The organism is Caulobacter sp. GW821-FHT11E11, from assembly GCF_058808315.1.
Genome location: NZ_JBXARO010000004.1, coordinates 1 through 55453 on the forward strand (window position 1 = coordinate 1; position 55453 = coordinate 55453).

General features: G+C 66.6%; 53 protein-coding genes and 1 tRNA gene (1 of these 54 cut by a window edge). 32 read left to right on the plus strand and 22 right to left on the minus strand.

Annotated features, from left to right (window positions below; all coding sequences use genetic code 11):
* The first annotated feature begins 557 nt into the window (after positions 1-557).
* From AC1RR5_RS10370 to AC1RR5_RS10395, 6 genes are all read left to right on the plus strand, one after another.
* Positions 558-815, plus strand: coding sequence for a LodA/GoxA family CTQ-dependent oxidase (locus AC1RR5_RS10370; RefSeq protein WP_492921345.1), 258 nt, complete (start codon positions 558-560; stop codon positions 813-815).
* A gap of 89 nt (positions 816-904) precedes the next feature.
* On the plus strand, positions 905-3250 hold the full coding sequence (locus AC1RR5_RS10375) for a LodA/GoxA family CTQ-dependent oxidase (RefSeq protein ID WP_492922083.1): 2346 nt from the start codon (positions 905-907) through the stop codon (positions 3248-3250).
* Entirely contained in the window at positions 3247-3948 is a 702-nt protein-coding gene (locus AC1RR5_RS10380; RefSeq protein WP_492921346.1) for a hypothetical protein, read from the plus strand. The genes AC1RR5_RS10375 and AC1RR5_RS10380 overlap by 4 nt, the downstream gene beginning before the upstream one ends.
* A gap of 10 nt (positions 3949-3958) precedes the next feature.
* Positions 3959-4480 carry a trypsin-like serine protease gene (locus tag AC1RR5_RS10385; RefSeq protein ID WP_492921348.1) on the plus strand — a complete coding sequence of 174 codons (522 nt, stop codon included), beginning with the start codon at positions 3959-3961 and terminating at the stop codon, positions 4478-4480.
* Positions 4481-4522: 42 nt separating this feature from the next.
* Positions 4523-4744: a helix-turn-helix transcriptional regulator gene (locus AC1RR5_RS10390; protein ID WP_492921350.1), complete on the plus strand. Its 222-nt coding sequence runs from the start codon at positions 4523-4525 to the stop codon at positions 4742-4744.
* Positions 4741-6024: an AAA family ATPase gene (locus tag AC1RR5_RS10395; RefSeq protein ID WP_492921351.1), complete on the plus strand. Its 1284-nt coding sequence runs from the start codon at positions 4741-4743 to the stop codon at positions 6022-6024. The genes AC1RR5_RS10390 and AC1RR5_RS10395 overlap by 4 nt, the downstream gene beginning before the upstream one ends.
* A 91-nt stretch (positions 6025-6115) precedes the next feature.
* Here AC1RR5_RS10395 and AC1RR5_RS10400 read toward each other — a convergent pair whose 3' ends face one another.
* A complete protein-coding gene (locus tag AC1RR5_RS10400) occupies positions 6116-6832 on the minus strand; it encodes a hypothetical protein (protein ID WP_492921353.1) in 717 nt (238 codons plus the stop codon).
* 209 nt (positions 6833-7041) lie between these two features.
* Here AC1RR5_RS10400 and hsdR point away from each other — a divergent pair, with 209 nt between their 5' ends.
* The 6 genes from hsdR to AC1RR5_RS10430 all read left to right on the plus strand — a co-directional run bounded on the left by hsdR (position 7042) and on the right by AC1RR5_RS10430 (position 14286).
* A complete protein-coding gene (gene hsdR, locus AC1RR5_RS10405; RefSeq protein ID WP_492921355.1) occupies positions 7042-9492 on the plus strand; it encodes an EcoAI/FtnUII family type I restriction enzme subunit R in 2451 nt (816 codons plus the stop codon).
* 126 nt (positions 9493-9618) lie between these two features.
* The gene (locus AC1RR5_RS10410) at positions 9619-11073 is read left to right on the plus strand and encodes an N-6 DNA methylase (protein WP_492921357.1); all 1455 of its coding nucleotides are present in this window, start codon (positions 9619-9621) and stop codon (positions 11071-11073) included.
* Entirely contained in the window at positions 11070-12809 is a 1740-nt protein-coding gene (locus AC1RR5_RS10415; RefSeq protein WP_492921359.1) for a restriction endonuclease subunit S, read from the plus strand. The genes AC1RR5_RS10410 and AC1RR5_RS10415 overlap by 4 nt, the downstream gene beginning before the upstream one ends.
* Positions 12809-13276 (plus strand): DUF6998 domain-containing protein, encoded by a 468-nt coding sequence (locus AC1RR5_RS10420; protein WP_492921361.1) that lies wholly within the window; start codon positions 12809-12811, stop codon positions 13274-13276. The genes AC1RR5_RS10415 and AC1RR5_RS10420 overlap by 1 nt, the downstream gene beginning before the upstream one ends.
* A 73-nt stretch (positions 13277-13349) precedes the next feature.
* Positions 13350-13775: a winged helix-turn-helix domain-containing protein gene (locus AC1RR5_RS10425; RefSeq protein ID WP_492921362.1), complete on the plus strand. Its 426-nt coding sequence runs from the start codon at positions 13350-13352 to the stop codon at positions 13773-13775.
* Positions 13776-13782: 7 nt separating this feature from the next.
* Entirely contained in the window at positions 13783-14286 is a 504-nt protein-coding gene (locus tag AC1RR5_RS10430) for a restriction endonuclease (protein WP_492921364.1), read from the plus strand.
* Positions 14287-14566: 280 nt separating this feature from the next.
* Here AC1RR5_RS10430 and AC1RR5_RS10435 read toward each other — a convergent pair.
* Positions 14567-14641, minus strand: a tRNA-Val gene (locus AC1RR5_RS10435).
* A 113-nt stretch (positions 14642-14754) separates the two neighbouring features.
* Positions 14755-15111 carry a cell cycle two-component system response regulator CpdR gene (gene cpdR / locus AC1RR5_RS10440; protein WP_291871818.1) on the minus strand — a complete coding sequence of 119 codons (357 nt, stop codon included), beginning with the start codon at positions 15109-15111 and terminating at the stop codon, positions 14755-14757.
* 179 nt (positions 15112-15290) lie between these two features.
* On the opposite strand from cpdR, the gene AC1RR5_RS10445 reads away from it, so the two are divergent.
* The gene (locus tag AC1RR5_RS10445) at positions 15291-16217 is read left to right on the plus strand and encodes an N-formylglutamate amidohydrolase (RefSeq protein ID WP_492921366.1); all 927 of its coding nucleotides are present in this window, start codon (positions 15291-15293) and stop codon (positions 16215-16217) included.
* Between the two features lie 6 nt (positions 16218-16223).
* Here the strand turns inward: AC1RR5_RS10445 and AC1RR5_RS10450 are convergent, their stop codons facing one another.
* Positions 16224-18596, minus strand: coding sequence for an ATP-binding protein (locus AC1RR5_RS10450; RefSeq protein WP_492921368.1), 2373 nt, complete (start codon positions 18594-18596; stop codon positions 16224-16226).
* A 113-nt stretch (positions 18597-18709) separates the two neighbouring features.
* Positions 18710-19105, minus strand: coding sequence for an energy transducer TonB (locus tag AC1RR5_RS10455; RefSeq protein WP_492921370.1), 396 nt, complete (start codon positions 19103-19105; stop codon positions 18710-18712).
* A 569-nt stretch (positions 19106-19674) separates the two neighbouring features.
* Here AC1RR5_RS10455 and typA point away from each other — a divergent pair.
* Entirely contained in the window at positions 19675-21510 is a 1836-nt protein-coding gene (gene typA, locus AC1RR5_RS10460; protein WP_492921372.1) for a translational GTPase TypA, read from the plus strand.
* Between the two features lie 405 nt (positions 21511-21915).
* Complete coding sequence (locus AC1RR5_RS10465; protein WP_492922084.1) at positions 21916-24237, plus strand: putative bifunctional diguanylate cyclase/phosphodiesterase; 2322 nt, start codon at positions 21916-21918, stop codon at positions 24235-24237.
* Here AC1RR5_RS10465 and AC1RR5_RS10470 read toward each other — a convergent pair.
* Entirely contained in the window at positions 24234-24482 is a 249-nt protein-coding gene (locus AC1RR5_RS10470) for a GlsB/YeaQ/YmgE family stress response membrane protein (RefSeq protein ID WP_492921374.1), read from the minus strand. The genes AC1RR5_RS10465 and AC1RR5_RS10470 overlap by 4 nt on opposite strands.
* Positions 24483-24555: 73 nt before the next feature.
* Here AC1RR5_RS10470 and AC1RR5_RS10475 point away from each other — a divergent pair, with 73 nt between their 5' ends.
* Positions 24556-25716, plus strand: a complete 1161-nt coding sequence (locus AC1RR5_RS10475; protein WP_492921376.1) for an aminotransferase — start codon at positions 24556-24558, stop codon at positions 25714-25716.
* A 5-nt stretch (positions 25717-25721) separates the two neighbouring features.
* Here AC1RR5_RS10475 and AC1RR5_RS10480 read toward each other — a convergent pair whose 3' ends face one another.
* The 3 genes from AC1RR5_RS10480 to AC1RR5_RS10490 all read right to left on the minus strand — a co-directional run bounded on the left by AC1RR5_RS10480 (position 25722) and on the right by AC1RR5_RS10490 (position 29465).
* Positions 25722-28274: a hybrid sensor histidine kinase/response regulator gene (locus AC1RR5_RS10480; protein ID WP_492921378.1), complete on the minus strand. Its 2553-nt coding sequence runs from the start codon at positions 28272-28274 to the stop codon at positions 25722-25724.
* A 64-nt stretch (positions 28275-28338) separates the two neighbouring features.
* Positions 28339-29103, minus strand: a complete 765-nt coding sequence (locus AC1RR5_RS10485; RefSeq protein ID WP_492921380.1) for an SDR family oxidoreductase — start codon at positions 29101-29103, stop codon at positions 28339-28341.
* 170 nt (positions 29104-29273) lie between these two features.
* Complete coding sequence (locus AC1RR5_RS10490) at positions 29274-29465, minus strand: hypothetical protein (protein WP_492921382.1); 192 nt, start codon at positions 29463-29465, stop codon at positions 29274-29276.
* Between the two features lie 135 nt (positions 29466-29600).
* Between AC1RR5_RS10490 and AC1RR5_RS10495 the strand changes: the two genes are divergently transcribed.
* Positions 29601-30083 carry an SRPBCC family protein gene (locus tag AC1RR5_RS10495; RefSeq protein WP_492921384.1) on the plus strand — a complete coding sequence of 161 codons (483 nt, stop codon included), beginning with the start codon at positions 29601-29603 and terminating at the stop codon, positions 30081-30083.
* Between the two features lie 7 nt (positions 30084-30090).
* Here AC1RR5_RS10495 and AC1RR5_RS10500 read toward each other — a convergent pair whose 3' ends face one another.
* The gene (locus AC1RR5_RS10500; protein WP_492921386.1) at positions 30091-30843 is read right to left on the minus strand and encodes an extensin-like domain-containing protein; all 753 of its coding nucleotides are present in this window, start codon (positions 30841-30843) and stop codon (positions 30091-30093) included.
* A gap of 163 nt (positions 30844-31006) precedes the next feature.
* Here AC1RR5_RS10500 and AC1RR5_RS10505 point away from each other — a divergent pair, with 163 nt between their 5' ends.
* A complete protein-coding gene (locus AC1RR5_RS10505) occupies positions 31007-32371 on the plus strand; it encodes an MFS transporter (RefSeq protein WP_492921388.1) in 1365 nt (454 codons plus the stop codon).
* Here AC1RR5_RS10505 and AC1RR5_RS10510 read toward each other — a convergent pair.
* From AC1RR5_RS10510 to AC1RR5_RS10525, 4 genes are read right to left on the minus strand one after another with little or no spacing between them, the layout of a single operon-like run.
* Entirely contained in the window at positions 32368-32772 is a 405-nt protein-coding gene (locus tag AC1RR5_RS10510; RefSeq protein WP_492921390.1) for a HepT-like ribonuclease domain-containing protein, read from the minus strand. The two genes, AC1RR5_RS10505 and AC1RR5_RS10510, sit on opposite strands and share 4 nt — an antisense overlap.
* Complete coding sequence (locus AC1RR5_RS10515) at positions 32717-33007, minus strand: nucleotidyltransferase family protein (RefSeq protein ID WP_492921392.1); 291 nt, start codon at positions 33005-33007, stop codon at positions 32717-32719. The genes AC1RR5_RS10510 and AC1RR5_RS10515 overlap by 56 nt, the downstream gene beginning before the upstream one ends.
* Positions 33008-33032: 25 nt before the next feature.
* Positions 33033-35021, minus strand: a complete 1989-nt coding sequence (locus tag AC1RR5_RS10520; RefSeq protein ID WP_492921394.1) for a methylmalonyl-CoA mutase family protein — start codon at positions 35019-35021, stop codon at positions 33033-33035.
* Between the two features lie 42 nt (positions 35022-35063).
* The gene (locus AC1RR5_RS10525; protein ID WP_492921396.1) at positions 35064-35246 is read right to left on the minus strand and encodes a hypothetical protein; all 183 of its coding nucleotides are present in this window, start codon (positions 35244-35246) and stop codon (positions 35064-35066) included.
* 143 nt (positions 35247-35389) lie between these two features.
* On the opposite strand from AC1RR5_RS10525, the gene AC1RR5_RS10530 reads away from it, so the two are divergent.
* Complete coding sequence (locus AC1RR5_RS10530) at positions 35390-35599, plus strand: cold-shock protein (protein WP_492921398.1); 210 nt, start codon at positions 35390-35392, stop codon at positions 35597-35599.
* A gap of 65 nt (positions 35600-35664) precedes the next feature.
* Positions 35665-36024 (plus strand): DUF6481 family protein, encoded by a 360-nt coding sequence (locus AC1RR5_RS10535; RefSeq protein ID WP_492921400.1) that lies wholly within the window; start codon positions 35665-35667, stop codon positions 36022-36024.
* A 4-nt stretch (positions 36025-36028) separates the two neighbouring features.
* Here the strand turns inward: AC1RR5_RS10535 and AC1RR5_RS10540 are convergent, their stop codons facing one another.
* A complete protein-coding gene (locus AC1RR5_RS10540) occupies positions 36029-36760 on the minus strand; it encodes an enoyl-CoA hydratase/isomerase family protein (RefSeq protein WP_492922085.1) in 732 nt (243 codons plus the stop codon).
* Positions 36761-36950: 190 nt separating this feature from the next.
* On the opposite strand from AC1RR5_RS10540, the gene ccrA reads away from it, so the two are divergent.
* Together ccrA and AC1RR5_RS10550 are read left to right on the plus strand one after the other, a co-directional pair.
* The gene (gene ccrA, locus AC1RR5_RS10545) at positions 36951-38213 is read left to right on the plus strand and encodes a crotonyl-CoA carboxylase/reductase (protein WP_492921402.1); all 1263 of its coding nucleotides are present in this window, start codon (positions 36951-36953) and stop codon (positions 38211-38213) included.
* Positions 38214-38290: 77 nt separating this feature from the next.
* A complete protein-coding gene (locus tag AC1RR5_RS10550; protein ID WP_492921404.1) occupies positions 38291-38776 on the plus strand; it encodes a hypothetical protein in 486 nt (161 codons plus the stop codon).
* Between the two features lie 12 nt (positions 38777-38788).
* On the opposite strand, the gene AC1RR5_RS10555 is transcribed toward AC1RR5_RS10550, so the two are convergent.
* The 4 genes from AC1RR5_RS10555 to AC1RR5_RS10570 all read right to left on the minus strand — a co-directional run bounded on the left by AC1RR5_RS10555 (position 38789) and on the right by AC1RR5_RS10570 (position 41795).
* Positions 38789-39175, minus strand: coding sequence for a nuclear transport factor 2 family protein (locus tag AC1RR5_RS10555; protein WP_492921406.1), 387 nt, complete (start codon positions 39173-39175; stop codon positions 38789-38791).
* Between the two features lie 13 nt (positions 39176-39188).
* The gene (locus tag AC1RR5_RS10560; RefSeq protein ID WP_492921407.1) at positions 39189-40361 is read right to left on the minus strand and encodes an MFS transporter; all 1173 of its coding nucleotides are present in this window, start codon (positions 40359-40361) and stop codon (positions 39189-39191) included.
* Between the two features lie 155 nt (positions 40362-40516).
* Positions 40517-41611, minus strand: a complete 1095-nt coding sequence (locus AC1RR5_RS10565) for a 3-deoxy-7-phosphoheptulonate synthase (protein ID WP_492921409.1) — start codon at positions 41609-41611, stop codon at positions 40517-40519.
* 100 nt (positions 41612-41711) lie between these two features.
* The gene (locus AC1RR5_RS10570) at positions 41712-41795 is read right to left on the minus strand and encodes a hypothetical protein (RefSeq protein ID WP_106404400.1); all 84 of its coding nucleotides are present in this window, start codon (positions 41793-41795) and stop codon (positions 41712-41714) included.
* Between the two features lie 141 nt (positions 41796-41936).
* Here AC1RR5_RS10570 and AC1RR5_RS10575 point away from each other — a divergent pair, with 141 nt between their 5' ends.
* The 3 genes from AC1RR5_RS10575 (at position 41937) to AC1RR5_RS10585 (ending at position 43687) form a co-directional block, all read left to right on the plus strand.
* A complete protein-coding gene (locus AC1RR5_RS10575) occupies positions 41937-42164 on the plus strand; it encodes a hypothetical protein (protein ID WP_492921410.1) in 228 nt (75 codons plus the stop codon).
* A 144-nt stretch (positions 42165-42308) separates the two neighbouring features.
* Positions 42309-42581 carry a hypothetical protein gene (locus tag AC1RR5_RS10580; protein WP_492921412.1) on the plus strand — a complete coding sequence of 91 codons (273 nt, stop codon included), beginning with the start codon at positions 42309-42311 and terminating at the stop codon, positions 42579-42581.
* On the plus strand, positions 42578-43687 hold the full coding sequence (locus AC1RR5_RS10585; RefSeq protein WP_492921414.1) for a hypothetical protein: 1110 nt from the start codon (positions 42578-42580) through the stop codon (positions 43685-43687). The genes AC1RR5_RS10580 and AC1RR5_RS10585 overlap by 4 nt, the downstream gene beginning before the upstream one ends.
* A gap of 4 nt (positions 43688-43691) precedes the next feature.
* Here AC1RR5_RS10585 and AC1RR5_RS10590 read toward each other — a convergent pair whose 3' ends face one another.
* Positions 43692-43988, minus strand: coding sequence for a hypothetical protein (locus AC1RR5_RS10590; protein ID WP_492921416.1), 297 nt, complete (start codon positions 43986-43988; stop codon positions 43692-43694).
* A 233-nt stretch (positions 43989-44221) separates the two neighbouring features.
* Between AC1RR5_RS10590 and AC1RR5_RS10595 the strand changes: the two genes are divergently transcribed.
* The 3 genes from AC1RR5_RS10595 to AC1RR5_RS10605 all read left to right on the plus strand — a co-directional run bounded on the left by AC1RR5_RS10595 (position 44222) and on the right by AC1RR5_RS10605 (position 47486).
* Positions 44222-45700 carry a M20 family peptidase gene (locus AC1RR5_RS10595; RefSeq protein WP_492921418.1) on the plus strand — a complete coding sequence of 493 codons (1479 nt, stop codon included), beginning with the start codon at positions 44222-44224 and terminating at the stop codon, positions 45698-45700.
* Between the two features lie 170 nt (positions 45701-45870).
* A complete protein-coding gene (locus AC1RR5_RS10600) occupies positions 45871-46977 on the plus strand; it encodes a Rieske 2Fe-2S domain-containing protein (protein ID WP_492921420.1) in 1107 nt (368 codons plus the stop codon).
* Positions 46965-47486 (plus strand): CPBP family glutamic-type intramembrane protease, encoded by a 522-nt coding sequence (locus AC1RR5_RS10605; protein WP_492921421.1) that lies wholly within the window; start codon positions 46965-46967, stop codon positions 47484-47486. The genes AC1RR5_RS10600 and AC1RR5_RS10605 overlap by 13 nt, the downstream gene beginning before the upstream one ends.
* 108 nt (positions 47487-47594) lie before the next feature.
* On the opposite strand, the gene AC1RR5_RS10610 is transcribed toward AC1RR5_RS10605, so the two are convergent.
* On the minus strand, positions 47595-48152 hold the full coding sequence (locus AC1RR5_RS10610; protein WP_492921423.1) for an SH3 domain-containing protein: 558 nt from the start codon (positions 48150-48152) through the stop codon (positions 47595-47597).
* 178 nt (positions 48153-48330) lie between these two features.
* On the opposite strand from AC1RR5_RS10610, the gene AC1RR5_RS10615 reads away from it, so the two are divergent.
* The gene (locus AC1RR5_RS10615) at positions 48331-48654 is read left to right on the plus strand and encodes a DUF2322 family protein (protein WP_492921424.1); all 324 of its coding nucleotides are present in this window, start codon (positions 48331-48333) and stop codon (positions 48652-48654) included.
* Here the strand turns inward: AC1RR5_RS10615 and AC1RR5_RS10620 are convergent.
* The gene (locus tag AC1RR5_RS10620) at positions 48651-49277 is read right to left on the minus strand and encodes a glutathione S-transferase family protein (RefSeq protein WP_492921426.1); all 627 of its coding nucleotides are present in this window, start codon (positions 49275-49277) and stop codon (positions 48651-48653) included. The two genes, AC1RR5_RS10615 and AC1RR5_RS10620, sit on opposite strands and share 4 nt — an antisense overlap.
* Before the next feature lie 106 nt (positions 49278-49383).
* Here AC1RR5_RS10620 and AC1RR5_RS10625 point away from each other — a divergent pair, with 106 nt between their 5' ends.
* The 3 genes from AC1RR5_RS10625 to AC1RR5_RS10635 all read left to right on the plus strand — a co-directional run.
* A complete protein-coding gene (locus AC1RR5_RS10625) occupies positions 49384-51066 on the plus strand; it encodes an acyl-CoA dehydrogenase family protein (protein WP_492921428.1) in 1683 nt (560 codons plus the stop codon).
* Between the two features lie 87 nt (positions 51067-51153).
* Positions 51154-52785, plus strand: a complete 1632-nt coding sequence (locus tag AC1RR5_RS10630) for a serine hydrolase (protein WP_492921430.1) — start codon at positions 51154-51156, stop codon at positions 52783-52785.
* Positions 52786-52925: 140 nt separating this feature from the next.
* Positions 52926-55453 carry the 5' portion of a HAMP domain-containing protein gene (locus tag AC1RR5_RS10635; RefSeq protein ID WP_492921432.1) on the plus strand. Its footprint extends 3313 nt past the window's final position, so the window shows 2528 of its 5841 coding nt (coding positions 1-2528); it begins with the start codon at positions 52926-52928; its stop codon lies beyond the right edge, outside the window.

The window sequence follows — 55453 nt, forward strand, 5'->3', positions numbered from 1 at the left end:
CGCCGCCTGCGTTTCTCTTTCCAAATCAACAATGTCAAAGACCCAAGCTGCCGGAGCAACCTCACCGTTTAGCGCCCGGTGTCGGCGGAGGCGGCGTTTTAATCGCCTCAGCTTTAAAGTCAACGGAGTTTTTGAAAACTTCGAAATCTTCATGACAATCAATACCTGAGGCGCAACTAATCTCTCCGGGACTTTAAGAAATCCCGTCGACGTTTCGTCTCAAACATTGAATGCCCCGCCGCTGAGAACGTCGGGGAACGCGCTTCTATGGGGCGGCTGAGAGACTGTCAACATGCGTTTTGCCGCGCCTGATGTTGCCCACCCAACTAACGCGATCGTCTAATTTCGATGCCCCGAACGATTTGACCGGCCGTCACCCGGGGCCTGCCTTCATGAGCGCTCTCGACCTAGGGCGGATTGAGTTGTGCTCGGTCAGCGTCGGGACTAGTCGGACTCCGAAGCGCTTGGCCACGGCGCGGGCCTTGTGCTGGTCGACGCGCAGGGTCACGCGAAGTCTGTACAATGTCGCCAATGAACGCGGCTTGAGGAGAACAGCCATGGCTCTCGAAGACATTGTTGCGTGCCAAATCCATCCCGCCATCGGCATCGCGCGGATCGGCGACAGTCCCGACAGCTACTTCGTCGGACCCGAGACGCCTGGACTCCACCCGGATGAAACGGCCGTCTACAAGGACGCCCTCGGAAGAATCCGCCGTCAGGCCGCCCGGTTCAGGATCTTGGCCTCGACGCCTCAGGCCAGGTCATCGCCGAACTCAACAGCCTCACCGATGCCGTCACGGTCCGCTGGTCGGTAGAGGTCGCCAACCGCAAGGCCGCCGGCGTGCGCTTCAGCGGCGTGCGCCACGACCTGCGGCCGTGGGAAGATCCCGACTCCCCCCAGTAACTGCGCAATCGCCTAGTCAGCGACCGCGGCGCGCTGGAGATCACCCCCAGCGCAAGCTCGATCGGAGGCGTCAGCCTTTCAGGCGATCAGTATGCGTTCAACGACGGCGCCTTCATGGGCCACGCTGTCTATCTGGGAGAGCTACGTACCGATGAGGCCGGCCGCCTCCTCTTTCTAAGCGGTCGCGGCGCCTCGACCTCGATCGCTGGCGCAAGCCCACTGACACAATATGCCGACAACGACGGCTGGCACGACGACACCTGCGATGGTCGTGTCAGCGCGAGCGTCATGATCGATGGCCACGATATCCCACTCAAGGCGCCGTCCTGGGTCATCGTCGCCCCGCCCAAATCGCCCTCTTCATCCGCAACGTCGTCCCGCTGTCGGAGATCATGCTGGAAGCCGGCGGAGAAGCTCTGCCCGCAACTCTATCGTTCACCGACCACATCTATCCCCACTTCGCGGCCTTCGCCGATCAGCAGTGGGTCAACGGCATGGCTTTGCGCGGCCATGGCCCACAAAAGCCCGACAATTTCCGAGATCCCGACGATTGATAAGCTCAACGACAACTCGGCGCAGAACGCCGCCTATCGCGCTGCTGTATTCGCGCGCCTGCGTGAGCCCGGTTCGAAGGATTCGGCGCAAGCCAACTACAACTTCATGCCCTTGCTCTCGGGCGACGAAGGCGACTGCAAGGTAGGCGCACCCGACCATTGGCTGTCGCTGCCGCCAAGGATTTTCGAGGCGCTACGGCGCTGGAAGGATGGCGACTTCGAGCCCGATTGGCCCGGCGCCGTCCTGCCCCCGACCAAACTCGAAGGCCTTAAGGTGGGCCAACAACCCAGGGCGCTGGATCTGGCCGCGCTTGAACCGTGCGTAGGCGGCCCCTTCTTCCCCGGTATCGAGATCACCTACTTCTCTCGTTTTCCTGAACTCTACAGCGAACCCCTTCGCTTCGACGCTAGCAAGCTCAGGCCTGGCCTCATCACCCAGCGCATGGCCGTGCCCTGGCAAGCCGACTTCTTCGAATGTCAGGTCCACCTGGTGGCCGGCCAGCGCGCTGACGACGTGCTCAACGAAAACATCTATCGGCGCTCGGCCGAGGCCTTTCCGGAGGATCGTCGGGAAGGTCAACTGGCGCGGGCTACGACCGATCGCATCCGCTGGGATCGCGGCGTCGGCGATCGCTGGGTCGATCCCGAGACTGATCCACCGCCTAACGCAAGGCCTGCCCTGCCTGGCGACAACGACATGGTCGACAGGTGGAGGTCGCTAGGGTTCGTGGCGCCGATGCGGACGGATGCGGGTGAGGTCCTGCACGTAGAAACCGGTCGCAGCTGCTATGACGGCCTAGGCGACCGTGACTACTTCTTCTACCTGCTGAACATCGAGACCTACCCCGACTTCCTGCCCAAGGCGCGCGCCCTGGCCGCGCTTTTCCTGGGCCGGGCCAGAGCCCGTCTCGCCGACTCCACACCTGGCGCGGTCGACGACATGTATCGTCGCTTCCCCTACTCCAAGGAGGCTTTGCAACAGCGCCTGGACGAGATCTACGCCTTCTACCAGGCCATGGCGGGCCAAGATCTGCTCGAAGGCCCGGACAATCCCTTCCAGTCACGCGACGGCATGGTCGAGCGCATCCGGCAGTTCGCGCCGCTTAATCAGCTCGATGGCGCCTGGGTACGCAATGTCGGCCGCGCGGGACCGATCGATCAGGTCGGCGCCTTGCTGTTTTCGGTTTGGATGGACGAGGTCGGGGACGGTGATCCCGACCAGAACCACGCCAATGTCTATACCCGGCTGATGCAGTCGGTCGGCCTGCAATTGGCCCCGATCAACACCGCCGACTACGTCTATGATCCCAAGTTCCTGGACTCGGCATTCACCGTTCCGATGTTCGAACTGGCCATCTCGCAGTTCACCGACACCTACTATCCCGAAATCCTGGGCATGACCCTCCAACTGGAGTGGGAGGTCCTGGCGCTTTGGCCGACCGTGAAGCTGCTCCGCAATTTCGAGCTCGACTCACACTTCTACGAACTCCACATCGGGATCGACAACGCCGCGAACGGCCATGGCGCCAAGGCGCGAGAGGCCGTTGTACGCTTCCTCGACGAAGCCTATCGGCGGGGCGGCGACGCCGAAGTCCAGGCGGTCTGGCGCCGTATCTGGGACGGCTATGTCGCCTTCGCGACCACGGGCACGCTGGGGGGGATCTCAGGCACCTGCTCGATGGGCGCCGCCGTCAGATCGATCAGGCCAGCGATCGGGTCGACGCGATCATGCTCGAGAAGAAGAAGTACGGGGCCCTCAATCACGGGCCCCGCCGAGCCAACGGCTAGTTGATCAATGATCTCTTCGAAGATCCCGCCGCCTTCCGTCAGGCGCTCGTCGATGGCGGCTACATCCCCCCCGGCCGACCCGATTTGAGCCGGTTCTTCAAACTCACCAGTTTCGAAGGGCCGATGTACAAGGTCTTCACCGACGATGAGCTTGACGCCTTCAAGCTGTGGACCGTCTCGCTGAGCGGCGGCGGCAAGCCGGGTCCGGCCGAAACCGACCCCGCCAAGCTGATGGCCGCCTACATCGACTACCTTCGTCCTCAACAGGAAGGCACGCCCACCCATGCGGTCGTGCAGCTGACCGGTGAGGACCCTGCAAACCCTGGCCAATCCATCACCCAGTCGGTCGCCAGATGGTTCGATGAACCCACGCCGCGGTTCATGGTGGTTCTAGCCGACGCGGCCAACAAACTGATCACGCCAGGATCGAGCGCGAAGAGTCCCTTCCTGACCAAGTACGTGGCGGGAGGCAATGCGATGGGCGCGGCATTCCAGGCGATCGCCCCCAATACCGGAGGAAAGAGCTGGCGCCAGGTGGTGACGGATTGGATCGACAAGAGCTGCCCCATGCCAGACGCGCCGCGGACGCGCGCGCTGCAACCCGAGCTTGGGCCAGCCACGCGCCTGACCCTCTCCACGCCGCGTTCGGTCGAAGCACGCCACCCGCGAGGGCGTGTTCAAGGCATTGGCGCTGTCCACTAGGGAGGAAACCATGAGCGAGCAGCAATGCGCCACGTGCGGGGGCAAGGAAGACTTCGACGCCCGGTTAGCGCTCAACCGAATGGCGCTGAAGAACGAACAGTTGGCTGCGGTCATGCAGCGCTTCATGGCGGGGGTGGTCCAGACCAGCGGACTTGAGCGTGCCGCCCTGGCGGTCGAGGATCGCACGGCCTTGCTGACTGACTTGAGCCGCGAACTGGCCCGCATCGTAGGCGGACAGCCGACGACGGACTATCCAGAGTGTTGCCTGGTGGGCAGGCGCTATCCGAACGGCACAATCAGCTGGTTCTGCACGGGGGTGCTCATCCACCCACAGATCGTCTTGACCGCGGGCCATTGTTTTATTCCGGAACGCAAGGTCAACATTTCCAAAATTTGCCCCGAGATCTCCTTTCCAACAGGGGGACAGGGGTCGTCGCTCATCAAAGCCAACCACTTAGCGGCGTGCAGGAAGCCCGGATCACCAGGTGCAAACCGGGACGACCGGGCCCATCACCGCGCGATAGCTGGATAGCCACTGTCAGGGATCCCCCTGGCCTCAACCGAGAAAGTGGCAATGCCCCCTATCCCGAACGAAGCCCATACGGGCGAACTCCTCACCGTCGAAGAGGCCGCCCAGCGCGTCCGCTTGTCGGTCTCCACCCTCAACAAATGGCGCGTCAGCGGCGAAGGCCCCGTGTTCGTGAAACTCGGCCGCCGCGTCCTCTACCGCGCGCCTGATCTCGAAGCCTGGCTCCAACACGGCCGGCGTCAGTCGACCTCGGAGGTGACCCAATGAGCGCGACCGAAGTCTTCAAAAAGGTCATCCACTCTCGTTGGAGGATGAACCCTAACTCTTCCATTCGGGACGACTGGATGGAGGACGCGCTGGCCAGGCGCGGCCTAGAGGCGGCTACGGACCTGGAAGATCCAAGCTCCTTCTGTGGGCCGCTGTTGCCTCCCGCTCGCGCTCTCAATCTGATTGCGGACGTCTACAACCAGACGAAGTTGGCGAGATCCATCGTCGGCGACTGGATCGCGGATCAACTCCGCCTCTACCGCGTGGCGCTGAAGCACATCCTTCCACCACCGCCGCCGACGCCTTGGAAATCGGCCAGCACGCTGATGGCCGAGTCCTTCCCGCCGGTGAAATGGATCGCCCCGGGCTTCTTCCCTCAAGGCCTCGTCGTGCTGGGCGGCAAGCCCAAGCTGGGGAAGTCGTTCATGGTGCTGAACCTCGCCGTGGCGGTGGCCACGGGGTCGGAATTCCTAGGCGCAACGTGCGAGGCTGGCGACGTCCTCTATCTCGCGCTGGAGGACACCGAGCGCCGGCTCAAGGACCGTCTCACCAAGATGGCCGGGCCTGCCGACATCGCCAGATTGGACATCCTCACGCGGCTGCCTGACGAGGATGCGCTGGCGGCCAAGACCACCGGGCAGTGGCTGGCAGCCAAGCCCAACCCGCGTCTGATAATCGTGGACGTTCTTCAGAAGGTCCGGCCCGCCGTGACCCGCAGCGACAATTCCTACGCCGCCGACTACGCCGCGATCGCGCCGTGGAAGGATCTAGCCGACAAGCACGACATCTGCGTGGTCCTGATCCACCACACGCGGAAAATGCCGGCCGACGATCCCCTGGAAACGCTCAGCGGTACGAACGGGCTCACCGGTGCGGCCGACTGCATCATGGTGCTGGATCGGTCGAGCGCCGGCGTCGCGCTGGTTGGTCGGGGGCGGGATGTTGAAGAGTTCAACAGCGCCGTCCGCCACGATCCCAAGACCGGTCGCTGGATCCTTCTTGGCGACGGCGACAGCGTATTCCGGTCGGACGAGCGAACGTCGATCCTCCGCGCCCTGCGCGAAAGAGCCGAGCCCATGGGCCCAAGGGAAATCGCGGAAGCCGTGGGCGCGCCGGACGCCAATATCCGCAAGCTCCTCGCCAGCATGGTCAGGGACGGCCAGGTGGCGAAGCAGAAGTACGGCAAATATGCCGCCTGCGACCACACTGCTCACACCGATCACACTGGCTGGGCGGATGAGTGGATCGACGAAGCGGTCGAGGCTCTAGAGGAAGTGTGATCACTGTGATCGGTGTGATCGCCGATCCGTAAAACACGAACAGCTCACAGCATCAGACCGCCGGTCGTTAGGCCAACTCCTGCGACCGGCTTCACTTCTGCTCAGAACGAGCGCGCTCAATCCTCTCCGCCACCGCCGCCGCATCCATCAGCGTAACTAGATAGGGCTTTGGCGCTTCTTCGCCCTCTGTAAAGAACAACACTCGGTTGCCGTCGAACGAGCAGACATCGCCAGCCTTTGGCGAGAACTTTGCGGCGTTCATGCTGAAGCCAAGGGTTTCGCCGCTCGCCCCCACCAGCTCACGCGCCAAGATGTAGAACTGATGCGCTTCAGGCTTTGTTCGCACGCAGTCCTCCACGATAAGCACCGCTTCCGGCCATACCTTGAACCGCGCCTCGGTTAAGGCGCGAACATCGTCGCCACCCGCCTTCGCCAGGTTGTCGGCAATCTCGTCAATCTCGCCTCTCGGACGCCGAACCATCGTCGGGTGATCGCTCTTAGGCGGCCAGTAGCCAAAGCCTTTGCGGCCGTCCGTGCAGCCGTGCTTGGGCCAGGGGCGCCCAAGGTGATCGAAATAGACGCGAGAGCCCCGGTCGTTGGCGTAGAAGAATACCTTCGCTCCACATACAGGGCAGGAGGCGTTAGGGCGGACAAAGCAGGACGCGAAGCTGTCCGATCGGACCTCATAACGCTCCAGCGCGGCGCGCGCGTAGGCGATGTCGAGATCAAGCCTTGCCGCGCTTCGGCGACGACCGTAGTTCACGCACCAGCCACATAGGCAGTCGGCGTAGTGATTGTAGCCTGGCATCGCCCCTCTCCTGGCCTCCCCCGCCTCGTCAATCGTCTAGCATCAACGCAATTACCTCGCTGCAATCGGACGAAATGTGCCCATTGCGAGTGCCTCGGTGCCTTGTCGTGCAGACTGTTTCTTGCTCAGGTGGTGCTGAAGCTGGAGGAGCTACTATTGGGCGGGGGGAATAGCGTTCCAGGACACTCCGCGTGGTGCGTCCGCCCGCGATGAGCAACTCCGCCTTCAGCGAACGCGACATCTGCACCAAGTTCATCACTCCCGCCCTCGTCGCTGCGGGCTGGGACCTGACGGCGCAGATCCGCGAGGAAGTCAGCTTCACCAAGGGCCGCATCATCGTGCGCGGCAAGCTGGTCACGCGCGGCAAATCCAAGCGCGCCGATTATGTCCTTTATTATAAGCCCAATATCCCCCTGGCCATCATTGAGGCCAAGGACGGCGCGCACAGCGTCGGCGACGGCATGCAGCAAGCGCTGGACTACGCCGAGACGCTGGACATCCCCTACGTCTTCTCCTCCAACGGCAGCGGCTTCGCCTTCCACGATCGCACGGGAGCCAGCGCCCAGAAGGAGACGAACCTTCCGCTGGGCGCCTTCCCATCTCCGACCGACCTGTGGTCTCGCTATGCAGCCTGGAAAGGCTTCTCGGACGACGCCGAAAAGGTGGTCCTCCAGGACTACTTCGACGACGGCAGCGGCAAGGCCCCGCGCTACTACCAGCTCAACGCCGTCAACGCGGCGATCGAGGCCATCGCCAATGGGCGTGACCGGGTGCTTCTGGTCATGGCGACGGGCACCGGCAAGACCTACACGGCCTTCCAAATCATCTGGCGTCTATGGAAGGCCAAGCGGAAGAAGCGGATCCTGTTCCTGGCCGACCGGAACGTGCTGATCGACCAGACGATGGTCAATGACTTCCGGCCGTTCGGCTCGGCGATGGCCAAGCTCTCCTCCAAATCAAAGACCATCGAGCGCAATGACGGCACGACGGTGGATCTCGTGACCGCCATTGGCGCCAAGCGGCGGATCGACACCTCCTACGAGATCTATCTTGGCCTCTACCAGGCGATCACCGGGCCTGAAGAGGCTCAGAAGCTCTACAAGGAGTTCTCCCCGGATTTCTTCGACCTGATCGTCATCGACGAATGCCATCGCGGCAGCGCGGCGGAGGACTCAGCGTGGCGCGAGATCCTGAACCATTTCTCGTCGGCGACGCAGATCGGCTTGACCGCTACACCCAAGGAGACCGAGTACGCCTCCAACACCGACTATTTCGGTGAGCCGGTCTATTCGTACTCTCTGAAGCAAGGCATCCGCGACGGCTTCCTGGCCCCCTACAAGGTCATCAAGTGCCACATCGATCTCGACGTCGAGGGCTACCGGCCTGAGAAGGGAACCGTCGATCGCGACGGCGAGGAAGTCGAAGACCGGATCTACAACGCCAAGGACTTCGACCGCACCCTGGTGCTGGATCAGCGCACCAAGCTAGTCGCGTCACGGGTCACGGAGTTCCTGAAGGCGAGCGGCGACCGCTTTCAAAAGACGATCGTCTTCTGCGTCGATGAGGAGCACGCCGCCCGAATGCGCCAGGCCATGATCAACGAGAACAAGGATCTCGTCGACCAAAACGCCAAGTATGTGATGCGCATCACCGGCAGCGATCAGGACGGCCAGGCCCAGCTAGGCAACTTCATCGACCCCGAGTCGCGCTATCCCGTGCTCGTCACCACCTCGCGGCTGCTCTCCACGGGGGTGGACGCACAGACCTGCCGGCTGATCGTTCTCGACCGCCCGGTCGGCTCGATGACCGAGTTCAAGCAGATCGTGGGCCGGGGCACGCGGGTCCACGAGGACACCAAGAAGTACTATTTCACCCTGATGGACTTCAGGGGCGCGACCAACCATTTCGCCGACCCCGAGTTCGATGGCGAGCCAGTGCAGATCTATAAGCCTGGCGATTTCGACCCGATCACGCCTCCAGATGACGTCCCGCCGATAGACGACGGCGAAGACGGCATTCCGCCCGAGCCCGGGCCTGATGAGGTCATCGTGGACAGGCCTGACATCACGCTCACCGACGGCTTCGCGGAGAAGCAGAAGAAGGTCTATGTCGACGGCGTCGCCGCAAAGGTGATCTCCGAGCGCATCGAATACCTCGACGCTAGCGGCAAGCTAGTCACCGAAAGTTTGCGGGACTACACCCGCAACACCCTGCGCAAGCACTATGCGTCCCTGGAGGCCTTCCTGCGGCGCTGGAACGCGACCGATCGCAAGCAGGCCATCATCGACGAACTGGCCGAAGAGGGCCTGTCGCTAGACGTGCTGAGCGACGACGTCGGCAAAGATCTCGATCCCTTCGACCTGATTTGCCACGTCGCCTTCGATCGACCGCCGCTCACCCGCCAGGAACGCGCCGCCAACGTTCGCAAACGCGACGTCTTCACCCGCCATGGCGACCAGGCCCGCGCGGTTCTGGAGGCTCTGCTGGCCAAGTATGAGGACGAGGGCTTGCTGAACTTGGACGATCCGCAGGTGTTGCGTATCGCTCCGTTCGACCAGATGGGGACGCCGCTGCAACTGGTTCGTCAGTTTGGCTCGCGGGAAAAGTTCGAGGCGGCCGTGCACGAACTCCAAGCCGAACTCTATGCGAGCGGCGCTTAGACCGACCCCCGTAAATGCGGATTTGCTGAACGCGCCAACCCAGCCTAATCCCGACCCGTCCAATCGAGCCTGGCGTCCCTTCGACGTCGAAATGGCGATCTACGCAAAGCTTCGAGGCCTGTAACCTTGTCCGTCCGTACCCTCGTCAAATCCATCCAGAAAATCATGCGCAAGGATGTCGGCGTCGACGGCGACGCCCAGCGCCTGGGTCAGCTTTGCTGGATGTTCTTCCTCAAGATCATCGACGACCAGGACCAGGAGCTGGAAATGCTCCGCGGTGACTACCAATCCCCGATCCCGGACCACCTGCGCTGGTCGGCTTGGGCGGCTGATCCGGAAGGCATGACGGGCGATGGGCTAAGCGACTTCGTCAACAACACCCTCTTCCCGACGCTCAAGACCCTGCCGCTCAGCGGCAAGCCCGGAGATCGCGCACGGGTCGTTCGGGCCGTCTTCGAGGACGCCTACAACTATATGAAGTCTGGGCAGTTGCTGCGCCAGATCATCAACAAGATCAACGAGGTCGACTTCAACGATCTGGCTGAGCGCCAGCATTTCGGCGACGTCTATGAGCAGCTTCTCAACGACTTGCAGAGCGCCGGTAACGCCGGAGAGTACTACACCCCCCGCGCCGTCACCGCCTTCATGGTCGATCGTATCGACCCGCGTCCTGGCGAAACCCTGTTCGATCCGGCCTGCGGCACAGGCGGCTTCCTAACCTGTTCGATCCGCCACATGCGCGACCGCTATGTGAAGCGGCCAGAGGACGAACAGGCGCTCCAGGCCGGCCTGCGGGCGGTGGAGAAGAAGCCCCTGCCGCATATGCTGGCCACCACCAACATGCTGTTGCATGGCGTCGAAGACCCCGGCTTCCTGCGCCACGACAACACCCTGGCTCGCCCGTTGATCTCTTGGGGCAAGGACGAGCGCGTCGACATCGTGCTGACCAACCCGCCGTTCGGCGGCCAGGAAGAGGACGGTATCGAAACCAACTTCCCAACCTTCCGTACCAAGGAAACGGCGGATCTGTTCCTCGCGCTGATCGTGCGCCTGCTGAAGGACGGCGGCCGCGCCGCCGTGGTGCTGCCGGACGGCACGCTGTTCGGTGATGGGGTCACCGGTCGCCTGAAGGAACACCTGATGGAGGAGTGCAACCTGCACACCATCGTCCGGCTGCCCAATTCCGTCTTCAAGCCCTACGCCTCGATCGGCACCAACCTGCTGTTCTTCGAGAAGGGCGCGCCGACGAAAGAGACCTGGTTCTTCGAGCACCACGTGCCGGAAGGCCAGAAGGCCTATTCGATGACCAAGCCGATCCGCCTGGAGCATCTGCAGCCCTGTATCGACTGGTGGGGCGGCCAGGATCGCGAGGGCCGGCAAGAAGGTCCGCAAGCCTGGCGGGTGACGATCGATGACGTCAAGGCGCGCGGCTACAATCTCGACTTCAAGAACCCCCACGCGGTGGCTGATGACCACGGCGATCCGGAAGCGCTCCTGGCCGACTTGGACGCCGCAGAGGCGGATGTCGCAGTCTTGCGCGACCAGTTGAAGGCGATCCTGGCTGAGGCGCTTGCCCGATGAACGCGGAGCGCTTGTTGCAGCACTACGAGCGGATCGCGGACGCACCGGACGCGGTCGCTCTTCTGCGCCGCTTCGTTCTCGATCTGGCAGTGCGTGGCAAGTTGGTGCCGCAGGATGAGAACGATGAACCGGCGTCGGAGCTGCTAAAGCGGGTCGCGAATGAGAAGGCGCGGCTCGCGAAGACTGGGGAGGCCAAGAAGGATAAGCCGCTTCCGGCTATCGGGGACGACGTAGAGTTCGATCTTCCCGCGACGTGGCAATGGGTTCGCCTGGGGGGCATCACCTCATACATTCAGCGCGGAAAATCACCCAAGTATGCCATCTCAGAAGGTTCTCCCGTCATTTCACAGAGGTGCGTTCAGTGGCGAGGGCTTGACCTATCGGCCGCTAAAAGGATCACGGTCGAGTCGCTAGCTGACTATGAGGGCATTCGTTTCATCCGCGATGGCGACCTGCTGTGGAACTCGACGGGAACCGGAACGATTGGGCGTGTTATTCGCGTCGTCGATCCACCCGAAAATCTAGTTTGCGACAGCCACGTCACGATCGTGCGGTGTCTGGAAGTCATTCCAGAATATGTCCGCACTTGGCTTCGATCCGACCAGGTGTATGGCGTCATTGAAGATCGCGCTGCAGGTTCAACTAACCAGGTCGAACTAACTGCCCAGATGGCGACCAACCAAGTTGTGCCGCTCCCACCGCTCGCCGAACAGCACCGCATCGTCGCCAAAGTCGATGAACTGATGGGCCTATGCGACCGCCTGGAGGCGGCGCGGGAGGCGCGGGAGGCGACGCGCGACCGGCTGGCGGCGGCGAGCCTCGCCCGCCTCAACACGCCCGATCCGGACACCTTCAAAGACGACGCCCGCTTCGCCCTAGACGCGCTGCCCGCCCTCACCACGCGCCCCGACCAGATCAAGCGCCTGCGCCAGACCATCCTGAACCTGGCGGTGCGCGGCAAACTGGTTCCGCAGGATGGAAGCGACGAACCGGCGTCGGAACTGCTGAAGCGCATCGCTAAGGAGCGAACAGGGCCTCAAGCCATGAAGAAAGCCCGCCGAAACGGCGAGACCGATGTTTCCACCCTTCGGACAGACACTCCTCTGCCGGTCGGGTGGCTTTGGACAAACATCGACGAGGTAGCCCTATCGATGCGATATGGCACTTCAACTAAATGCGAGTATGCGGCATCTGGCGTTCCGGTGCTGCGCATTCCAAATGTATCCGGTGGTGTCGTCTCGCTCGATGACATCAAGTTCGGACCGCTCACTGATGGCGAGATACGCGACTTGGCGTTGAACGCTGGCGACATTTTGATGATCCGATCAAACGGTAGCCTCGACATCGTAGGACGCCCGGCAGTTGTGACGGCCGACGCCGAAGGAATGGCCTTTGCTGGCTACCTCGTGCGCCTTCGGATGAGCTTGGCGCACATCAAGCCGGGTTACATCTGGCTGGCGCTGAACTCGACCGACGTTCGCGACCAGATAGAAAGGCCAATTCGATCTGCTGTTGGCTTGAAGAACGTCAATCTCACAGAGTTCGGCTCATTGACTATTCCTCTCCCACCACTCGCCGAACAGCACCGCATCGTCGCCAAGGTCGATGAGTTGATGAGCGTGTGCGATCGTTTGGAGGAGAGCTTGACGACTGCTGGCAACGTCCAGCATCGCCTTTTGGAAGTCCTCCTCTCAAAAGCCGTGCCCGCCAACGCCCTCGCCCGCGCTGCAGCCTAATGACGGACATCGACTGGGCCGAAGTCGCCGCCGAGCTCGAAAAGCTCTACGACGCCTCGGCCCGGTTGGAGGCCATGTTTCCCGGCCGCAAGTTCACCCTCGACGGCCATCTCGTTGGCAGCATCGGCGAGGTGGTCGCCGCCTACATGTTCGACCTCGACCTGAACCGCGCCTCAACCCTTGGGCATGACGCACTCGCGCGCGATGGCCGCCCGGTCGAGATCAAGCCGACCCAGGGCAAAGCCGTGGCCATCCGCTATGAGCCGGGACACCTGATAGTCCTCCAACGCCCGCGCGGCGGCCCGGTCCGTGTGGTGTTCAACGGCCCCGGCGAAATCGCCTGGAACGCCTGCGGCGGCATGGCCTCCAACGGCCAGCGCCCAATCCGCCTATCAACCCTCACGGCCCTTAACGCCACGTTGGATGACGCTGTGCGGCTGCCTCAAATCCGCTCAGCGCCAGTTTAGCGCAACCGGTTGTAGAGCTTGGGAAGTGCTGATTGGATAACGGGTAAGACTTCTAGAAGAGCACCCGTCGCCGATGCCCGTTCCCGACTACCAGGCCCTGATGAAGCCGCTTCTGAAAAGAACCGTCGAGGCCGCACGTCCGTTGGCCATTCCGGAGGTCGCGCCGCTGATCGCAGCGGATCTGGCGCTCACTGACGAGCAGCTCGCCGAACGTCTGCCGAGCGGCCGCCAGACCACGTTCCACAATCGCCTTCACTGGGCCAAGCAATATATGACGCGCGCCGGCCTGCTGGTCTCGACGAAGCGCGGGCAATTCGAGGCGACCAACGAAGGACGGGCGCTGCTCGATAAGGGTTTGCCAGACATCAATAACGACGTGCTGAACCAGTATCCGGCCTTCGTCGCCTGGCGACTTGGTGCGGAAGGCGCTCCTAACACTGAGCCAAGCGCGCCCACGAGTTACGCGCCCCCCGATCGAACCCACACCAGCGACGCCTGAAGAGCGCATGGAGACGGCTCGCCGCGAACTCGACGCCAGCCTCCGCGCCGAACTGCTCGATCGCGTGCGTGTAATGCACCCTGGCGACTTCGAGGAGCTGATCATCCTTCTGCTCGTACGGATGGGCTACGGGCAGGGCCGCGAGGAAATGGCGCAAGCGCTGGGTGGATCTAGCGACGGCGGCGTGGATGGCGTGGTCCACCAGGACCCGCTTGGCCTCGATCGGGTCTACATCCAGGCGAAGCGCTACAAGGAAGGAAACACCGTCGGCCCAGAGGCGGTGAACAGCTTCATCGGCGCTCTCAATATCAAGCGCGCGAACAAGGGGCTGTTCGTGACGGCCTCCACATTCACGAAGCAGGCCCGCGACCATGCCGAGCGCTCGACCACGCACATCGTGCTGGTCGATGGTGAGCGATTATCGGAACTTATGGTCCGTCATGGCGTGGGCGTCGTGGCGCGGGAAACCATCGCGATCAAGGCGATCGACGAAGGCTTCTTTACGGACTGACCCGCCGACGATGCGCGGCTCTTCGACGTTTTGAAACTCGCTCGCCGCGCTAGGCCGCCCAGAGACGTTACCAGTTCCAAGATGGGACCCCCGCCGGGTCACCCATCCCCCCCGGGGTATCGACCATCCGTCACCGTCGCACAAATTCAGCGAGCCCCCCCGGGGGGTGGGGGGCACCTTGACGTCAGCGATTTGATGCCGATTTGATGCCGGGCCGAAATCCGGTCGTCGAGCGGCGCGAGCCGATTGCTCGTAAACCACTGAAAAGAAAGGAGGAGGATGGTGGACGCGACAGGGATTGAACCTGTGACCCCTACGATGTCAACGTAGTGCTCTCCCGCTGAGCTACGCGTCCGCCGAAGCGAACCGGAAGCGTCTCCGAAGAAACGTCCCGGCCGGGAAGGTGTGGGGGTATAGCGGCGGCTTTTCCGGTAGGCAAGCCGCCCAATACGCTTTGGGCAAAGTTTTTTAGGCGGCCATCATTTTTTCCACCTCGGCGACCAGGTCGCGCAGGTGGACGGGCTTGGACAGCACCTTGGCGCCGGCCGGCGCGCGGTCCTGCGCCGACAGGGCGACGGCGGCGAAGCCGGTGATGAACATGATGCGCAGGGACGGATCGCGGGCGGCGGCCTGGCGGGCCACCTCGATGCCGTCCATGCCGGGCATGACGATGTCGGTCAGCAGCAGATCCCAGGGGGCTTCCAGGTGCTGGACGGCTTCCTCGCCGTCGGCGCAGGCCTGGACTTCGAAGCCGGCGCGCTCCAGCGCCCGGGCCAGGAAGCCACGGAGGGAATCGTCGTCTTCGGCGAGGAGGATGCGGGCCATCAGGTCAGGTGTCCGGAAGGTGTGCGGCTATAGAGAAGCCACCATACCGCGCGGAGCGTAAATCGGGGATGAACCTAATCGTCGCGGCCATCATTCCGCTTGTGGACGGATAGACTCATTGTGGAGGCTGGCGCCGATTGCCGTTTGACCCCGGCCCGCCCGCCTTCGATGATGACGCCATGAGCGCTTGGCGGCCCCTCACGACCGATGACTCGGTAACCGCGCCGCTGGAGACCTTCAGCGGCCCGGCGTTCGAGGTCACGCGCGCCGCCCCGGCCGGCGCCCCGCCGCCGACGGCGCTGGTGTTCGCCTCGCCCCACTCCGGCGACGTCTATCCCGAGGACATGCTGTCGGCCGCCCGCCTGCCGGTCGAGACCCTGCGCGCTTCGGAGGACGCCTTTGTCGACCGGATCGTGGCCGGGACCCCCGCCCTCGGCGCCAGCCTGATCCGCGCCCGCTTCGCCCGCGCCTATGTCGACCTCAATAGAGAGCCGTGGGAGCTGGACCCGGCGATGTTCGACGGTGATTTGCCCGAATACGCCCGTGGCCGCACGGCTCGGGTGGCGGCGGGCCTGGGGACCATCCCCCGCATCGCCGGCGAGGGTCGCCCGATCTATGCCCGCAAGCTGACCTTCACCGAGGCCAAGGACCGGGTCGAGCTGGCCCACCGGCCTTATCACGACGCCCTGGACCGCCAGCTGGCGGCGGCGCGGGCCGCCCATGGCGCGGCGATCCTGATCGACTGGCACTCGATGCCGGCCGCCGCCGCGCGCGGCCAGCGGGCCAAGGGCGGCGGGCCGTGCGACATCGTGCTGGGCGACCGCTTCGGCGCGGCCTGCTCGCCCAAGCTGACCGGCCTAGTCGAGCGCGAGCTGGAAACCCTGGGCTACCGCGTCGTGCGCAACGCGCCCTATGCCGGCGGCTACACCACCGAACACTACGGCCGCCCGGTGCGCCGCACCCACGCCCTGCAGATCGAGATCAACCGCGCGCTCTATATGAACGAGACCACGCGCGAGCCGACGGACGGGTTGGCGCGGCTGACGGCGGACGCCGAGGCGGTGACGCGGGCGTTGGCGGGGCTGGATCTCAGCGAGCTGAAGTAGCGCCCTTCAGGCGATGGCCCGGGTCTGGCGCAGGATGTGGGACAGTTCCTCGACCGAATAGGGTTTGTGCAGCAGCGGAAAGCCGTGGCGCGCGTCGGTGGCCAGCACGTGGCTGTAGCCGCTGGTCAGGATCACCGGCAGGCCCGGCCAGCGACGCCGGATGGTCCGGGCCAGCTCGACGCCGCCCATGCCGGGCATCACCACATCGCTGAACACCAGGTCGAAGGCGTCGCCGCCCTCCAGCACCGCCAGGGCGTCGGCGGCATTGGCGGCCCAGTCGGTCTGATAGCCCAGGTCCTGCAGCAGCTGGGTCGTGAACTCGCCGATGGAGCCGTTGTCCTCGACCACCAGGACACGCCCGCGATGCTGCATGTGGGCCGGCGCGGCCGGGCTCGTGGTCGCGGGAAGCGCCTCGCGCGTGCGCGGCAGGAACAGCGTGAACGTCGCCCCCTGCCCCATGCGACTGGCCACGGCCACGTCGCCGCCCGACTGCTTGGCGAAGCCGTAGACCTGGGAGAGGCCCAGGCCCGTGCCGCGCCCCACCTCCTTGGTCGTGAAGAAGGGGTCGAAGATCCTCGCCAGGTCATCGGCGGCGATGCCGGACCCTTGGTCGGTGACGGCGACGGTGACGAAGTCCCCCCGGCTGGCGGCGTGGCCGCGCAGGGCGGGGATGGCGTCGGCCGCGTCGATCCGCACGGTCAGGTCGCCCTCGCCGTCCATGGCGTCGCGGCCGTTGACCGCGAGATTGATCAGGGCGGTCTCGAACTGATTGACGTCGGCCTCGACCGCGCAGTCCTCGCAGGCCAGGTCGATCTGCAGCCGGATGCGCGCGCCCAGGACCGAGCGCAGGATGTCGCCCAGCACGTCCACCCGCTCGGCGATGTTGAAGCGCTCGGGCTTGAGCGCCTGGCGGCGCGAGAACGCCAGCAGCTGGCTGGTCAGCTTGGCGGCGCGATCGGCGGTGTCGGAGATCGCGTCGACATAACGGCGGCGGCGCTCGGGCGGCAGGTCGCGGCTGCGCAACAGGTCGGCCGACGAGCGGATCACCGTCAGCAGGTTGTTGAAGTCATGGGCGACGCCGCCCGTCAGCTGGCCGATGGCTTCCATCTTCTGGGCCTGGCGCAGGGCCTCCTCGGCCAGCTTCAGCTGCTCGGCCTGGAGCTTCTCCTCGGTGACGTCGCGTCCGTAGCCATAGATCAGGCCGTCCTCATTGGCCGTGTTCCACGAGATCCAGCGACTGCCGCCGTCGGCGGTGACATAGCGGTTCTCGAACCCCGTCGCCTGCTCGCCGCCGACGACGCCCGCCAGGGCCTGACGCGTCTCTTCCCGATCGTCTTGCAGCACGAAGGACTCGATCGTCCGGCCGACAACGTCCTCGACACGGTGGCCCAGGATCCGCGTCCAGGCCGGACTGACCGCCTGGAACACGCCACGCCGGTCGACCACCACCATCAGGTCGCGGGCATTGGTCCAGATCCGGTCGTGTCGCCGCTTTTCGGCTTCGACCATCGCGGCCTGGGCGAAGGCCCCCGCCGCGCGATCCGCGATCAGATTGGCCAGGTCGAGCAGCCCGTCGTCGCCGCGACGATGGGGATTCAGCCCCAGAACAAGGACGGCGGCCGGGGCCTCGTCCGGTCCGGTGACCGGCAAGATCAGCGCCCGGGTCGGCGGAATGGACCACGGCCCCGTGGGCAAGGCGCCGTCCGCCTCCAGCGGATAGTCCTGCGCCCCGCCGGTCTCGAGCGGCCAGGGTGATTGCAGCAGGCCCCGCGCCTCGTCGGTGGCCGCGCAGCCGACCAAGCCGCCCATCGCGTCGCGGACATAGGCCAGGGCGAACGGGAAATCCTCCGTGTTGCTGGCCAGCGCGTCGCACAGGCCCTGGACGACCGCATCCCGGGTGACCGCGCCGATCAGGCACTCGCCAAGCCGGCGCACGGTGTCCAGTCGCCGCTCGCTGATGACCCGCTCGGTCTCCTCGGTGACGATGCACATCAGCCCCCGGATCGCCTCGCCGTCGCGCAACGGGCTGTAGGAGAAGGTGTGGTAGGTCTCCTCGGGATAGCCGCTGCGCTCCAGAAGCAGCTGCAGCGCCTTGTTCCAGGTCGGCCTGCCCTCGACCATGACCGAGCGCACCTGGGGCTCGACGTCGGCATAGACCTCTTTCCAGACCTCGCGGAACGGCGCGCCCAGGGCGTGCGGATGCTTGATCCCAAGCGTGGGGATGTAGGCGTCGTTGTAGAAGAAGCAGCAGAGGTCCTCGCCCCAGCCGAGCCACATCTCGAACCGCGAGGTCAGCATCATGGCCAGCGGCGTGGTCAGCCCGGTCGGCCAGGTATCGGGCGGGCCCAGCGGCGTCGCCGACCAATCCTTCTGGCGCATGCGCCGCGCCATTTCGCTGTCGCCAGGAAAGATTCTGGCCAAGGCGAAGTCGTCAATCCGCACAGCTGCCCCCCGCTCAAGCTCTGGTAACGTCGAGCGGGGGCAAAGGCTCCTTAGCGACCGGCGCCCTTGGCGGGCATCGGCGGCAAGGCGAAGCGAATCGTGATTCCCGGCATGCGCCGCGAGACCTGGACCGCGTTCTGGCCCGCCACGTCGACCTGATAGTAGGTCATGGCCACCAGGGCCGCGCCGCCGAAGCCCAGGCCTTCGGGGTTCTCGCCGCGCACGACGCAGTCGCCGAACGTGCCGTCGCGGCGGATCACGCATTCCAGGGTCGCCGCGCCTTCCACGCCCGCGCGGCGGGCGGTGGCGGGGAAGAGACCGGCCAATACCTCGGGCGATGGCGACTTCAAGATCTGCAAGGGCGGCAGGCGTGACTGGGCGGGTGTCACATTGGCGACACTCACAAGGATCAGAAGGGCCGCGGCCAGCGTTATGGGTCGATTCAAAGCTTACCCCCCGGTTCGCTTCGGTCTGATCAGTGAGGCTTGGCTCGTCGTTCGTGTCAAACGCACGCGCGCGGCGCGGGAGCAAACGGGGCCTACGACCTCGCCGGTCGCTTCCCGGCCACACAGGCCAAAAAAAAAGCCCGGCGAAACCGCCGGGCCAGTTCATTAGGGAGGAAACGCCCAGGAAGGGCAGAAGCGGCAGCGCCGCCTCACAGGATTGTTTATAGGGTGCGGCGCAAAATTAGGCAAGCAGAAATTTGGGCTTCAATGTCGATTTTTTGACAGGGGATTGAGGCAACCCGTTGCTGCACAAGGATTACGTAACGTCGCTATTTGGAATAGCCTAAAAAATGTGCATGTTGCAGTGCACAATTTGTTGCGTTTGAAACGGTCTCTCGAGCAAACATCGCGCAAAGCCAAGCGCGGCAAGGCTTTGGCCATGACACCGGTTACCTGCGACAAGTGTTTCATAGTGTCAGGGCTAGATAAATCGGCCGCAGTCGCGTAAAAGCCGCGCGCCTGACGCGTAGAGCGTCATCCCTATTCCTCCCGAAAGTCCGTCCGTCCCCATGTCCATGCGAAATATCGCCATCATCGCGCACGTCGATCATGGCAAGACCACCCTCGTCGACCAGCTGCTGGCCCAGTCGGGCGTCTTCCGCGCCAACGAAGCCACGACCGAGCGCGCCATGGACTCCAACGACCAGGAGCGCGAGCGCGGCATCACCATTCTGGCCAAGTGCACCAGCGTCCTGTGGAACGGTGAAGCGGGCGAAACCCGCATCAACATCATCGACACCCCCGGCCACGCCGACTTCGGCGGTGAAGTCGAACGCATCCTGGGCATGGTGGACGGCTGCGTCCTGCTGATCGACGCCGAGGAAGGCGTCATGCCGCAGACCAAGTTCGTGCTGACCAAGGCGCTGAAGATGGGCCTGCGCCCGATCCTCTGCATCAACAAGGTCGACCGCGCCCACGCCGATCCGGACCGCGTCCACAACGCCGCCTTCGACCTGTTCGCCGCCATCGGCGCCACGGACGAGCAGCTGGACTTCCCGCACATCTACGCCTCGGGCCGCGCCGGCTGGGCCACGCTGGACATGAACGTGCCCAGCGACAACCTCGGCCCGTTGTTCGACCTGATCGTCCGCCACGTGCCGGAACCCAAGCAGATCGCCAAGAAAGACGCGCCGTTCCAGATGCTGAACGTGCTGATCGAAAGCGATCCGTTCCTGGGCCGCCTGCTGACCGGCCGCATCGAGAGCGGCAAGGCCGTCCCCGGCATGGCCATCCACGCCCTGGACCGCGATGGCAAGGAAATCGAGCGCGGCCGCATCACCAAGGTGCTGGCCTTCCGCGGCCTGAAGCGCCAGCCGATCGATGAAGGCGCGGAAGCCGGTGACATCGTCGCCATCGCCGGCATGTCCAAGGCGACCGTGGCCGACACCCTTTGCGCCATGGAAGTCACCGACGCCCTGCCGGCCCAGCCGATCGATCCGCCGACCATCTCGATGACCGTCTCGGTCAACGACAGCCCGCTGGCCGGTCGCGAAGGCGACAAAGTCCAGTCGCGCGTCATCCGCGACCGCCTGCTGAAGGAAGCCGAGAGCAACGTCGCCATCAAGGTGGCCGAGACCAGCGAAGGCGACGCCTACGAAGTCTCGGGCCGCGGCGAACTGCAACTGGGCGTGCTGATCGAGAACATGCGCCGCGAAGGCTTCGAGGTCTCGATCTCGCGTCCGCGCGTCGTGTTCCAGCAGGACCCGGAAACCGGCAAGCGCCTGGAGCCGATGGAAGACGTCATGATCGACGTCGACGACGAGTTCTCGGGCATCGTCATCGAGAAGCTCTCGCTGCGTAAGGCCGAGCTGAAGGACATGGGTCCGTCGGGCGCCGGCAAGACCCGCATCCAGCTGACCGCCCCCTCGCGCTCGCTGATCGGCTATCAGGGCGAGTTCCTGACCGACACCCGCGGCTCGGGCGTGCTGAACCGCGTGTTCAGCCACTACGAAGCCTACAAGGGCGCGATCGACCAACAGCGCAAGGGCGTGCTGATCTCGAACTCGGACGGTGAAACCGCGGCCTATGCGCTGTGGAACCTGGAAGAGCGCGGCGTGATGTTCGTCGGCGCCGGCGAAAAGACCTACCTCGGCATGATCATCGGCGAGAACGCCCGTTCGGACGATCTCGACGTCAACCCGATGAAGGCCAAGCAGCTGACCAACGTCCGCGCCTCGGGCAAGGACGAGTCGATCCGCCTGACTCCGCCGCGCAAGATGACCCTCGAGCAGGCCATCGCCTATATCGAGGAAGACGAGCTGGTCGAGGTGACCCCGAAGAACATCCGTCTGCGCAAGCAGATCCTGAACCCGTCGTTCCGCAAGCGTCGCGTCAAGGAAGAGTAGGCCTTAGGGTCTGAGAAATTGGGGCCGCCGTTCGCAAGGACGGCGGCCTTTTTCTTTGGCCGCCGCTAAACCCGCTCATCCCCGCGAAAGCGGGGAACCAAGCTGACGTTACGGAAAGCAGAACGGCCTCGAAACCTTCACTGGACTCCGCTTGGTTCCCCGCTTTCGCGGGAATGAGCGGTATTGGGGAAGGCGAATACCCCGCCCTACTCATTTCCGTCGTCGATTTGCTTCGCGAAAACGCGAACTTAACCACAGGTTTACCCGCACCGAGGATGGTCTTGCCCGGGGGAATTTCACTCCGGAAGACCAGAGGCACGCGTCGTGGGCATCGCCGCCAGCACGCTGATCAATCGCGGCGCGTCCGCGCTGCACGACCGCCTCCTGCCGCACGTGCCCGAAGCCATGGCCGGCCGGGTGCGCATGGAGCAGGTGCAGAGCATCCTGCGCATGACGCCCGTGATGATGGGCGCCAACATCGTCATCGCCCTGCTGGTCGGCCTGGCCGGCCTGTCCAGCCCCCACACGACCATCCTCACCCTCTGGGCCGCCCTGGTCATCAGCTACGCCCTGCTGGGCCTGCGAGGCTGGGTCGCCTCGCAGCGCCGCAAGAGCACGAAGAACACCGTCTCGGCCCGCGGCGTGCGCCGCATTACCTGGCAGGCGGGGCTGCTGGGCTGCCTGTGGGGCGTGCTGCCGATCCTGACCATGCCCAAGGAACAGGGCTTCGCCGGCGCCATGCCGATGCTGGTCGCCTCGGTGCTGGCCGGGATGATCGGCTGCGGCGGCTTCGCCATGCTGACCCTGCCGGCCGCGGCCATCGCCTATTCGACCCCGATGGTCATCGGCGCGCTGTGGGTGCTGGCCACCAGCCACGACCCGGTGCTGTTCGCCCTCGGCGGCCTGCTGATCTTCTGCCACATGGTGGTCAGCGTCTCGTGCCTGTCGCACGCCAAGATCTTCGCCGACCGCCTGGTCGCCGCCGACGAGCTGGAACAGCAGAAGCAGGTCGTGTCCCTGCTGCTGTCCGACTTCGAGGAAGGCGCCAGCGACTGGCTGTGGGAAGTCGACGCCTCGGGCGCCATGACCTACGTCTCCGACCGCATGGCTGCCGCGGCCGGCGTCGACAAGGACCAGCTGATCGGCCGTCCGATGTCGGAGCTGTGCGGCGCGGCCGAGGGCCCGATGGGCTCGGTCGCCGCCCTGGCCCCGCTGTTCTTCGACCAGAAGGCCTTCCGCGACGTGACGGTCTCGATCGGCGTCGGCGGCCAGACCCACTGGTGGTCGCTGTCGGCCAAGCCCGTCCACGACCTGAACGGCGTCTTCACCGGCTTCCGCGGCGTGGGCGCCGACATCACCCAGGCCCGTGAGGACCAGGCCCGCATCTCGCGCCTGGCCCACTATGACGTGCTGACCCAGCTGCCCAACCGCCTGTCGTTCCTGCAGGCCCTGAGCAAGGCCTGGACCGACCACGGCAAGCGCGGCGAAACCGGCTGCGCGGTGCTGTGCCTGGACCTGGACCACTTCAAGGGCGTCAATGACAGCCTGGGCCACCCGATCGGCGACGACCTGCTGATCCAGGCCGCCGCCCGCCTGCGCGACTGCGTGGGCGAGCTGGGCCTCGTCTCGCGCCTGGGCGGCGACGAGTTCGCCGTCGTCATCGCCCCCTCGCCGGGCCACGAGGCCCTGGGCGACCTGGCCCGCGCCATCGTCGCCACCCTGTCGGATCCCTACGACGTGCGCGGCCACAACGTGCTGATCGGCGCCAGCGTCGGCATCGCCGTCGCGCCGTTCGACGCCGACGATCCCGACGGCCTGCTGAAGAACGCGGACCTCGCCCTCTACCGGGCCAAAGGCGACGGTCGTGGCGCTTACCGGTTCTTCGAGACCGCCATGGACGTGTGGGCCCAGGAGCGCCGCGCGCTGGAACTGGACCTGCGCGACGCCCTGGCCAACAACGAGCTGAAGCTGTTCTTCCAGCCGCTGATCGGCAGCGTCGAGCACGAGACCACCGGCTTCGAGGCCCTGCTGCGCTGGCAGCATCCGCGCCGGGGCCTGGTGCCGCCGGCTGACTTCATCGAATGCGCCGAGCAGTGGGGCCTGATCGGCACCATCGGCGAATGGGTGCTGCACGAGGCCTGCCGCACGGCCGCCGCCTGGCCCTCGCACCTGACCGTCGCCGTCAACCTGTCGCCCAACCAGTTCGCCTCGGGCGAACTGGTGGCCCAGGTCCGCGAAGCCCTGGCGGCCTCGGGCCTGGCCCCGCAACGGCTGGAGCTGGAGATCACCGAGGGCCTGCTGCTGCACGACAGCGTCAAGACCCTGGAGCAGCTGGCCGCCCTGAAGGCCCTGGGGGTCAAGATCGCCATGGACGACTTCGGCACCGGCTATTCCAGCCTGGCCTATCTGTGGCGGTTCCCGTTCGACAAGATCAAGATCGACCGCTCGTTCGTGGCCGAGATGCAGGACAACACGGCCATCGCCGACATCCTGCGCACCATCGCCCTGCTGGGCCAGACCCTGAACCTGGAAGTCACCGCCGAAGGCGTCGAGACCCAGGCCCAGGCCAAGCTGTTGTCGGACATGCGCTGCGACACGTTCCAGGGCTTCCTGTACGGCCGCCCGATGCCGGTGGGCGACATCCCGAGCTTCCTGCTGTCCAACCTGGCGCGGCAGATGCGGCGCGAGGTCGAGGACGACGGGGCGGAAGAGGCCGAAGCGGTCTAGGACCGCTTCACCAGCCCCAGCAGCCACAGCAGCAGCACCGCGCCCAGGGTCGAGATCAGCAGGCTGCCGATCCAGCCCATGAAGTGGATGCCCAGCATCCCGGCGATGAACGCGCCCAGCAACGCGCCGACCAGGCCGACGATCAGGTTGGTCAGCAGGCCGTGATCCCGCTTCATGATCTTCTCGGCCAGCCAGCCGGCGAAGATCCCGATGATGATTGCTCCGATAAACCCGACGCCTTGCATGCCCATCTCCTGGTAAAGCTACGCCGCAGGAAATGCGCGAGCGGCGCTTTGGGTTCAGTGCTACGCAGCGAACATGGTTCACCCCGTCTTCGACAACCTGCCGACCACCATCTTCGAGCGTATGAGCGGCCTGGCCCGCCAGCACGGCGCGATCAACCTGGGTCAGGGCTTTCCTGACGACCAGGGTCCCCTGCCCGTCCGCGAGGCGGCGGCAAGGGCGCTGATCGAGGGCTCCAACCAGTATCCGCCGATGCGCGGCCTACCTGAGCTACGCGCCGCCGTGGCGGGGCATTACGGTCGGGCCCAAGACCTGCAGCTGGATCCGGATACGGAGATCGTCGTCACCTCGGGCGCTACGGAAGCCCTGGCGGCGGCGTTCACGGCGCTGATCTCGCCGGGCGACGAGGTGGTGCTGTTCCAGCCGCTGTACGACGCCTATCTGCCGCTGGTCCGCCGCGCGGGTGGTGTGCCGAAACTCGTCCGCCTGGCCCCGCCGGAGTGGCGCTTCACGCGCGAGATGCTGGAGGCCGTCTTCAGCGACAACACCCGCATGGTCGTCCTCAACAGCCCGCTGAACCCGGCCGCCGTCGTCACGCCGGAAGAGGATCTGGCGCTGCTCGCCGAGTTCTGCGTCCGCCACGACACCATCGCCGTCTGTGACGAGGTCTGGGAGGCCGTGGTCTTCGATGGCCGCAAGCACCGACCGCTGATGACCTTCCCCGGCATGCGCGAACGCACGGTGAAGATCGGCTCGGCCGGCAAGCTGTTCGGCATGACCGGCTGGAAGGTCGGCTTCCTGATGGCCGCCCCCGCCCTGACCAAGGCCCTGGCCGCCGCCCACCAGTTCCTGACCTTCACGACGCCGCCCAACCTGCAGGCGGGCGTCGCCTGGGGGCTGGAGAACCACCGGGCGTGGTTCGACGCGATGCCGGCCGACCTGCAGCGGTCGAGGGACCGGCTGACGGCGGGGCTACGGGCGGCAGGGTATGTCGTGCTGGAGAGCCAGGGGACGTACTTCCTCAACATCGACCTGACGGCGTCCGGCGTGGCGCTGGACGACGTGACCTTCTGCGAGCGGTGCGTCGTGGAGTTCGGGGTCGCGGCGATCCCGGTGTCGGCGTTCTTCGCGCAGGACGCGGTGACGAACGTGGTGCGGCTGTGCTTCGCGAAGACGGACGAGACGCTGGATGCGGCGCTGGAGCGGCTGGCGGCGGCGAAGGCGGCTTTCGCTTAGCGCCCCTAGAGCGCGCTCAGCCCCGCCATCAGCTCCCGCGCCGTCCCGCGCGCCAGGCACCGATCCATCGCCGAGAGCAGATTCCGCAAATCAATCGGCTTGGCCACGTGCGCATCGCACCCCGCCTCCAAACACGTCTTGATCTGCGACGACATCACGTCCGCCGTCAGGGCGATGACCGGCAGGCGCGCGAACCGCGGGTCCAGCCGCAACCGCCGCGTGGCTTCCAGGCCGTCCAGCACCGGCATGTTGACGTCCATCAGCACGATGTCGACCGGCTGGGCCTGCAGGGCGTCCAGGGCCTGCTGGCCGTTCTCGGCCTCGATCAGCTCGCAGTCGAACGGCTCGAGGAACAGGCGGATGACCCGGCGGTTGACCGGGTGGTCGTCGACCACCAGCACCCGGCGGCCTTGCAGCGCCACGAAGCCGGCGTCCTCGTCGCCCGCCTCGGCCTCCCAGACCGGGACGTCGGACGGCTCGGCGGCGTCGACCAGCATCTCGATCGTGAAGACCGAACCGACGCCCTCCTCGCTCTCGACGCGGATCTCGCCGCGCATCATCTCGACCAGGCGGCGGGTGATGTTGAGGCCCAGGCCCGTGCCGCCGAAATTGCGGGTGGTCGAGGCGTCGGCCTGGACGAAGGGGCGGAACAGCTTGGCGACCGTGGCCGTGTTCATGCCGATGCCGGTGTCGGCCACCCGCAGTCGCACGCGCATGCGTCCGTCGTCGGTGGGATAGCAGGCCAGCGCCACCTCGACCTTGCCGTGGGTGGTGAACTTCAGGGCGTTGGAGACCAGGTTCGTCAGGCACTGGCGCACCCGCACCCCGTCGAACATCAGCGGTCCGGGCGCCTCGCTCTCCAGCTTGAAGGTCAGGGCCACGCCCTTCTCGCGGGCCGTGGGCTGGTAGGCGCCGACCAGGCGGGAGCAGGTCTGGACGAGATCGCCGACCGTCGGGGCGATCTCCAGCTTGCCGGCCTCGATCTTGGAGAGGTCGAGAATGTCGTTCAGCAGCACCAGCAGGGTGTCGCCGCTGTCCATGATCAGGTCGACCTGTTCCTTCTGCTCAGGCGTCAGCTTGCCGGCGCGCAGGGCCTGACCCACGCCCAGCATGCCGTTCAGCGGCGTGCGCAGCTCGTGACTCATCACCGCCAGGAACGAGGACTTGGCCTTGTTGGCGGCCTCGGCGTGCTCCTGCGCGTCCTTGAAGCGGCGCGAGACGCGGCGCTGGTGCACGGCCCAGGCGACGCCGCCGGCGACCAGCACGCCCAGCAGCAGGGCGATAACCACGGACGCCCGCGCCAGGCTGCGGCTGAGGCGCACCTCCTCGGTCAGGCGGCGGCTCTCGTCGCGCTTGGCGCGCAGCTCGCTGTCCAGGGCCGAGGACATCTCGGCGACGCTGCGCGAGTGGGCGCGGTCGGCGTTGATCTCGTCGAGGCGGCGCCAGGCGTCCAGCTTGCGGAAGGCCTGCGCGCTATGGCCGTCGGCCTGGTCGATATAGGCCTCGATCAGGTTTTCCTGGTGCGGATCGCGCGGAGCCAGAGTGTCGGGCGTCGCCTTCAGGCGGGTGAGGTCCGCGCGGGCCAGGTCGACACGGCCCAGCTGGGCCTGCGCCAGGGCGCGCTGGCCCAGCATCAGCACCTGCAGGCGGCGGTCGGGCGCGGCCAGGTTGGCGGCGGACGGCCGTACGCAATCCAGCACCCGCTGCGGCGCGTTGCGGAGGGCCGCGATGCGGGCGCACAGGAAGCGGTCCCAGGTCAGCAGGTTCTGGTCGCCGTCGGCGGTGGTCATGTGATGGTGCAGGGTCGCGAAACGCTCGGCGGCGTCCAGCTCGCCCAGCTCGGCGGCGGTGTAGCCGATGTCGTAGATCCGCTCGATCTTGCGGACATAGAACGCGTCGCGCTCGTCCAGCCGCGCGGCCTGGGCCATGTGGTCCAGGGCCCCTTCCTTGTCGCCGATGTCGGACAGCGTATAGCTGTGCACCTGGTGCAACTCGGCCAGCAGCGGCTGGGCCATGCGGCCGCGTTTCTCCAGGTCGGTGGTCAGGTCGGCGGCCAGTCGCGCGGCCTGCGCCCAACGCCCGACCTGGCCGAGGTGCCGCACGCGCTCGATCCCGGCCATCAGGCGGATGTCGGGCCCGGACCGGGTCATGAACTTCAGCCAGTCGGCCTCGGTGAAGGCGCGAAAGCCGCGCGTCTCGTGGCGATAGGCGATGGTTTCCAGGTCAGCCAGGGCCGCCAGAGCCGGATCCTTGTCGCGCGCGGCGACCTCATGGGCCTCCTTGGCCCAGGTGTCGAAGCGGCCCGGGATCTGGTTGCTCTTGTAGGCGTACAGCACCCGCCACAGGCCATAGAGCCGGACCTGGCCCGTCTCGCGCATGGCCCGCCGGCCGGCCCGCTCGATGTCCTCGTTCTCGCGCGGCGGCTGCCGGACCTCGTGGGCGCCGATCTCCTGGCTCAGTTGCTCCAGCTTTTGACCGAGAGGAACAGGCGTCTGGGCCCCGGCGGCCGAGGCCGCGAGACTGGCGATCAGGACAAGGGACGTGAGCAAGCGCCGCATTGGCGCTCAGACTTCGTAGGGATAGATGTGGGAACCGTTAAGCTTACCGCCGAGGTTGCGGGGATCAGATCGTGGCCCCGCCGTCCACTACCAGAGCTTGTCCCGTCATGAAGCTGCCGGCCTTGCTGGCCAGGTAGATCGCCGCCCCGGCCAGCTCGTCCGGCTCGCCGATCCGGCGAAGCGGCACGCCCTTGGTCGAGCGCTCCAGGGTGGCCGGATCGTCCCACAGGGCCTTGGCGAAATCGGTCTTGATCAGGCCCGGCGCGATGCAGTTGACCCGCACATTGTCGGGGCCGAACTCGTGCGCCAGGTTGCGGGCCAGCTGGAAGTCGGCCGCCTTGCTGATGTTGTAGGCCCCGATGATGGCGTTGCCGCGCAGGCCGCCGATCGACGACACGATGATGATCGCCCCGTCCTTCCGCGCCCGCATTTCCGGCGCGACCATGCCGATCAGCCAGTGATTGCTGATGATGTTGTTGTCCAGGATCTTGCGGAACTGGTCGTCGCTGATCCCGGCCAGCGGGCCGTAATAGGGATTGCTGGCGGCGTTGCAGACGCAGATGTCGACCTGGCCGAACGCCTTCAGGGTCTCGTCGACGAGGTTTTGCAGGTCGTCCTTGGAGGCGATGTTGGCCGGGACCGCGATGGCCGTCCCCGCGCCGTGCTTGGCGTTCAGGGCGGCGGCGACCTCTTCGCAGGGCGCCAGCCTGCGCGACGAGATCACCACCTTGGCCCCGTGCTCGGCCATCCGCTCGGCGATCGCCTTACCGATCCCGCGCGAGGACCCGGTAATGATCGCCACCTTGCCGGTGAGGTCGAAGAGGTTCACGGCGCGCTCCCTAAACACTTGTTTGAATGCACAGTGCGGCTGGGAGCGCGGCCGGTCAAGCCTGCGGAGCCGAGACCTCGTCCTTCGACAAGCTCAGGATGAGGTCTCTTCTGAAACGGCGCAAAAAGTAGTCCTCACCCTGAGCCTGTCGAAGGGCGAGGACGGACCCGCTATTCGTGCGGATGCGCCCGGCCGAGGCCTTCGGTCGGGGCGTCCTGGTCCTCGTCGCCGGCGTCTTCGGTGACGACCTCGCCGGGTTCGGCCTGGCGGGCCAGGTCGCGGGCGCCGACGCCGCCGCCTTGCTGGATGTTGCGTTCGACCTCGACGCTGGTGGGTTCGTAAGCGTCTTCGCGTTCAGGCATGACGGTCGCTCCTGGTGTTGGTGTCACAGGCCAACGAGCCCCTACGAAAAAAGTTTCGCCCTCGATGTCGGGGACGGTGGAAGTGCTCCGTCCTTGAGGCGAAAGTTCACTCCAACCGACAAAGGAAACGACCCCATGGCCCTCGACAACGCCGACTTCCCCGCCGACCGCGAACTGGTTCTGGACCGCGTCCTGGATGCGCCCGCCGAGAAGCTCTACCAGTGCTGGACCACTCCGGAACTGATGCCGCAGTGGTTCTGCCCCAAGCCCTGGACCGTCTCGGACGTGAAGCTGGACGTGCGCACCGGCGGCAACAGCTACCTCGTGATGAACGGCCCGAACGGCGAGCGCATGCCCCAGCCGGGCGTCTATCTGGAAGTCATCCCGAACAAGAAGATCGTCTTCACCGACGCCTTCACCGAGACCTGGCAGCCCTCGGCCAAGCCGTTCATGGTCGCCATCGTCACCTTCGAGGACCTGGGCGACGGCAAGACCCGCTACCGCGCCGTGGCCCGCCACTGGAGCGCCGAGGACAAGGCCGCCCACGAACAGATGGGCTTCCACGAAGGCTGGGGCATCGTCGCCGGCCAGCTGGAAGCGCTGGCCAAGACGCTCTAGCGCGCCATCACGCGCACTTCGTCCACCCGCTCATGTCGAGGTGGAAGTGGTCGCGGTGCTCGGCGTTGTAGTCCGGGCTCAGCGTGGTCAGAAACACCTTGCAGGCGCCGTCCCGCACGCGCCGCAGGAACTGACCGCGCGGGCCCGGATCGGTCCAGTCGCTGGCCACGCTGATCACCGAGCCGTCGGCCAGCCGGAAACCGGCGACGTCGATGGCGTCGGCCGTGGCGTGCTCGCTGACAGGCCCCTCCTGCAGGCCGTACATCCGGCGGCAGGCGTAGCTGCCGTAGTGCACCAGGGACGACACGCCTTGGCCCAGGAGTTCGTCGGCCGCCGGCTGCACCACCTGGCGCTCCCAGATGGTCAGGGCCAGCGCCTCCTTGCAGACCAGCGGCGCCTCGGCGGGCTCGAACTTGGCCAGGCCCGCTTGCAGCTGGACAGCGTCGCGCAGCTGGCAAAACTCGCCCTCGGTGCGGTCGGGGACCTCGGCATAGGTCACGCCCGCCCGAGTCATGATCCCGCGACACAGCTTGGGATCGGCCCCCGCCCGCGCCGCCTTGACCCGCGTGGCCAGGCCGACGGGATCGACCACGCTGAGCGGCTTCCACGGCAGGTGCTGGTCGGGGATCTTGCGCTCGGCCACGAAGGCCATCAGCAGCACCAGCAGCCACAGGATCACCAGCCCGGCATAGCGGGCATAGCGCGCGCGATGACGGACCTCGTGCTCGATGCGCGGGTTGTGCGGAACGCGATAACGCATGGGGGCGGGGGAGCGCCTTACGGAAGCAAATGGTTAACGCCGCACCCAAGCACGACCATGGTGATGGGTTCAACCTCTCGCGCGCCCGACAGCGGAAGATGACCGCCGTCCGGGTTCACTTGAGCCCCGCATCGCCCTAGATGGAAGCGAGAGAGGGGACGCCATGGCCGCCGGACTGAAGATCGACCGAGAACTCGCGCCGCGGTTCGCCCTGCTGTGCCTGGGCATCTGGCTGAACGCCGCCGACACCCTGGTCACCGCCACCATCATGCCCAGCGTCGCCCGCGAGATCGGCGGCTACCAGTATTTCGGCTGGTCGGTGGCGGCCTACCTGACCGGCTCGATCGTCGCCGGCGCCTGCTCGGGCAAGCTGTCGATGGCCCTGGGGCTGCGCACCGCCACGGCCTTGACGGGTCTCGTCTACGCCGTCGGCTGCGCGATGAGCGCCCTGGCGCCCGAGTTCGTCACCTTCATCCTGGGCCGCCTGATCCAGGGCCTGGGCGCGGGGGCCGTGGTCGCCCTGTGCTACGTGGCCATCACCGCCCTCTTCCCCGAGCACCTGTGGCCGCGCGTCTATGGCGCGGTCGCCGGCGTCTGGGGCGCGGCGACCTTGCTCGGCCCGCTGCTGGGCGGCCTGTTCGCCGCCGCCGGCTTCTGGCGCGGGGCGTTCTGGATGTTCGTCGTCCAGGCGATCATCTTCGTGGCCGCCGTCATGGTCATGCTGCCGGCTGGTAACCGTGACGCGGGCCGAGGCCGGATCCCGACCCTGCAGCTGATCCTGCTGGTCATCGGCGTCAGCCTGATCGGCGGGGCCGGCGTCGTCGCCTCGCCGCAGTGGGCCGCCGCCCTGGCGATCGGCGGGGTGATCGGCATGGCGGCCATGCTGGCCGCCAACACCCGCACCCACGACCGCCTGCTGCCCAAGTCCGCCGCCGACCTGCGCAGCGCCACGGGCCTTGGCCTGCTGACCATCTTCGCCTGCGAGGCGGCGGTGATCGGCTTCACCGTCTACGGCCCCGCCTTCATCCAGGCCCGCCACTACGCCTCGCCCCTGACGGCGGGTTATGTCACCGGCGCCATCGCCGCCGGCTGGACCCTGTGCGCCATGGTCTTCGGCAACACCCCCGCCGAGAAGGACGGCCGCCTGATCCGCATCGGCGCCGGCGTGATCGCCCTGGGCGCGGCGCTCAGCGCCTGGACCACCGCGCGCGGCAATATGTGGGAGATCGCCGGCGCCTATCTGGTCATGGGCTGCGGCTTCGGCCTCTGCCACGCCTTCATCGCCCGCCGCGCCATCGCCGGCGCCCCGGCAGACGAGCAGGCCATGGCGTCCGGCGCGGTGCCCACAGCGCAGCTGATCGGCGGCGCGGCAGGCTCGGCCGGCGCCGGCGCGATGGCCAACCTGCTGGGCTTCAGCCACGGCATCGACCTCAGCTTGGCCCCGACGCAAGGCCTGGTGCTGTTCGGGGCCTTCCTGCCGTTGGCCGTGGTAGGGTTTGCCGCGGCTTGGCGGTTGGGGCGGCGCTAGGGCTTCTGAATTTCGGCCAGCATCGGTGCGATGACCGCTTCAAGCGGGTCGAGCCTCGTTGTGGCGATGTCCCAGACGATCTTCGGGTCCAACTCCGGGTAGCCGTGCGCCACGAGATTTCGGACAGCGACGATGCTCTTCCACGGTAGTCCGCCCAGCTGTTCCTTCAGCCTTTCCGGCAGACGCCCGATAGACTCGCCAATGACGAGGACGTTCATGGACACCGCGTCGAAGAGCAACGTCTCGGCCTGGAACCTGGCGAAGTCGGCATCGGCAACATACGTGCGGATACGACCGATCGCCTGCAGGACATCGTCCAGACGCAGCTCAGCGTCCCGCTCAGCCTTAGACATAGGCGACTTCACGCAGAACACGATCGCGTACCAACCTGTGAAGCCCATCGGGCGTCACCAGATCGATTTCGCTAGCCAAAACGTCTGCAAGATCATCCTGAAGGCGGAAGAAGTCCAAGCCCGGATGCTGCTCTGGCGCGAATTCCACCAGCACGTCCACGTCGCTGTCCGGCCCTGCCTCTCCCCGCGCCGTCGAGCCGAACACGCCCACCCGCGCGACGCCGTAGCGGTCGAGCAGCGGCTTGGCCGCGCGCAGTTTCGTCAGGGCCTCGTCGAGGGTCATGCGCTCATCCTAGCACAGAATGTGCTTAAGCCCGCTCCAGCGCCGTCGCCTCCACCAGCTTCACCACATCCCCCATGATCTGCGTGATCTTGAAGTCCTTGGGCGTGTAGATCCGCGCCACGCCCATCTGTTTCAGGATCAGGGCGTCGTCGGGTGGGATGATGCCGCCGGCGACGACGGGGATGTCGCCCAGGCCCTCGGCGCGCATCACGCGGATGACTTCCTGGACCAGATCGAGGTGCGAGCCCGACAGGATCGACAGGCCCACCACGTGGGCGCGGCTTTCCTTGGCGCGGCGGACGATCTCTTCGGGGGTCGAGCGGATGCCGTCGTAGACGACCTCCATGCCGCAGGCGCGGGCGCGGGTGGCGATCTGTTCGGCGCCGTTGGAGTGGCCGTCGAGGCCAGGCTTGCCGACCAGATAGGTCAGTGTGCGGCCCAGCAATTCGGAGACGCGCTCGACCTCGGCCTTCACCGCCTCGACGTCCTCGGCCTCGCCGGTCGAGACGATGATCGCCACACCGGTCGGACCGCGATATTCGCCGAAGACTTCGCGCAGGGCGCCGGCCCATTCGCCGGTGGTGACGCAGGCCTTGGCGGCGGCGATCGAGGGCTCCATGACGTTGCGACCGTCGCGGGCGGCGGCTTGCAGGTCGGACAAGGCGGCCGCGACGGCGCCCTCGTCGCGGGCCGCGCGCCAGGCCTTCAACCTCGCCGCGACACCGGCCTCGAGGCGCGGATCAACCGTCTCGATCGAGCTCTCGCCGGCCGACAACGGCGAGGCCTCGCTGTCGGTCCAGCGGTTGACGCCCACGACGGTCATCTCGCCGGTCTCGACCGAGCGCACCCGCCTGGCGTTGGAGGTCACCAGTTCGCCCTTCATGTAGTCGATGGCGCTGGACGCCCCGCCCATCTGGTCGATCAGGGCCAGCTGCTCCAGCGCGCCCTTCGACAGCTCGGCGACCTTGGCCTCGACCACGTGGGAGCCGTCGAACAGGTCCTCGTATTCCAGCAGGTCGGTCTCGTAGGCCAGCACCTGTTGGAGCCGCAGCGACCACTGCTGGTCGAAGGGGCGCGGCAGGCCCAGGGCTTCGTTCCAGGCCGGCAGCTGCAGGGCCCGGCAGCGGGCGTCCTTGCTCAGCGTCACAGCCAGGGCTTCGATGAGGATGCGGTAGACGTTGTTCTCGGGCTGCTGCTCGGTCAGCCCCAGCGAGTTGACCTGCACCCCGTAGCGGAAGCGCCGCGCCTTCTTGTCCTGCACGCCATAGCGCTCCAGCAGGATCTGGTCCCACAGCTTGGTGAAGCTGCGCATCTTGCACAGCTCGGTCACGAACCGCACGCCGGCATTGACGAAGAAGCTGATCCGCGAGGCGACGATCTCGAAGTCCTCGTCGGGGACCTGGCCGCCGGCCTTGACCGTGTCCAGCACCGAGATGGCGGTGGCCAGGGCGAAGGCCAGTTCCTGCTCCGGCGTCGCGCCCGCCTCCTGCAGGTGATAACTGCAGACGTTCATCGGGTTCCACTTGGGAACCTCGCGATAGCACCAGGCGATCATGTCGCCGATCAGCCGCAACGACGGCTGCGGCGGGAAGATGTAGGTGCCCCGCGACAGATACTCCTTGATCAGATCATTCTGCGTCGTGCCTTGCAGCAGCGCCCGGTCCGCCCCCTGCTCGTCGGCCAGCGCCACGTACATCGCCAGCAGCCAGGCCGCCGGCGCGTTGATGGTCATGGAGGTGTTCATCTTCTCCAGCGGGATCTCGCTGAAGAGCTGGCGCATGTCGCCCAGATGGCTGATCGGCACGCCCACCTTGCCGACCTCGCCGCGCGCCAGGATGTGGTCGGGGTCGTAGCCGGTCTGGGTCGGCAGGTCGAACGCCACCGACAGCCCGGTCTGCCCCTTGGACAGGTTGGCCCGATACAACGCGTTGGACTTTTCCGCCGTCGAGTGGCCGGCATAGGTGCGGAAGATCCACGGCGGATCCGGCGCATGCTGGTACGGCGTCGAGGACATGGTGGGCTCCCGGGCGGCTTTATTGGTCTTGCTTATCGCCGATCATGAGCCTGGTTTTGCTGCGACGCAATATGACGGTTCGCGCTTGCGGAAAGGCAGGCTGGCCACGCCGCTTTGCAGACGAAGCTCCAATCCAGACGCGGCGTCGCCGAAGTGAATTCGGCTGAAGAAATAGAAAAATAAAATATTAGTTCGCTGCACATCGATATCTGTGTCAGTATCCATTTATCGAATATCGCCTTGGCTACGGTCGCTCTCCAGGTTTCGATTTCAGGATCGAGCTTCCGGGTCTGTCTCCGCTCCTCTTCGAATTTGACGTCGCGCCTCGACCGAGGCGCGAGAACATTCACACCTGAAAGGTGTCCCCCATGACGACCGGTACCGTGAAGTGGTTCAACTCGACCAAGGGCTTCGGCTTCATTCAACCTGACAACGGCGGCCAGGACGTTTTCGTCCACGCTTCGGCCGTCGAGCGCTCGAGCCTCGGCTCGCTGCAGGAAGGCCAGAAGATCAGCTACGAGCTGGAGCAAGACCAGCGCAGCGGCAAGACCTCGGCCGGCCAGCTTCAAGCAGCCTAAGCCTCAAGGCCCCCGATCCATCCGGCTCGGGGGCCAACGCTTCCTCCTTCCATCAGAAAGACTTCGTGCAGAACACACCCCACGACGGTTTCGCAGATCGCCTCAAGACCGCCGCAGCCGCCCGCCAGGCGCTGCTATCGCGCTTCAAGCCTCAAGAGGCTCGCCCTTCGCTGGAGCACATCGACAGGACCAGTGAGCGCAAGACCATGCTCGCCCAGGTTCGCGCCGACCGCTCCCTGGCCAAGACCGCCAAGCAGGACGCCGCCGCGGCGACCCTGGCCGCCGAGGCTCAGGCCGTGGCCGATGCGGAAGCCGACGCGCTCAGCGCCAAGCGTGGCGAACGCAAGGAGCGCAAGGCTTTGTCCGCGCTCGATGCAAAGGCAAAACGCGACGCCCGCTACGCGGCTCGCCAGGCGCGCCGCTAGCGCTTCACCGCCCCTTGAACATCGCCGGTCGCTTGCCGATGAACGCCGCCCGCGCCTCGGCGTGATCGGCGGTCGCGGCCAGGCCCGGCGTCTCCGCCGCCGTGGTCGAGACGCCTGAGGCCACGCGCTTGGTCGCCTCCACAGCCAACGGCGCGCGGGAGGCGATGACGGCCGCCGTGGCCAGGGCCGCGTCCAGCAGGGCCTCGGCCGGATGGACCTCCGCCACCATTCCATCCGCCAGCGCCCGCGCGGCGTCGAACGGCGCGCCGGTCAGCAGGTGCGGTTTGGCGCGGCTCTCACCGACCAGCGTCGTCAGCCGCCCCGCCGAAGCCGTCAGGCCCATCCGCACCGCCGAGCAGGCGAAGCTGGCGCGGTTGCTGGCCAGGCGGATGTCGGCGGCTAGCGCCAGTTCCAAGCCGCCGCCGATGCACCAGCCGTCGATGGCCGCGATCACCGGCACACGGCAGGCGGCCACGCGGTCGCACATCGCCAGGAAGTGCAGGATCGCCGCCGTCTGGGTCTCCACGTCGCGCGACAAGGACTCGGCCAAGTCGTCGCCCGTGCAGAACGCGCCGTTGCGGCCAGTGAGCACCACGACCCGCACCGCCTTGTCGGCCTCGATCTGAGCGAAGGCTTCCAGCAGCCGGGCCCGCTCGGCCATGGCCAGGACGTTGGCGGGGGCGGTGTCCAGTTCGACGAGGGCGATGGCCGGGTCGGGGCGCGACAGGTGGATCATGCCGCCACCGTGGCCCGCCGCCTCGGCGCAGACAACCTTCCGTAGCGCCATGCTGCGACGCACAAGATTCCCCTTGCCAGTTTCAAACAGTTGTCTCAGCCTCGCTGGCGAGACCCGGAAACAACCGGGCGCGCATAGCCGAGTTTGGCCCTCACGCGTTGTTGCAACGCGGAAGGAAACGGGGAGCGATATGGCTGCAGAACCTGTCCTGAAGGACCTGTACGAGATCGGCGAGATCCCGCCGGCCTTCCACGTACCCAAGTCCATGTACGCCTGGAGCATCCGCAAGGAGCGCCACGGCCCGCCCTCCACCGCCATGCAGGTCGAGGTGGTCCCCACCTGGACGATCGGCGAGGACGAGGTGCTGGTCCTCGTGATGGCCGCCGGCGTCAACTACAACGGCGTCTGGGCGGCGCTGGGCGAGCCGATCAGCCCGCTGGACGGCCACAAGCAACCCTTCCACATCGCCGGCAGCGACGCCTCGGGCATCGTCTGGGCGGTGGGCTCCAAGGTGAAGCGGTGGAAGCTGGGCGACGAGGTCGTCATCCACTGTAACCAGGACGATGGCGACGACGAGGAGTGCAACGGCGGCGACCCGATGTTCTCGTCCAGCCAGCGGATCTGGGGCTACGAGACGCCGGACGGCAGCTTCGCCCAGTTCTGCCGGGTGCAGTCGCGCCAGCTGTTGTCGCGTCCCAAGCACCTGACCTGGGAAGAGGCCGCCTGCTACACCCTCACCCTCGCCACCGCCTACCGCATGCTGTTCGGCCACAAGCCGCATGAGTTGAAGCCCGGCCAGAACGTTCTGGTCTGGGGCGCGTCGGGGGGCCTGGGGGTCTTCGCCGTACAGCTGGCCGCCGTCGCTGGAGCGAATGCCATCGGCGTGGTCTCCAGCGAGGACAAGCGCGAGTTCGTCCTGTCGATGGGCGCCAAGGCGGTGCTGAACCGGGGCGAGTTCGACTGCTGGGGCCAGCTGCCCAAGGTCAACGGCCCCGAGTTCACCGACTACATGAAAGAGAGCCGCAAGTTCGGCAAAGCCATCTGGCAGATCACCGGCAATCGCGATGTGGATCTCGTCTTCGAACACCCCGGCGAGGCGACGTTCCCGGTCTCGGTTTTCGTCGTCAAGCGCGGCGGCATGGTCGCCATCTGCGCCGGCACCTCGGGCTTCAACCTGACCATGGACGCGCGGTTCCTGTGGATGCGCCAGAAGCGCGTGCAGGGCTCCCACTTCGCCAACCTGATGCAGGCCTCGGCCGCCAACCAGCTGGTCGTCGACCGCCGCGTCGACCCTTGCCTGTCGGAGGTGTTCCCCTGGGACCAGATCCCGGCCGCCCACGAGAAGATGCTGGCCAACCAGCACCTGCCGGGGAACATGGCCGTGCTGGTCTGCGCCCAGCGTCCGGGCCTGCGGACCTTCGAGGAAGTGCAGGAACTGGGCGGGGCGGCCTGAGGTCGTTCGCCATGGGACGTTTGCAAAGCGAGCGCCCCATGGCATCCTCCACTCCAGGATGCGGAAGGACGCTCGCCATGACCTCCAAACTGCTCGCCGCCCTGGTCGCGACCGCGTCGCTGACCTCGGTCGTTCCCGCCGCCGCCGCGCCGCCGACCGGCGCCAACGGCGCTGCCCTGGAAGGCACCTGGGGACAGTGGATGACCTGTCGAACCCACGACAACAACATCAAGTTCTTCAACAAGATTAAGATCTATCGCAACCGTGAGGGCCTGCGTTTCGTCGGCGCCGCGCCGCTGCCCAAGATCAGCGACTCCCCGCGGGACGAGCTGTTCGCCGGCAACTATTATGGCGCCGCGCGACTGGACGGCGACATCCTGACCCTGCGCGTCAGTGATCGCTACAAGCGCGACTATCAGGACAAGAAGTTCGCCCGCTACGGGACGATGGTCGCCCAGGACGCCCGCTATCGCGTGACCCCGACCGGCGAGCTGGTCGCCCACGGCCAGTCGATCGGCATGACCCAAGGCGGCTGCGACGGGACGCCCCTCAAGAAGGGCTAGTCCCGTCTAGCCCTAGTCCAGGAAGCTGTCGGCCAGGGCCTGGTCGGTCTCGTGCACCCAGCACGCGTCCAGCCGGCCGTCCCTGGCGGTGTAGACCAGCAAGCGCTCGACCACCGCCTCGCGGCCGTCACGACTGAAGCGTTCACGCGCCAGGATGGCGGCGCGACCCTCGCCCACCAGCACGTCGGCGATCTCGACCAGCCGGCGGTTGGTGCGGCGCGAGACCTCGGCCAGCACCGCCAGCGCCTTGGCCTTGCCCGGATGCACGCCGGCCAGGCTGTTGCGACCGCCATAGTGCAGGGTGAAGTCGTCGTGATAGCAGGCCACCATGGCCGGCAGGTCGCCCGCCCGCCAGGCGCGGGCATAGGCGTGGACGACGTCGCCAGCGGTGGTGGACATGAGAGGCTCGCGGCTAGGCTTCAGGCGCCTCTGCTCTAGCCGCCCGCGCGCCGAAGACTGTCAGCAGCCCGGCCGACAGCCCCGTGACCAGGGCGACCGGGACCAGCGCGCCGACCACTGTCCCACCGACCGCGCCCGCCCCGATCAGCTGGGCGGCGGCCAGGGGGCCGAAGATCGAGCCCAGGCGGCTGGCGGCGATGGCCGCGCCGACGCCCGTCCCGCGCACCGCCTCGCCATAGAGCTGCGGCGCCAGACTGTAGAGCGTGAACTGCCCGCCCATCAGCAGGAAGCCGGCGACGAAGGCCAGCACGGCGATCTGGCCGCCCTCGCCCGCCGCGGCCAGGCCCAGCAACGCCAGGGTCAGGCCGGCGAAGGTCCCGACCAGCGGCCAGCGCGGCCCGACGCGATCGACCAGCAGGCCCAGCAGCACCCCGCCCGTCGCGCCGCCCAGGTTGAACAGGATCGCCGCCCCGAACGCGGCGCTCTTGGGCAGGCCGCGCGCCACCAGCAGGGTCGGCAGCCAGTTCAGCAAGAGGTGCAGGATCAGCGCCGTCAGGGCCACGCCCAGCCACAGGCTGATCGTGATCGGCAGGCGGGCCGGCGAGAACAGCGCGGTCAGGGCCGCCCGGCCCTGCTTCTCGATCGCTTGCGGCCGGCCCAGCGGCAGAACGAAATGCAGCAGCGGCGCGGCCAGCAGCGGCGCGATCCCGCCGACCACGAAGATCATCCGCCAGTCCTCGGCCAACGGCGAGCGCGCCAGCAGGCCAGCCAGCGCCCCGCCCAGCGGCAGGCCGGCGGTGACGATGCCGACCGTGACGGTCTTGCGCGCCGCGCCCGCCTGCTCGGACGCCAGGGCGATCAGCATGGGCATGGCCCCGCCCAGGCCGACGCCGGTCAGGATCCGCACGACCAGCAGGACCTCGAAGTCCCGCGCCAACGGCGTGGCCAGCGAGAACAGCCCGAAGGCCGCGGCCGAGAACACCAGCACCGGCCGGCGGCCGATGCGGTCGGCGATCGTCCCGCCGGCCGAGGCCCCGATCATCAGCCCGATCAGGCTGGCGCTGAACGCCCAGCCGGCCTGGCCCGGCGTCAGGCCCAGGGCCGGAACCATGCGCGGCGCGGCCACGCCCATCGACTGGATGTCGAACCCCTCCAGCATGGCCGCCAGCAGGCAGATGGCCAGCACCAGCCAGATGGGTTTGTCCTTGGCGTTTATGGCCGCCTCCCCGGTTTGGGGAGGAGACTAGGCCAGAGCGCCCCCTCCGTCTCGCTGCGTATCCGCAGCGATCCACCTCCCCCTGCTTCCTCCTGCCCCGCTTGCGGGGAGGGGCGCTAGGCCGCCTAAGCCCGCGCTGCCCGCCCCGCCTTCACCGCCGCGGCCAGGTCGTCGAGCACCCGCACCGAGGTCTCCCAGTCGATGCAGGCGTCGGTGACCGACTGGCCGTAGGTCAGGGCCTGGCCGGGGACGATGTCCTGGCGGCCGGCGACGATGTTGCTCTCGATCATCACGCCCATGACCGGCGAAATCCCCGTGGCTACCTGGGCGCAGATGTCGGCGGCGACAGCGGGCTGGTTCTCGTGGTTCTTGCCGCTGTTGGCGTGGCTGACATCGACCATGATCCGGGCCGGCATGCCGGCCTTGGCCACGGCTTCAGCAGCGGCGGCCACGCTGGCGGCGTCGTAGTTGGGCGTCTTGCCGCCGCGCAGCACCACGTGGCAGTCCTTGTTGCCGGTGGTGGTGGCGATGGCCGCGCGGCCCTCCTTGGTGACGGCCAGGAAATGGTGCGGCTGGCTCGCGGCCATCACCGCGTCGACCGCCACCTTTACGTCGCCATTGGTGCCGTTCTTGAAGCCCACCGGGCACGACAGGCCCGAGGCCATCTCGCGGTGGATCTGGCTCTCGGTCGTGCGCGCGCCGATCGCGCCCCAGGCCACCAGGTCGGCGATGTACTGCGGGGTCGTCACGTCCAGGAACTCGCAGGCGGCCGGCAGGCCCTGGGCGCAGACGTCCAGCAGCACGCGCCGCGCCAGCCGCAGGCCGTCATTGATCCGGAAGCCGCCATCCAGGTCCGGATCGTTGATCAGGCCCTTCCAGCCCACGGTCGTGCGGGGCTTCTCGAAATAGACCCGCATGACGATCTCAAGCTCGCCGGCATGACGCTCGCGCTCGGCGGCCAGGCGGCGGGCGTAGTCCAGGGCGGCCTTGGGATCGTGGATCGAGCACGGGCCGATCACCACCACCAGGCGGTCGTCGCGCCCGTTCAGGATCTCGTGCACGGCCCGGCGGCCCGCCCCCACGACCTCGGCCACCTGCGAGGTGGCCGGCGCCTCGCCGATCACCTGGGCGGGCGGGCTGAGGGTCTGGAGCTTCTGGATGCGCAGGTCGTCGGTCGGGACCGGGATGGTGACGACATTGGCGGCGGTCGAGGAAGGCATGGCGTACTCCGGAAAAGCTTGAGGCGGGGTCCGGCGGCCATGAAAAAAGCCGCCCGGGGAACCCCTGGCGGCTGGTGAAGATGTTCTCTGTGGCCTGACGTCAGGCCGAACGATCCCCTCCCGGCGCCAGAGGCGTCGGATAGCTAAAGTACCAAAACAGCTGTTGGCTGGCGGCGAGGGTCATCGTCGGTGACATTAGGGCGAAGTTTTCCAGGAGTCGAGTGGGGACAAAACGCGCCGCGTCCCAAGCTCAGCTTTACCAAAAACTCAACTTCGGCTGGCACTTTCCCGGCCACGCCCACTTTGGGTGACGGGGGACATGGACATGACGAAGAGAACCTTGGCCGACCTTGTGGCCATCGCGACCTATGGCGGCGGCTTCGAACTGCGCGCGACCGACTACACGGTGGAAGAGCTGGTGAAGGCCGCCGACGCGCTGTGCAACGGCGCCACGATGCGCGTGCTGCACACCGACAAGCTGACCACCGCGGAACTGAGCCTGATCGCCCAGCACGGCGGCCCGGGCGGCGTGCAATTCGTCTTCACGGCTTAAGATCACGATCGCCCTCGCAGCCGGTGTGGCGCGGCGGGGGTGATCCACCCTCCCGGCATACGGGAGGTGCGCGGAGGCGCACGAATAGGTTTAATTTCTACAAATATCCCCTATAGTCGAGCTCAGGCTTCAGGGGGATGGCCAATGCCGAAGGTGACTTTCGAGGTTACCTGCACCGCCGCGATCTATGTGGTGCGGGTCGACGATCAGGCGATCGAGTTCACGAACGACAAGGGCGCCAAGGAACTGCCCAGCGGGACGCATGGGCTAACGTGGCACATGGCCGGAAACCCCGGCGACACGTTCAGCCTCGCGGCCAAGGTCGGCGATACGTCGATCCTCAAAATCGAGGATCGGAAGATTCCCCCAAAACGCGAAAAGGCCTGGGGCCTGCGCAATCTCGTGGTGCCGGCATGAGACGCCACATCACCTATGGGCTGGCGGCCGTCGCGCTCATCTCAGCGGGCGCTTCCAGCGTCAATGCTCAGGCCACGCTCTCGGCCGACGAAATCGCCGACGCCAACCAGCGCTTCGCCTCCCCCGACGCCCAAGCAAAATGGGCCGGAACGGGCCTCCTGAAGCAGGCCGTCACCTTTGCAAACGCCGTCGAACTGACCGCCGGAGCCGAAGGGTCCGCCGCGACGATCAAGGCCGGCTACGTCAAGAATACCGGGGTCGGCCTCTGGAACCTCAGCCTGACAGCGACCTCTCCGTTCGACGAGGACACCAGCAAGGGCGGTTTTGCCCTCGATGAACTGACGCCAGGCTCGTCCCTGAAACTTCAATTGTCCTGGTCTTCCTTGAATATCGGCAAACGGGCCGAAACCGGGCCGGCGCAGGCGCTTTGCGACTCCATCGCGGTCGCCAAGGCCCTGGCCAAGGCAAAGACCCAGGCGGAAAGGGAGAAGGCCAGGGACGCCAAGGCCGAGGACTGCGACTCGCAGTGGATTTCCGACAACGCTCCTGAGCAGCTCGATACCTTCGACCGCTATGGCTTTGGTCTGGACGCGGGCGTCTGGACGGTCAGCGGGTTCGGCAAGATCGGCCACGCCTCGTATGAGTACCTCGACGCCGGCGCCTTCGCCAAGAAGACCGAGACCGAGACGCCGTGGTCGTTCGGGGTCACCGGGTCCTGGCAGCCCCTGTGGAAACGGCGCCTCTACACCATCAAGTACGAGCGGCAGCAGGGCTACAAGGCCCAGGACGACGCCACGATCTGTCCGCCAACCAGCGGAACCGCCTGCCTGACCGGAGCATTGGGATCGCCCAAGCACAATGACAAGGATCTGGTGTCGCTCGAGGTCCGCCAGCGCTTCACCGACACGATCGGACTCTCGCTCAGCGTCAGCTACGACCTCGGCAGCGAAGACTTCGGCTTCGAGGCGCCGCTGTATCTGATCGCCAGCGACGACTATGCCGGCGGCGTCAAGGCCACCTACAAGCGCGAGAACAAGGGCCCCAACGCCGACAAGGACGACTGGCAGTTCGGCGTCTTCGTGTCCAAGGCGCTCAGGCTCTACTGACGCGTCACAATCGCCCGCGCCGGCCGCCCTTCAGGCGGTCCAGGGCGCGGGGCGTATGCGGCGGCTCCGGCGTCTCGGCGAAAGCCGGGAGCGGTGCCGCCACCGGCTTCCGCGCCGGAACCATCGCCGCGATCTTGCGGACGGTGGCGGCCATCACGCCGCAGACCCTGGCCTTTTCGCGGGCCTTGCGGATCAGGGCGGGGTCGTCGGTCGCCTCGATCGAGGCCCAGACGGCGTCCAGCATCGCCATCAGCTTGGCCTGGTTGTCTTCGCACCAGCGTTCCGCGGAGGTCTGTGTCATGCCGCCAGCTTGAGGCCGGCCGGCGGACCGGGGACAAGAAACCTGCGTTTTCCTGCAAGCCTTTGAATTGGCTGAGGGCGCCGTCGAAAAGCACGGGGATTGGGATCCTCCCCCGCGCCACCCTGTGGATAACTTTCCCCTCACCCACAGTATCGAGATTGTCGCGTATCGAAATTCGACGCACAGTCCGCCCAACAAGCGTTCGGCCAATAAGTGCTCGGGGAGATGAGACGATGGGTGTCGGGGGTAAGGTCGCGCTGACGGCCGTGGGTCTGGTTCTGGCTGTTACCGCCGTGGTCGCCGTGCGCACTGCGACGTTCAAGGCGCCGGCCCAGGTCGATCCGGCCTCGGTGAAGCTGGCCTCGGCGCGTCCGGTCGACGTGGCCAAGGCCGCCGGGCGCCTGGCCGAAGCCGTGCGCTTCCAGACCATCAGCCACCAGGACAAGGCCGACGACCAGCCGGCCGAGTGGGACAAGCTGCACGCCTGGCTGCAGGCCACCTATCCGCTGGCCCACAAGGCGATGACCCGCGAGGTCGTGGCCGACCACACCCTGGTCTACACTTGGACCGGCTCGAACCCCGCCCTGCCGCCGATCGTCTTGATGGCCCACCAGGACGTGGTGCCGGTGACGCCGGGCAGCGAGGGCCAGTGGAGCCACCCGCCGTTCGACGGTGTCATCGCCGACGGCGCGGTCTGGGGTCGCGGCTCGATCGACGACAAGGGCTCGCTGGTCACCCTGTTCGAGGCGCTGGAAGGCGTCGCCGCCAGCGGCTTCAAGCCGGTGCGCACCGTGATCATCGTCAGCGGCCATGACGAGGAGGTGCGCGGCGTGGGCGCTCGCGCCGCCGCGGCCCTGCTGAAATCCCGCAACATCAAGGCCCAGTTCGTGCTGGACGAGGGCATGGCCGTGGTCGCCGACCACCCGGTCACCGGCAAGCCCGCCGCCATCATCGGCACGGCCGAGAAGGGCTACGCCACGATGAAGGTCACCGCCCCGGCCGTGGGCGGCCACTCGTCGGCGCCCCCCGCGGACGGCGGCGGCGTCGTCACCCTGTCCAAGGCCGTGGCGGCGATCAGCGACCACCCCTTCCCGATGAAGTTCCAGGGCCCCGGCGCCGACATGCTGGGCGCCATCGCCCCGCACGCCAAGCCGGAGGTGAAGATCTTCGCGGCCAACACCTGGCTGTTCTCGCCGCTCTTGGTGAAGGTCACGGCCAAGACTCCGGCGGGCGCGGCCATGCTGCACACCACGATCGCCCCGACCATGCTGAAGGGCTCGCCGAAGGAGAACGTCCTGCCGCAGGACGCCACGGCCTGGATCAACTACCGCATCGCGCCGGGCGACACCTCGGCCACCGTCATGGCGCGGGCCAAGGACGCGGTCGGCAAGCTGCCGGTCGAGCTGGCCTGGAGCAAGACGCCGGACGAGCCCTCGCCCGTCTCGTCGACCAGCTCGGACGCCTGGAAGACCATCGCCGGCCTGGCGGGCGACGAGAGCAAGGCTCCGGTCGTGCCGGGCCTGGTCACCGCCGGCACCGACAGCCGCTACATGGGCGGGGTGGCGTCGGACGTCTACCGCTTCCAGCCGCTGGTGCTGAAGGTCGAGGAGACCAAGATCATCCACGGCACCGACGAACACATCAGCCTGGACAATGTCGAGCGAATGGTGCGCTTCTATCAGCGCCTGGTGGAGACCGCCGCGTCGCGGTGACGTCTTTCTCGGGCAGGGGCGTGTTCGGGGGGAACACGGTCGGGGGACTTGGCGGAGAACATCCGCCCACAACTTTGGCTGTCGCTTTTCCGAACTTGAAACGGCTGTCGCATCCGCGTGCGACACTGCGCCTCAAGTTACAGCGTTCACCCAACCGCTAGAAGCGCCCCATGCCCGCCGACGACGCTCCGATGATCAAGGCCAACCCCTTGTCCGACAAGTTTGGCGAGGGCTTTGTCTGGGACGCCTGGTACGTCGCTTGCCTGTCTCCGGACATCAAGCCGGGCAAGGCCGAGAAGCGCGAATACCTGGGCGAGCCGATCCTGCTGGGCCGCACGCGCGCCGGCCAGGTCTACGCCATCCGTGACATCTGCCCCCACCGCGCCGCCGCTTTGTCGGCTGGCCGCGTGCACCGCGAGGCCGACGGCGCCGACAGCATCGAGTGCCCTTATCACGGCTGGCGCTTTGGGCCCGACGGGGCCTGCAAGTCGATCCCGTCCCTGACCGGCGACAGCGACTTCGACATCTCCAAGGTGCGGGTGCGCAAATATCCGACCGTCGAGCAGCAGGGCATGGTCTGGATCTGGATGTCCTCCAACCCGCGCTTCGACGGCGAGCCGCCGGAGCCGCCGCCGACCATCCCCGGCGTGGTGGGCGGCAAGCCCAAGCTGGTCGACCACCTGGACTACGACATCCATATCGACCACGCGGTGCTGGGCCTGATCGACCCGGCCCACGGTCCCTACGTGCATCAGCAATGGTGGTGGCGGACCAAGACCAGCCAGCACGAGAAGAAGAAGACCTTCTGCGCCTCGGAGGCTGGCTTCACCATGGTGCGGCACGAGCCGTCCAAGAACTCCAAGGCCTACGCCATCCTGGGTGGCGAGCCCCTGACCGAGATCACCTTCCGCCTGCCGGGCCTGCGCTGGGAGCATGTGACGGTGGGCGACAAGCAGGTGCTGGCCCTGTCGGCCATGACGCCGATCAACGCCACCAAGACCCGGATGAACCAGATCATGTGGTCGGATCACTGGGCCTTCACGGCCTTCTATCCGATCATCCGCATGGCCGCCCGCGCCTTCCTGCGCCAGGACGGGGCGATCGTGGCCGCGCAGACGCCGGGGCTGCAGCAGAACCCGCCGCTGATGTGGGTGGGCGACGCCGACCAGCAGGCGCGGTGGTATCACCAGTGCAAGCGGGAATGGACGGCCAGCCGGCGCGAGGGCCGGGCGTTCCTGAACCCGGTGAGGGACCAGACGCTGCGGTGGCGGACCTGAGCCTAGCGATCTACCGCCACCGCCTGCTCACCAGCCTCCGCACCCTGCCCACCGCGCGCGGCTGGCTGTTCTGCGCCGCCGTCTCCGCCGCCACCCTGGCGGTGATGATGGTCATCGGATTCGTCACGGGCCTCTACAAGCTGCAGCCCGCCGAGCCCGGCCTGCCCCTGCGGATGCTCATCGTGTTCTTTATCCCCGCCCTCGGCGAGGAGATCCCGTTCCGGGGCCTGCTGACGCCCGGCCCCAACGAGAGCAGCCGCCCCAAGCTGGAGATCGCGATCTCCACCGCCCTGTACACCGTCTGGCATGTGTTCGAGGCCGTGACCTTCCTGAAGTCGGCGGCCGGCATCTTCCTGCGCCCCGACTTCCTGCTGTGCTGCGCGGTGTTGGGCCTGGGCTGCGCGGTGACCAAGCGCCAGACCGGTTCGATCTGGCCGGCGGTGCTGCTGCACTGGGCGCTGGTGGTGGTCTGGCAGACCTGGCTGGGCGGGGTGAGCGCGCTCAGCTAGCGGCCACGAAAAAGCCCGCCCGGTCCCTAGGGGGAGGACCGAGCGGGCTCTCTTCTCAGAGCGCGGCCAGAGGGACGGAGCGGACGCGCTCCGAAAGCTCAGGCCTGGTTAAGCGCGGTAGACGTAAGCGCTCGAGACGTAGCCGACGCCGACGCCGTTCTGGCCAACCAGGATCCACTTGCCGTCACCGGTGCGGCCCAGGGCCTGGAAGGTCGTGCCCGAGGACACCGAACCCAGGCGCTCGCCGCGAGTGGAGGCGTCGGCCCGCAGGTTCACGGTCGAGCGGGTGACGTATTTCTTGTCCATCTTGACCAGGGGAGCGGCCTCGACGGTCTGGGCGTAGCGATAGCCGCCCGACTTGTAGATGCCGCCGACCTCCTTGGCCGCGTCCTTCTTCTGCACGCCGCAGCCGATGGCCGAGCCGGCGCCCGCGCCGACCACGGCGCCGATGGCCGTGCCCGTGCCGCGATCGCCCTTGCCGGCGATCTTGTTGCCGGCGAAGGCGCCCAGCAGGCCGCCGACGACGGCGCCGACTTCTTGCTTCGAACCGGAGGCCTTGCAGCCGACGACGCCGGCATTGGCTTGAGGAGCGGCGGCCAGCGACAGGGTGGCGGCGGCGGCGCCCAGGGTCAGGGTGATGGTCTTGATCTTCGTCGAGATGGTCATGGTCGTATGTCCCTTTGAAAGTGTTCGGGGTCAGCAACCCCGTGAGACAGACCATGACAGGGCGAAGCTGAACGGTTGCGCGGACCGGTTCAGCAGATTTCGTTCATGTTGAAAAAAGTTCGCCGGAGGTGTTACAGGCCCGCCCTCGACGACCTCAGACACCTCGGAAAATCTGGCGATGATCCAGCCTGGCGCGACGTTCAAGGACAACCTTCAGCAACTGCCGCCCATCGCCGGCGTGCAGCGCATCGACCTGATCGACGCCCAGGGCGGCGTGGTCGCCAGCATCGAGAACCAGCCGGGCAAGCAAGGCTCGGTGGCCGTCTATCAGTATCTGAAGCAAGCCTTCGGCGCCCTGGATGCGCGGACGGCCGAGCACGGTCTGGCCATGTTCGCCGAGCACACGGCGGATGCGCGCGAGCGTCCCGGCGCGCATCCGAACGTCGACCGCCTGCTGGAGATCGCCGCCGGCGGCGCGCCGCTCAGCATCGAGATCGTCTAGGCTCCCAGCGCGTACGGCCCGCTCTTCTCCAGCGCCGTCTTCCAGGCCGGCCGCGCGTGCATGCGGCCGATCCAGGCGGCCATGTGCGGATATTCCGGCAGCTTGCCCATGGCCTTGGCGACCTCGGGCACGAAGCTCATCTGGATGTCGGCGCCGGTCAGGCTGTCGCCGACGAAGAACTCCCGCCCCGCCAGGCTGTCGTTGACGAACGACAGGTGGTTGGCGATCTCGCCCTGGATGCGCGGGTGCAGCGGCGCGCCGGCCTCGCCCAGACGGCCGACATACATGTTGAGCATCAGCGGCAGCATGGCCGAGCCCTCGGCATAGTGCAGCCACTGCTGGTAGCGGTCGAAGTCGGCGCTCGCCGCGTCAGGCGCCAGGCGACCATCGCCCTGGCGGCGGATGACGTAGTCGATGATCGCCCCGGACTCGATGACGGTGAGATCGCCATCCACGATCACCGGCGACTTGCCCAGCGGGTGCACGGCCAGCAGCGATGGCGGGGCCAGGCGGGTCTTGGGATCGCGAGTATGCGGCACGATCTCGTAGGGGAGGTTCAGTTCCTCCAGCAGCCACAGGATCCGCTGCGAGCGCGACTCGTTCAGATGATGAACCGTCAGCATTGTTTCTTCCCCGGATTGTGAACCGCATGTTGCGTCGCGGCATTGCTCGCAGATGCGAAAGGCGCGAGGGTGAAAGAAAACGCCTGTTTGGCGCAGGGGAGCAAGCATGACGCATACGGCAAGCGAGAACCTCATTCTCCCCGGACTGACCGGCCTGCTGCGCGAGGCGGCCGACGCGGCCGGACTGTTCGTGGCCGAGGCCAAGCCGCAGGTGCTGGCCCACATCGCCCCCGACGGCGGCAAGATCGATCGCAAGCTGGCCGACGTCCACCAGCACCGCGTCCACGGCTACGGCTGGTACGCGGCCTATGCCGAGCTGCTGAACCAGGTCGCTGGCTGGGCCGAGCGCCTGCAGGACGAAGGCCGGTTCGGCGAGATCGAGGCCCTGCTGGCCCAGCTGCTGTTCTCCGAATACTGCGCCCAGCTGGTCGGCGGCGTGCCGATGAACCAGGGCGAGATCGTCCGTCCGGCGCACCTGGTGGAAGACCGCGCGGTGCTGAACCGGCTCTATTCCAATGGCCTGATGAAGCTGATGGTCGAGGGCGGGACCCAGGCGGTGAAGACCCGCGTCGCCCAGCGCCTGGCCGAGGCGCGCGGCCGGCCGACGCTGGAATACACCGGTCTCGACGAGACCTTCGAGATGATCCGCGACCAGTTCCACGCCTTCGCGGAAGAGAAGGTCACCCCCTTCGCCCACGAATGGCACCTGAAGGACCAACTGATCCCGATCGAGCTGGTCGAGGAACTGGGCGCCCTGGGCGTGTTCGGCCTGACCATCCCAGAGGAGTTCGGCGGCAGCGGCATGGGCAAGACCGCCATGTGCGTGGTGTCCGAGGAGCTGTCGCGCGCCTGGATCGGCGTCGGCTCGCTGGCCACCCGCTCGGAGATCGCCGGCGAGCTGATCCTGACCGGCGGCACCGACGCCCAGAAGGAATACTGGCTGCCCAAGATCGCCAGCGCCGAGATCCTGCCGACCGCGGTGTTCACCGAGCCGAACACCGGCAGCGACCTCGGGTCCTTGCGCACCCGTGCGGTGCTGGACGGCGACGAGTATGTCGTCACCGGGAACAAGACTTGGATCACCCACGCCGCCCGCGCCGACGTCATGACCCTGCTGGTCCGCACCGACCCGGCCACCACCGACTACCGCGGCCTCTCCATGCTGCTGGCCCCCAAGCCGCGCGGCGTCGAGGGCGACGACTTCCCGGCCGAGGGGATGAGCGGCGGTGAGATCGGGGTGATCGGCTATCGCGGCATGAAGGAGTTCGAGCTGGGCTTCGATGGCTTCACCGTGCCGGCGGAAAACCTGCTGGGCGGCGTTCCGGGCCAGGGCTTCAAGCAGCTGATGGCCACCTTCGAGAGCGCCCGCATCCAGACCGCCGCCCGCGCCGTCGGGGTCGCCCAGGCGGCGCTGGAAACCGGGCTCGGCTACGCCCTCGACCGCCAGCAGTTCGGCCAGGCGATCTTCGACTTCCCGCGCGTGTCCAACAAGCTGGCCATGATGGCCGCCGAGATCATGGGCGTGCGCCAGCTGACCTACTACGCCGCCCGCCAGAAGGACGAGGGCAAGCGCTGCGACCTCGAGGCCGGCATGGCCAAGCTGATCGCCGCCCGCGTGGCCTGGGCGGCGGCCGACAACGCCCTGCAGATCCACGGCGGCAACGGCTTCGCGATGGAATACGCCGCCAGCCGCCTGCTGGCTGACGCCCGAATCCTCAACATCTTCGAGGGCGCCGGCGAGATCCAGGCGCAGGTGATCGCGCGGCGGCTGCTGGACGGGGGCAACTGACCCAAAACCGTTCAGGGTCGTTTCTTGCGGCCTTGCCGCCCCCTCAAGCATCAGCATAGCGTGGCCCTTCGTTTCGAAGGATCACCCATGCTCGCCACGACCCGCCGCTCCGCCCTCGTCTCGGCTCTGGCGACCACGGGTCTGGCGGCGTTTGGCAGTCGGTCGTTCGCGCAGGAGACCGGCTCGGTCGCCGCCGCCGTGGACCAGCTGGCCCAGGACGTCATGGCCGCCTTCCCCGACGAGCCGGGCCTGGGCGTCACCGTCGTCGAGCGCGGCAAGGTCACCCTGGCCAAGGGCTATGGCGTCAAGGCGCTGGGCCAGCCCGACCGCTGCGACGAGAACACCATCTTCGGCATCGCCTCCAATACCAAGGCCATGACGGCGGCCCTGATCGCCATGCTGGTCGAGGAGGGCAAGGTCGCCTGGGACGATCCGGTCACCAAGCACCTGCCGGCCTTCCAGATGAGCGACCCGGTCATCACCAAGCTGATGACCGTCCGCGACCTGCTGGTCCACCGCAGCGGCCTGACCCTGGGCGCGGGCGACCTGATGATCTGGCCGGCTCCGACCCATACCCGCGCCGACATCGTGGCGGGCCTCAAGTACCTGCCGATCGGCGGCCAGTTCCGGGGCGGCTATGCCTATGACAACGTCCTCTACGTCGCCGCCGGGGCAGTGATCGAGGCGGTGACCGGCCAGTCGTGGGAGACCATGATCAAGAGCCGGATCTTCGAGCCCCTGAAGATGACCAGCACGGTCTCCAGCCCCGCCTTGGTCGACAAGTCCCGCCGCGCCGCGCCGCACGCGCGCCTGGGTCCGCCGGTGCGGGGCCTGGGTCCACAAAAGGTGCTGCCATTCGACAACAGCTTCGACGCCGCCGCCCCCGCCGGCGGGGTCAATTCCACGCCCAAGGACATCGGCCAATGGATGCTGGTGCAGCTGGGCCTGGGGATGCTGCCGAACGGCAAGCGCCTGTGGGGCGAGCCCTCGGCCCGCGAGATGTGGAAGCCGCAGACCATCACCAGCTGGACCGACGGCCCGATCGACGAGAACCCGGTCCGCCCGTCGATGCAGGCCTATGGCCTGGGCTGGTTCGTCCAGGACCACCGGGGCGAGCGGCTGCTGTGGCACACCGGCGGCCTGGCCGGCTTCATCTCGTACACGGGCCTGCTACCGGGCCGGAAGTCGGGTATCATGATCATGACCAACGCCGAGGAGGCGCCCGTCCTGCGCACCCTGCGCTTTGGCGGTCCCGACCGGCTGCAGGGCCGCAGCGACTTCGACTGGATCGCCTCGTCCAAGCGCGTCCAGGCCGAGGCCGACGCCAACACGATCAAGGACGCCGCGCGGGCCACGACCACCGCCACGCCGGGCGGCGCCAAGCCCAGCCTGCCGCTGGCCGCCTATGCCGGCGTCTATCGTGATCCCTGGTACGGCACGGTGACCATCAGCCTGGTCGGCAAAGGTAAGAAGCAGGCCTTGACCGTCTCGTTCGACAAGACCCCCGCCCTGCGCGGCAAGCTGGACCCGTTCGACGGCGACATGTTCAAGACCACCTTCGATGATCGCACCCAGGAAGACGCCTTCATCACTTTTGACATTGAGAAGGGGGGCGACCTGAAGGACGGCAAGGTGGTCTCGGCGCTGGTCAAGGCGGTCTCGCCGCTGGCCGATTTCAGCTACGATTACCAGGATCTGCGCCTTTCCAAGGTGAGCTGAACGCGAAACGGCGAAGCTTCGGAACCCACCCTCAACAGCCGCGTTGTCGAATGAGTTTGGGGGTGGGTCTGCTCTGGCGTCGCGATCCTTTTCCGATCGCCGCCGCGCCCCCGAACCCAGGTCAACGCACGTGGGGGTGCATGCATATGCAAGGCGTTTTGGAGCGGTCCGCCAGTGGCCGCGAGCTCGACGGCCATCAGCTGCTGGCGGCGCTGCGCGCGTTCCGCCGCGGCGACTTCTCGGTCCGCCTGCCCACCGACCTGTCAGGTCTGGACGGCGAGCTGGCCGAGGCCTTCAATGATGCTGTCGACCTAAACGACCGGATCTCGAAAGAGTTCGAACGGCTGCGCGACGTGGTCGGCCGCCAGGGCAAGATCAACCAGCGCGCCCAGCTGCCAGGCGCCGTGGGCGCCTGGGCCGAGAGCGTCGAGAACGTCAACAGCCTGATCACCGACATGGTGCACCCGACCGCCGAAATGGCGCGGGTCATCGGCGCCGTGGCCAATGGCGACCTCTCCCAGACCATGGACCTTGAGAACGAGGACCGGCCCCTGCGCGGCGAGTTCCTGCGCACCGGCAAGGTCGTCAACACCATGGTCGGGCAGCTGGGCTCGTTCGCCTCGGAAGTGACCCGCGTGGCCCGTGAAGTCGGCACCGAAGGCAAGCTGGGCGGCCAGGCCCAGGTGAAGGGCGTCACCGGCGCCTGGAAGGATCTCACCGACAACGTGAACCTGATGGCCGGCAACCTGACCGGCCAGGTCCGCAACATCGCCGAGGTGACCACCGCCGTCGCCAACGGCGACTTGAGCCGCAAGATCACCGTCGACGTGAAGGGCGAGGTGCTGGAGCTGAAGAACACCATCAACACCATGGTGGACCAGCTCAACAGCTTCGCTTCGGAAGTCACACGCGTGGCCCGCGAAGTGGGCACCGAAGGCAAGCTGGGCGGCCAGGCCCAGGTCAAGGGCGTCACCGGCGCCTGGAAAGAACTGACCGACAACGTCAACCTGATGGCCGGCAACCTGACCGGCCAGGTCCGCAACATCGCCGAGGTAACCACCGCCGTGGCCCGCGGCGACCTTTCCAAGAAGATCACCGTCGACGTGCGCGGCGAAATCCTGGAGCTGAAGGACACCATCAACGTCATGGTGGACCAGCTGAACGCCTTCGCCAGCGAAGTGACCCGGGTGGCGCGCGAAGTCGGAACCGAAGGCAAGCTGGGCGGCCAGGCGCGCGTGGAAGGCGTGACCGGGGCCTGGAAGGACCTTACCGACAACGTCAACTTCATGGCCGCCAACCTGACGGGTCAGGTCCGGAACATCGCCGAAGTGACCACCGCCGTCGCCAATGGCGACCTCTCCAAGAAGATCACCGTCGACGTGAAGGGCGAGATCCTCGAGCTCAAATCGACCATCAACGTCATGGTCGATCAGCTGAACGCCTTCGCCAGCGAAGTGACCCGCGTGGCCCGCGAAGTGGGCACGGAAGGCAAGCTGGGCGGCCAGGCCAACGTCACCGGCGTCGGCGGCACCTGGAAGGAGCTGACCGACAACGTCAACCTGATGGCCGGCAACCTGACCGGCCAGGTGCGTAACATCGCCGAAGTGACCACCGCCGTGGCCATGGGCGACTTGTCCAAGAAGATCACCGTCGACGTGAAGGGCGAGATCCTGGAGCTGAAGAACACCATCAACACCATGGTGGACCAGCTCAACTCGTTCAGCTCGGAAGTCACCCGCGTGGCCCGCGAAGTCGGCACCGAAGGCAAGCTGGGCGGCCAGGCTCAGGTGAAGGGCGTGACCGGCGCCTGGAAGGACCTCACCGACAACGTCAACTTCATGGCCGCCAACCTGACGGGTCAGGTCCGCAACATCGCCGACGTCACCACCGCCGTGGCCAATGGCGACCTTTCCAAGAAGATCACCGTCGACGTGAAGGGCGAGATCCTGGAGCTGAAGTCGACCATCAACATCATGGTCGACCAGCTGAACGCCTTCGCCTCGGAAGTGACCCGCGTAGCCCGCGAAGTCGGCACCGAAGGCAAGCTGGGCGGCCAGGCCCAGGTGAAGGGCGTGGGCGGCGCCTGGAAGGAACTGACCGACAACGTGAACCTGATGGCCGGCAACCTGACCGGCCAGGTCCGCAACATCGCCGAGGTGACCACCGCAGTCGCCATGGGCGACCTGTCCAAGAAGATCACCGTCGACGTGAAGGGCGAGATCCTGGAGCTGAAGAACACCATCAATGTCATGGTGGACCAGCTGAACAGCTTCTCGTCGGAAGTGACGCGCGTGGCGCGCGAAGTCGGCACCGAAGGCAAGCTGGGCGGTCAGGCCCAGGTGAAGGGCGTCACCGGCGCCTGGAAGGACCTCACCGACAACGTCAACTTCATGGCCGCCAACCTGACCGGCCAGGTCCGCAACATCGCCGACGTGACGACCGCCGTCGCCAAGGGCGACCTCTCCAAGAAGATCACTGTCGACGTGAAGGGCGAGATCCTGGAGCTGAAGTCGACCATCAACGTCATGGTCGATCAGCTGAACGGTTTTGCCTCGGAAGTGACCCGTCTGGCCCGTGAAGTGGGTACGGAAGGCAAGCTGGGCGGCCAGGCGCAAGTGCCCGGCGTGGCCGGCACCTGGAAGGACCTGACCGACAACGTCAACATGAT

Excerpts from the sequence above, each read along its gene's own strand:
- AC1RR5_RS10425 (WP_492921362.1), top strand. The coding sequence starts at position 13,350 with ATGCCCGTTCCCGACTACCAGGCCCTGATGAAGCCGCTTCTGAAAAGA.
- AC1RR5_RS10615 (WP_492921424.1), top strand. The coding sequence starts at position 48,331 with ATGATCCAGCCTGGCGCGACGTTCAAGGACAACCTTCAGCAACTGCCG.
- cpdR (WP_291871818.1), bottom strand. The coding sequence starts at position 15,111 with ATGGCCCGCATCCTCCTCGCCGAAGACGACGATTCCCTCCGTGGCTTC.
- AC1RR5_RS10630 (WP_492921430.1), top strand. The coding sequence starts at position 51,154 with ATGCTCGCCACGACCCGCCGCTCCGCCCTCGTCTCGGCTCTGGCGACC.
- AC1RR5_RS10515 (WP_492921392.1), bottom strand. The coding sequence starts at position 33,007 with ATGACCCTCGACGAGGCCCTGACGAAACTGCGCGCGGCCAAGCCGCTG.
- AC1RR5_RS10575 (WP_492921410.1), top strand. The coding sequence starts at position 41,937 with ATGACGAAGAGAACCTTGGCCGACCTTGTGGCCATCGCGACCTATGGC.
- AC1RR5_RS10620 (WP_492921426.1), bottom strand. The coding sequence starts at position 49,277 with ATGCTGACGGTTCATCATCTGAACGAGTCGCGCTCGCAGCGGATCCTG.
- AC1RR5_RS10430 (WP_492921364.1), top strand. The coding sequence starts at position 13,783 with ATGGAGACGGCTCGCCGCGAACTCGACGCCAGCCTCCGCGCCGAACTG.
- AC1RR5_RS10600 (WP_492921420.1), top strand. The coding sequence starts at position 45,871 with ATGCCCGCCGACGACGCTCCGATGATCAAGGCCAACCCCTTGTCCGAC.
- AC1RR5_RS10390 (WP_492921350.1), top strand. The coding sequence starts at position 4,523 with ATGCCCCCTATCCCGAACGAAGCCCATACGGGCGAACTCCTCACCGTC.
- AC1RR5_RS10475 (WP_492921376.1), top strand. The coding sequence starts at position 24,556 with ATGGTTCACCCCGTCTTCGACAACCTGCCGACCACCATCTTCGAGCGT.
- AC1RR5_RS10500 (WP_492921386.1), bottom strand. The coding sequence starts at position 30,843 with ATGCGTTATCGCGTTCCGCACAACCCGCGCATCGAGCACGAGGTCCGT.
- AC1RR5_RS10530 (WP_492921398.1), top strand. The coding sequence starts at position 35,390 with ATGACGACCGGTACCGTGAAGTGGTTCAACTCGACCAAGGGCTTCGGC.
- AC1RR5_RS10590 (WP_492921416.1), bottom strand. The coding sequence starts at position 43,988 with ATGACACAGACCTCCGCGGAACGCTGGTGCGAAGACAACCAGGCCAAG.
- AC1RR5_RS10595 (WP_492921418.1), top strand. The coding sequence starts at position 44,222 with ATGGGTGTCGGGGGTAAGGTCGCGCTGACGGCCGTGGGTCTGGTTCTG.
- AC1RR5_RS10570 (WP_106404400.1), bottom strand. The coding sequence starts at position 41,795 with ATGACCCTCGCCGCCAGCCAACAGCTGTTTTGGTACTTTAGCTATCCG.
- AC1RR5_RS10445 (WP_492921366.1), top strand. The coding sequence starts at position 15,291 with ATGAGCGCTTGGCGGCCCCTCACGACCGATGACTCGGTAACCGCGCCG.
- AC1RR5_RS10625 (WP_492921428.1), top strand. The coding sequence starts at position 49,384 with ATGACGCATACGGCAAGCGAGAACCTCATTCTCCCCGGACTGACCGGC.
- AC1RR5_RS10465 (WP_492922084.1), top strand. The coding sequence starts at position 21,916 with ATGGCCGGCCGGGTGCGCATGGAGCAGGTGCAGAGCATCCTGCGCATG.
- AC1RR5_RS10480 (WP_492921378.1), bottom strand. The coding sequence starts at position 28,274 with ATGCGGCGCTTGCTCACGTCCCTTGTCCTGATCGCCAGTCTCGCGGCC.
- hsdR (WP_492921355.1), top strand. The coding sequence starts at position 7,042 with ATGAGCAACTCCGCCTTCAGCGAACGCGACATCTGCACCAAGTTCATC.
- AC1RR5_RS10520 (WP_492921394.1), bottom strand. The coding sequence starts at position 35,021 with ATGTCCTCGACGCCGTACCAGCATGCGCCGGATCCGCCGTGGATCTTC.
- AC1RR5_RS10370 (WP_492921345.1), top strand. The coding sequence starts at position 558 with ATGGCTCTCGAAGACATTGTTGCGTGCCAAATCCATCCCGCCATCGGC.
- AC1RR5_RS10555 (WP_492921406.1), bottom strand. The coding sequence starts at position 39,175 with ATGTCCACCACCGCTGGCGACGTCGTCCACGCCTATGCCCGCGCCTGG.
- AC1RR5_RS10585 (WP_492921414.1), top strand. The coding sequence starts at position 42,578 with ATGAGACGCCACATCACCTATGGGCTGGCGGCCGTCGCGCTCATCTCA.
- AC1RR5_RS10495 (WP_492921384.1), top strand. The coding sequence starts at position 29,601 with ATGGCCCTCGACAACGCCGACTTCCCCGCCGACCGCGAACTGGTTCTG.
- AC1RR5_RS10450 (WP_492921368.1), bottom strand. The coding sequence starts at position 18,596 with ATGCGCCAGAAGGATTGGTCGGCGACGCCGCTGGGCCCGCCCGATACC.
- AC1RR5_RS10395 (WP_492921351.1), top strand. The coding sequence starts at position 4,741 with ATGAGCGCGACCGAAGTCTTCAAAAAGGTCATCCACTCTCGTTGGAGG.
- AC1RR5_RS10550 (WP_492921404.1), top strand. The coding sequence starts at position 38,291 with ATGACCTCCAAACTGCTCGCCGCCCTGGTCGCGACCGCGTCGCTGACC.
- AC1RR5_RS10610 (WP_492921423.1), bottom strand. The coding sequence starts at position 48,152 with ATGACCATCTCGACGAAGATCAAGACCATCACCCTGACCCTGGGCGCC.
- AC1RR5_RS10400 (WP_492921353.1), bottom strand. The coding sequence starts at position 6,832 with ATGCCAGGCTACAATCACTACGCCGACTGCCTATGTGGCTGGTGCGTG.
- AC1RR5_RS10490 (WP_492921382.1), bottom strand. The coding sequence starts at position 29,465 with ATGCCTGAACGCGAAGACGCTTACGAACCCACCAGCGTCGAGGTCGAA.
- AC1RR5_RS10385 (WP_492921348.1), top strand. The coding sequence starts at position 3,959 with ATGAGCGAGCAGCAATGCGCCACGTGCGGGGGCAAGGAAGACTTCGAC.
- AC1RR5_RS10580 (WP_492921412.1), top strand. The coding sequence starts at position 42,309 with ATGCCGAAGGTGACTTTCGAGGTTACCTGCACCGCCGCGATCTATGTG.
- AC1RR5_RS10505 (WP_492921388.1), top strand. The coding sequence starts at position 31,007 with ATGGCCGCCGGACTGAAGATCGACCGAGAACTCGCGCCGCGGTTCGCC.
- AC1RR5_RS10415 (WP_492921359.1), top strand. The coding sequence starts at position 11,070 with ATGAACGCGGAGCGCTTGTTGCAGCACTACGAGCGGATCGCGGACGCA.
- typA (WP_492921372.1), top strand. The coding sequence starts at position 19,675 with ATGTCCATGCGAAATATCGCCATCATCGCGCACGTCGATCATGGCAAG.
- AC1RR5_RS10470 (WP_492921374.1), bottom strand. The coding sequence starts at position 24,482 with ATGCAAGGCGTCGGGTTTATCGGAGCAATCATCATCGGGATCTTCGCC.
- AC1RR5_RS10565 (WP_492921409.1), bottom strand. The coding sequence starts at position 41,611 with ATGCCTTCCTCGACCGCCGCCAATGTCGTCACCATCCCGGTCCCGACC.
- ccrA (WP_492921402.1), top strand. The coding sequence starts at position 36,951 with ATGGCTGCAGAACCTGTCCTGAAGGACCTGTACGAGATCGGCGAGATC.
- AC1RR5_RS10510 (WP_492921390.1), bottom strand. The coding sequence starts at position 32,772 with ATGGGCTTCACAGGTTGGTACGCGATCGTGTTCTGCGTGAAGTCGCCT.
- AC1RR5_RS10420 (WP_492921361.1), top strand. The coding sequence starts at position 12,809 with ATGACGGACATCGACTGGGCCGAAGTCGCCGCCGAGCTCGAAAAGCTC.
- AC1RR5_RS10540 (WP_492922085.1), bottom strand. The coding sequence starts at position 36,760 with ATGATCCACCTGTCGCGCCCCGACCCGGCCATCGCCCTCGTCGAACTG.
- AC1RR5_RS10525 (WP_492921396.1), bottom strand. The coding sequence starts at position 35,246 with ATGGATACTGACACAGATATCGATGTGCAGCGAACTAATATTTTATTT.